Origin of the sequence: Streptomyces sp. NPDC048504, from assembly GCF_043200035.1 — a bacterium.
Classification (GTDB): Bacteria; Actinomycetota; Actinomycetes; order Streptomycetales; family Streptomycetaceae; genus Streptomyces.
Window position 1 is genome coordinate 1 of the sequence record NZ_JBICXA010000007.1, and the last position, 55986, is coordinate 55986.

At 70.2% G+C, this 55986-nt stretch carries 52 protein-coding genes (1 of these 52 only partly in view); 25 read left to right on the top strand and 27 right to left on the bottom strand.

What is annotated here, in order from left to right:
* Positions 1–115: 115 nt before the first annotated feature.
* Positions 116–736, bottom strand: coding sequence for an NADPH-dependent FMN reductase (locus ACGFY9_RS18385; protein WP_393755293.1), 621 nt, complete (start codon positions 734–736; stop codon positions 116–118).
* A gap of 320 nt (positions 737–1056) precedes the next feature.
* Between ACGFY9_RS18385 and ACGFY9_RS18390 the strand changes: the two genes are divergently transcribed.
* Both ACGFY9_RS18390 and ACGFY9_RS18395 read left to right on the top strand, forming a co-directional pair.
* Entirely contained in the window at positions 1057–1575 is a 519-nt protein-coding gene (locus ACGFY9_RS18390; protein ID WP_393755295.1) for a hypothetical protein, read from the top strand.
* A 117-nt stretch (positions 1576–1692) separates the two neighbouring features.
* On the top strand, positions 1693–2316 hold the full coding sequence (locus ACGFY9_RS18395) for a class F sortase (RefSeq protein ID WP_393755297.1): 624 nt from the start codon (positions 1693–1695) through the stop codon (positions 2314–2316).
* 67 nt (positions 2317–2383) lie between these two features.
* Here ACGFY9_RS18395 and ACGFY9_RS18400 read toward each other — a convergent pair whose 3' ends face one another.
* The 4 genes from ACGFY9_RS18400 to ACGFY9_RS18415 all read right to left on the bottom strand — a co-directional run bounded on the left by ACGFY9_RS18400 (position 2384) and on the right by ACGFY9_RS18415 (position 5768).
* Positions 2384–3166, bottom strand: coding sequence for a sulfite exporter TauE/SafE family protein (locus ACGFY9_RS18400; RefSeq protein ID WP_393755299.1), 783 nt, complete (start codon positions 3164–3166; stop codon positions 2384–2386).
* Positions 3167–3246: 80 nt separating this feature from the next.
* On the bottom strand, positions 3247–3894 hold the full coding sequence (locus ACGFY9_RS18405; RefSeq protein ID WP_393755301.1) for a LuxR C-terminal-related transcriptional regulator: 648 nt from the start codon (positions 3892–3894) through the stop codon (positions 3247–3249).
* A gap of 44 nt (positions 3895–3938) precedes the next feature.
* Entirely contained in the window at positions 3939–5234 is a 1296-nt protein-coding gene (locus ACGFY9_RS18410) for a sensor histidine kinase (RefSeq protein WP_393755303.1), read from the bottom strand.
* Positions 5235–5243: 9 nt separating this feature from the next.
* Entirely contained in the window at positions 5244–5768 is a 525-nt protein-coding gene (locus ACGFY9_RS18415) for a hypothetical protein (RefSeq protein ID WP_393755304.1), read from the bottom strand.
* 306 nt (positions 5769–6074) lie between these two features.
* Here ACGFY9_RS18415 and nirB point away from each other — a divergent pair, with 306 nt between their 5' ends.
* Positions 6075–8708, top strand: coding sequence for a nitrite reductase large subunit NirB (gene nirB / locus ACGFY9_RS18420; protein ID WP_393755306.1), 2634 nt, complete (start codon positions 6075–6077; stop codon positions 8706–8708).
* The gene (nirD, locus tag ACGFY9_RS18425; protein WP_393755308.1) at positions 8705–9061 is read left to right on the top strand and encodes a nitrite reductase small subunit NirD; all 357 of its coding nucleotides are present in this window, start codon (positions 8705–8707) and stop codon (positions 9059–9061) included. The genes nirB and nirD overlap by 4 nt, the downstream gene beginning before the upstream one ends.
* Positions 9062–9112: 51 nt before the next feature.
* On the opposite strand, the gene ACGFY9_RS18430 is transcribed toward nirD, so the two are convergent.
* Both ACGFY9_RS18430 and ACGFY9_RS18435 read right to left on the bottom strand, forming a co-directional pair.
* Positions 9113–10429, bottom strand: a complete 1317-nt coding sequence (locus ACGFY9_RS18430; protein WP_393755309.1) for an MFS transporter — start codon at positions 10427–10429, stop codon at positions 9113–9115.
* A gap of 68 nt (positions 10430–10497) precedes the next feature.
* Positions 10498–11901, bottom strand: a complete 1404-nt coding sequence (locus ACGFY9_RS18435; protein WP_393755311.1) for a M20 family metallopeptidase — start codon at positions 11899–11901, stop codon at positions 10498–10500.
* Positions 11902–12065: 164 nt separating this feature from the next.
* On the opposite strand from ACGFY9_RS18435, the gene ACGFY9_RS18440 reads away from it, so the two are divergent.
* The 4 genes from ACGFY9_RS18440 to ACGFY9_RS18455 all read left to right on the top strand — a co-directional run bounded on the left by ACGFY9_RS18440 (position 12066) and on the right by ACGFY9_RS18455 (position 15777).
* A complete protein-coding gene (locus ACGFY9_RS18440) occupies positions 12066–13004 on the top strand; it encodes a LysR family transcriptional regulator (RefSeq protein WP_393755312.1) in 939 nt (312 codons plus the stop codon).
* A 130-nt stretch (positions 13005–13134) separates the two neighbouring features.
* Entirely contained in the window at positions 13135–14274 is a 1140-nt protein-coding gene (locus tag ACGFY9_RS18445) for an LLM class flavin-dependent oxidoreductase (protein ID WP_393755313.1), read from the top strand.
* A gap of 68 nt (positions 14275–14342) precedes the next feature.
* Positions 14343–14927, top strand: coding sequence for a TetR/AcrR family transcriptional regulator (locus tag ACGFY9_RS18450; RefSeq protein ID WP_393755315.1), 585 nt, complete (start codon positions 14343–14345; stop codon positions 14925–14927).
* 70 nt (positions 14928–14997) lie between these two features.
* Complete coding sequence (locus ACGFY9_RS18455) at positions 14998–15777, top strand: SDR family NAD(P)-dependent oxidoreductase (protein ID WP_393755316.1); 780 nt, start codon at positions 14998–15000, stop codon at positions 15775–15777.
* A gap of 49 nt (positions 15778–15826) precedes the next feature.
* Here ACGFY9_RS18455 and ACGFY9_RS18460 read toward each other — a convergent pair whose 3' ends face one another.
* Positions 15827–16753: an oxidoreductase gene (locus ACGFY9_RS18460; RefSeq protein WP_393755318.1), complete on the bottom strand. Its 927-nt coding sequence runs from the start codon at positions 16751–16753 to the stop codon at positions 15827–15829.
* 184 nt (positions 16754–16937) lie between these two features.
* Between ACGFY9_RS18460 and ACGFY9_RS18465 the strand changes: the two genes are divergently transcribed.
* The gene (locus ACGFY9_RS18465) at positions 16938–17441 is read left to right on the top strand and encodes an excalibur calcium-binding domain-containing protein (protein WP_393755941.1); all 504 of its coding nucleotides are present in this window, start codon (positions 16938–16940) and stop codon (positions 17439–17441) included.
* Between the two features lie 21 nt (positions 17442–17462).
* Here ACGFY9_RS18465 and ACGFY9_RS18470 read toward each other — a convergent pair whose 3' ends face one another.
* Positions 17463–18665: a PucR family transcriptional regulator gene (locus tag ACGFY9_RS18470; protein ID WP_393755319.1), complete on the bottom strand. Its 1203-nt coding sequence runs from the start codon at positions 18663–18665 to the stop codon at positions 17463–17465.
* A gap of 176 nt (positions 18666–18841) precedes the next feature.
* Here ACGFY9_RS18470 and ACGFY9_RS18475 point away from each other — a divergent pair, with 176 nt between their 5' ends.
* Entirely contained in the window at positions 18842–19681 is an 840-nt protein-coding gene (locus ACGFY9_RS18475) for an alpha/beta hydrolase (RefSeq protein WP_393755320.1), read from the top strand.
* Between the two features lie 109 nt (positions 19682–19790).
* On the top strand, positions 19791–19913 hold the full coding sequence (locus ACGFY9_RS18480) for a pyridoxamine 5'-phosphate oxidase family protein (RefSeq protein WP_393755321.1): 123 nt from the start codon (positions 19791–19793) through the stop codon (positions 19911–19913).
* A 162-nt stretch (positions 19914–20075) separates the two neighbouring features.
* On the opposite strand, the gene ppdK is transcribed toward ACGFY9_RS18480, so the two are convergent.
* Together ppdK and ACGFY9_RS18490 are read right to left on the bottom strand one after the other, a co-directional pair.
* On the bottom strand, positions 20076–22796 hold the full coding sequence (gene ppdK / locus ACGFY9_RS18485; RefSeq protein ID WP_393755323.1) for a pyruvate, phosphate dikinase: 2721 nt from the start codon (positions 22794–22796) through the stop codon (positions 20076–20078).
* Positions 22797–23201: 405 nt separating this feature from the next.
* Positions 23202–24404 (bottom strand): ROK family protein, encoded by a 1203-nt coding sequence (locus tag ACGFY9_RS18490; RefSeq protein WP_393755324.1) that lies wholly within the window; start codon positions 24402–24404, stop codon positions 23202–23204.
* A gap of 120 nt (positions 24405–24524) precedes the next feature.
* Here ACGFY9_RS18490 and ACGFY9_RS18495 point away from each other — a divergent pair, with 120 nt between their 5' ends.
* From ACGFY9_RS18495 to ACGFY9_RS18505, 3 genes are all read left to right on the top strand, one after another.
* Positions 24525–25970 (top strand): hypothetical protein, encoded by a 1446-nt coding sequence (locus ACGFY9_RS18495; RefSeq protein ID WP_393755326.1) that lies wholly within the window; start codon positions 24525–24527, stop codon positions 25968–25970.
* Positions 25971–26030: 60 nt separating this feature from the next.
* On the top strand, positions 26031–27968 hold the full coding sequence (locus tag ACGFY9_RS18500) for a glycogen debranching N-terminal domain-containing protein (protein ID WP_393755328.1): 1938 nt from the start codon (positions 26031–26033) through the stop codon (positions 27966–27968).
* A 1052-nt stretch (positions 27969–29020) separates the two neighbouring features.
* Positions 29021–30685, top strand: coding sequence for a sulfatase-like hydrolase/transferase (locus ACGFY9_RS18505; protein WP_393755943.1), 1665 nt, complete (start codon positions 29021–29023; stop codon positions 30683–30685).
* 53 nt (positions 30686–30738) lie between these two features.
* Here ACGFY9_RS18505 and dusB read toward each other — a convergent pair whose 3' ends face one another.
* Positions 30739–31917 (bottom strand): tRNA dihydrouridine synthase DusB, encoded by a 1179-nt coding sequence (gene dusB, locus ACGFY9_RS18510; RefSeq protein ID WP_393755329.1) that lies wholly within the window; start codon positions 31915–31917, stop codon positions 30739–30741.
* A gap of 97 nt (positions 31918–32014) precedes the next feature.
* Between dusB and ACGFY9_RS18515 the strand changes: the two genes are divergently transcribed.
* Complete coding sequence (locus ACGFY9_RS18515) at positions 32015–33460, top strand: MFS transporter (protein WP_393755331.1); 1446 nt, start codon at positions 32015–32017, stop codon at positions 33458–33460.
* Positions 33461–33523: 63 nt separating this feature from the next.
* Here the strand turns inward: ACGFY9_RS18515 and ACGFY9_RS18520 are convergent, their stop codons facing one another.
* Positions 33524–34420 carry a helix-turn-helix transcriptional regulator gene (locus tag ACGFY9_RS18520; RefSeq protein WP_393755333.1) on the bottom strand — a complete coding sequence of 299 codons (897 nt, stop codon included), beginning with the start codon at positions 34418–34420 and terminating at the stop codon, positions 33524–33526.
* Between the two features lie 101 nt (positions 34421–34521).
* Here ACGFY9_RS18520 and ACGFY9_RS18525 point away from each other — a divergent pair, with 101 nt between their 5' ends.
* The 3 genes from ACGFY9_RS18525 (at position 34522) to ACGFY9_RS18535 (ending at position 37519) form a co-directional block, all read left to right on the top strand.
* On the top strand, positions 34522–35949 hold the full coding sequence (locus ACGFY9_RS18525; RefSeq protein ID WP_393755335.1) for an MFS transporter: 1428 nt from the start codon (positions 34522–34524) through the stop codon (positions 35947–35949).
* A 133-nt stretch (positions 35950–36082) separates the two neighbouring features.
* Positions 36083–36289 carry a hypothetical protein gene (locus ACGFY9_RS18530; RefSeq protein WP_393755337.1) on the top strand — a complete coding sequence of 69 codons (207 nt, stop codon included), beginning with the start codon at positions 36083–36085 and terminating at the stop codon, positions 36287–36289.
* A gap of 81 nt (positions 36290–36370) precedes the next feature.
* Positions 36371–37519, top strand: a complete 1149-nt coding sequence (locus ACGFY9_RS18535; RefSeq protein WP_393755339.1) for a serine hydrolase domain-containing protein — start codon at positions 36371–36373, stop codon at positions 37517–37519.
* A 116-nt stretch (positions 37520–37635) separates the two neighbouring features.
* Here the strand turns inward: ACGFY9_RS18535 and ACGFY9_RS18540 are convergent, their stop codons facing one another.
* Positions 37636–38223 (bottom strand): TetR family transcriptional regulator, encoded by a 588-nt coding sequence (locus ACGFY9_RS18540; protein WP_393755340.1) that lies wholly within the window; start codon positions 38221–38223, stop codon positions 37636–37638.
* A 26-nt stretch (positions 38224–38249) separates the two neighbouring features.
* Positions 38250–39260 (bottom strand): aldo/keto reductase, encoded by a 1011-nt coding sequence (locus ACGFY9_RS18545; protein WP_393755342.1) that lies wholly within the window; start codon positions 39258–39260, stop codon positions 38250–38252.
* Positions 39261–39421: 161 nt separating this feature from the next.
* Between ACGFY9_RS18545 and ACGFY9_RS18550 the strand changes: the two genes are divergently transcribed.
* The gene (locus ACGFY9_RS18550; RefSeq protein ID WP_393755344.1) at positions 39422–40468 is read left to right on the top strand and encodes a chitinase; all 1047 of its coding nucleotides are present in this window, start codon (positions 39422–39424) and stop codon (positions 40466–40468) included.
* A gap of 12 nt (positions 40469–40480) precedes the next feature.
* Here ACGFY9_RS18550 and ACGFY9_RS18555 read toward each other — a convergent pair whose 3' ends face one another.
* Both ACGFY9_RS18555 and ACGFY9_RS18560 read right to left on the bottom strand, forming a co-directional pair.
* The gene (locus tag ACGFY9_RS18555) at positions 40481–41092 is read right to left on the bottom strand and encodes a LysE family translocator (protein WP_393755346.1); all 612 of its coding nucleotides are present in this window, start codon (positions 41090–41092) and stop codon (positions 40481–40483) included.
* A gap of 169 nt (positions 41093–41261) precedes the next feature.
* Positions 41262–42644, bottom strand: coding sequence for a glycine--tRNA ligase (locus ACGFY9_RS18560; protein ID WP_393755348.1), 1383 nt, complete (start codon positions 42642–42644; stop codon positions 41262–41264).
* A gap of 185 nt (positions 42645–42829) precedes the next feature.
* Between ACGFY9_RS18560 and ACGFY9_RS18565 the strand changes: the two genes are divergently transcribed.
* The 4 genes from ACGFY9_RS18565 to ACGFY9_RS18580 are packed head-to-tail and all read left to right on the top strand — an operon-like array spanning position 42830 to position 45943.
* On the top strand, positions 42830–43786 hold the full coding sequence (locus ACGFY9_RS18565) for a metal ABC transporter substrate-binding protein (RefSeq protein ID WP_393755350.1): 957 nt from the start codon (positions 42830–42832) through the stop codon (positions 43784–43786).
* A gap of 17 nt (positions 43787–43803) precedes the next feature.
* Positions 43804–44571, top strand: coding sequence for a metal ABC transporter ATP-binding protein (locus tag ACGFY9_RS18570; protein ID WP_393755944.1), 768 nt, complete (start codon positions 43804–43806; stop codon positions 44569–44571).
* A complete protein-coding gene (locus ACGFY9_RS18575; protein ID WP_393755352.1) occupies positions 44571–45473 on the top strand; it encodes a metal ABC transporter permease in 903 nt (300 codons plus the stop codon). The genes ACGFY9_RS18570 and ACGFY9_RS18575 overlap by 1 nt, the downstream gene beginning before the upstream one ends.
* A gap of 59 nt (positions 45474–45532) precedes the next feature.
* On the top strand, positions 45533–45943 hold the full coding sequence (locus ACGFY9_RS18580; RefSeq protein WP_393755354.1) for a Fur family transcriptional regulator: 411 nt from the start codon (positions 45533–45535) through the stop codon (positions 45941–45943).
* A gap of 77 nt (positions 45944–46020) precedes the next feature.
* On the opposite strand, the gene ACGFY9_RS18585 is transcribed toward ACGFY9_RS18580, so the two are convergent.
* The 4 genes from ACGFY9_RS18585 to ACGFY9_RS18600 form a co-directional block, all read right to left on the bottom strand.
* Positions 46021–46563 carry a YcxB family protein gene (locus ACGFY9_RS18585; protein WP_393755356.1) on the bottom strand — a complete coding sequence of 181 codons (543 nt, stop codon included), beginning with the start codon at positions 46561–46563 and terminating at the stop codon, positions 46021–46023.
* 64 nt (positions 46564–46627) lie between these two features.
* A complete protein-coding gene (locus ACGFY9_RS18590) occupies positions 46628–47470 on the bottom strand; it encodes an isoprenyl transferase (protein ID WP_393755357.1) in 843 nt (280 codons plus the stop codon).
* Between the two features lie 64 nt (positions 47471–47534).
* The gene (recO, locus tag ACGFY9_RS18595) at positions 47535–48284 is read right to left on the bottom strand and encodes a DNA repair protein RecO (protein WP_393755358.1); all 750 of its coding nucleotides are present in this window, start codon (positions 48282–48284) and stop codon (positions 47535–47537) included.
* Between the two features lie 41 nt (positions 48285–48325).
* Positions 48326–48541 carry a hypothetical protein gene (locus ACGFY9_RS18600; protein WP_327404223.1) on the bottom strand — a complete coding sequence of 72 codons (216 nt, stop codon included), beginning with the start codon at positions 48539–48541 and terminating at the stop codon, positions 48326–48328.
* Between the two features lie 414 nt (positions 48542–48955).
* Here ACGFY9_RS18600 and ACGFY9_RS18605 point away from each other — a divergent pair, with 414 nt between their 5' ends.
* A complete protein-coding gene (locus ACGFY9_RS18605; protein WP_393755359.1) occupies positions 48956–49930 on the top strand; it encodes an ArsR/SmtB family transcription factor in 975 nt (324 codons plus the stop codon).
* On the opposite strand, the gene ACGFY9_RS18610 is transcribed toward ACGFY9_RS18605, so the two are convergent.
* A complete protein-coding gene (locus ACGFY9_RS18610) occupies positions 49916–50305 on the bottom strand; it encodes a VOC family protein (RefSeq protein ID WP_393755361.1) in 390 nt (129 codons plus the stop codon). The two genes, ACGFY9_RS18605 and ACGFY9_RS18610, sit on opposite strands and share 15 nt — an antisense overlap.
* Before the next feature lie 118 nt (positions 50306–50423).
* Here ACGFY9_RS18610 and ACGFY9_RS18615 point away from each other — a divergent pair, with 118 nt between their 5' ends.
* Positions 50424–50966, top strand: coding sequence for a hypothetical protein (locus ACGFY9_RS18615; protein ID WP_393755362.1), 543 nt, complete (start codon positions 50424–50426; stop codon positions 50964–50966).
* A gap of 34 nt (positions 50967–51000) precedes the next feature.
* Here ACGFY9_RS18615 and ACGFY9_RS18620 read toward each other — a convergent pair whose 3' ends face one another.
* The 5 genes in view from ACGFY9_RS18620 to ACGFY9_RS18640 are tightly spaced (at most 42 nt apart) and all read right to left on the bottom strand, a layout consistent with a single transcriptional unit that may run on beyond the window.
* Positions 51001–52086 carry a hypothetical protein gene (locus ACGFY9_RS18620; protein WP_393755363.1) on the bottom strand — a complete coding sequence of 362 codons (1086 nt, stop codon included), beginning with the start codon at positions 52084–52086 and terminating at the stop codon, positions 51001–51003.
* A 42-nt stretch (positions 52087–52128) separates the two neighbouring features.
* Positions 52129–53097, bottom strand: coding sequence for an SCO2521 family protein (locus tag ACGFY9_RS18625; RefSeq protein ID WP_393755365.1), 969 nt, complete (start codon positions 53095–53097; stop codon positions 52129–52131).
* Between the two features lies 1 nt (position 53098).
* Entirely contained in the window at positions 53099–54082 is a 984-nt protein-coding gene (locus tag ACGFY9_RS18630; protein WP_393755367.1) for an SCO2522 family protein, read from the bottom strand.
* Positions 54079–54996, bottom strand: coding sequence for an SCO2523 family variant P-loop protein (locus ACGFY9_RS18635; RefSeq protein WP_366490951.1), 918 nt, complete (start codon positions 54994–54996; stop codon positions 54079–54081). The genes ACGFY9_RS18630 and ACGFY9_RS18635 overlap by 4 nt, the downstream gene beginning before the upstream one ends.
* Before the next feature lie 3 nt (positions 54997–54999).
* A protein-coding gene (locus ACGFY9_RS18640) for an SCO2524 family protein (RefSeq protein ID WP_393755369.1) crosses the window boundary here: on the bottom strand, positions 55000–55986 show its 3' portion. 855 nt of this gene lie beyond the right edge of the window; only the last 987 of its 1842 coding nucleotides appear in the window; the start codon falls outside the window, past its right edge — the gene reads right to left on this strand; its stop codon occupies positions 55000–55002.

A 55986-nucleotide genomic window follows, 5' to 3' on the forward strand; every position in this document is an offset into this window, starting at 1 on the left:
GGAATCTTGTTTAACACACCCCCCCCCCCGCCCCCCCCGCGGGGGTCCCCCCGGGGGGGTGGGGGGGGGGGGGTACGGGGGCGCCCGCCGGGGGCCGCCCCCCCTCTCCTTTTCGTCAGACCAACGGCCGCACTTGGCGCGCGTCCTTCAACGCCCTTCCCCACCACACCAGTTGGTCCAGCATCGCCTTCGCCGCCGCGTCCGGGGCCGACGGGTCCTTGAGGCGGCCGTCGTCGTCGAAGGACGCGCCCGCGTTGTGGAAGGAGACGGTGTCGCGGACCGTCACGGCGTGGAGTTCGGCGAAGACCTGGCGCAGGTGTTCCACCGCGCGCAGGCCGCCCGCGAGGCCGCCGTAGGAGACGAGGGCGACGGGCTTGGCGCGCCACTCGGTGAAGTGCCAGTCGATCAGGTTCTTGAGGCCGGCCGGGTAGGAGTGGTTGTACTCGGGAGTGAGGACGACGAAGGCGTCCGCGCCGGCCAGCTTCGGGGTGATGCCGGCGAGGGCGGCGGTGGCCTTCGGGGTCGGGGCGAGGGTCGTGGGCAGGTCACCGGTCTCGGCCACGTCGACGACCTGGACGGTGAGGTCGGGGTGGTCGCGGACGTGGGTGAGGAGCCAGTCGGCGACGACCGGGCCGAAGCGGCCGTGGCGGTTGCTGCCGATGACGACGGTGACGGCCAGAGGAGCGGTGTCGAGTGCGGTCGCGGGAGCGGTAGTGGGAGCGGTGGTGGTGTCCATGCGGCCAGCCTGGTACCTCAACCATTCTTGAGGTCAAGCCCGGCTCATTCCTGAGGTCAAGCCCGGCTGGCCTTGGCTTCGCCCGCGGTGCCCGGTCACCCGTTCACACGCGTGGCTTGCGCTCTTCGGGTTCATCTCCGGGACGGGTTTCGCCGTACCCCGTCGTACCGCCATGACCTGCTGAAACGGCGCCGGGACGGACCGTCTCAGCCCCTCTCTGACACCCATTCACCGCATTTCTGACGCTCGCTCAGGAAGCGGGCCGGGCCCGGTGCCACTTTCCTCGGAAGGGCAGCCAACCACAGCTCGGAGGAGCACCGATGCGACGTACCGTCCGTCTGCTGACCGGCACCGCGCTCGCCGTAGCCGCCGCGGGTCTCGCGACCGCGTCGGCGTACGGCGGCGAGAGGGGCAGTCTGGAGGTGTTCCCGTCGAACGCCGTGCCGGGCGGCGACGTCACGGTGAACACGGCGGCCTGCGGCGACGACGGTACGGCCGCCGGTGATGCCAGCGCGGTGGGCGCCGGCACGTTCACGCTGGCGCCGAGCGCGCACGAGGGTGACGCCATCGGGCAGTTCAAGGTGCCGCCGAGTGCGCAGCCGGGGACGTACGAGATCGTCGCGAAGTGCACGGACGGCCGGCAGGTCAGCGGCGATCTGATGGTGACGCTGGCTTCGATGCGGCACCAGGTGCAGCCGCGCGGAAGTGTGAAGACGGGGGTCGGCGGCGCCTTGGGCCCCGACCCCGTGCAGACCGCGGCCGGCGTGGCGGCTCTCGCCGTCGCCGCCGCGGGCGGTACCTGGCTCCTGCATCGCCGGGCGAGAGGCGACAGGTTCTGACGGACACCCTCCGCTGTCCGTCCGCCGGTACCGCACGTCCCGTCCCCCTCCGGGTCCGACGCCCCTCGTGGCCCGGAGGGGGCGCGGGGACAGCTACTGGAGAGGGGTTGATCGCTCATGCGCCGTGGATACGGCACTACCGCGATAGGGGCTGTCACCGTGGTCTCCCTGTGCGCGGGCGCGTGGCTGTTGAGCAGCGGTTCCGATACGAACGCCCCGCCGCAGCCGTCCGCCGCCGAGGCCCGGCCCGACCCGGCCGTCGGGCGTACCGCGGCCCGCGCGCTGCCGCCGTCGCCGCCGGACCGCATCCGTATCCCGGCCATCCATGTGAACGCCCCGCTGATGGGCCTCAAGCTGACGAGCACCGGCAGCCTGGACGTGCCCCCGGCCGCGAAGAAGAACCTCGCCGGCTGGTACGAGGCCGGGACCACCCCCGGTGAGACCGGCACGGCGGTCGTCGCGGGCCATGTCGACAACGCCGACGGTCCCGCCGTCTTCTACGACCTCGGCGCCCTGAAGAAGGGCAATAAGATCGAGCTGGACCGGTTGGACGGGAGCGTCGCGCTGTTCACGGTGGACGCGGTCGAGGTGTATCAGGCGAGCCGCTTTCCGGATCAGAAGGTGTACGGGGCCGCGCGGCGGCCCGAGTTGAGGGTGATCACGTGTGGGGGCGGGTACTCACGGGCGACGGGGTATCAGGGGAACGTGGTGGTGTTCGCGCACCTGAGCGGTAGCCGGTAGAACCAACTCGCCCTCGGGCGCGGGCCGTTGAGCAACTGCGGGTGGGGCTCTGGGCGTTGGGCTGCTTTCACGCCAGCCACTGCTGGTACGCCAGGTTCGCCACCAGCCCGAACACCACCGTCAGCAGGACGACCCGCACGAAACCGCTGCCCTGCTTCAGTGCCGTGTGTGCGCCCAGCATGCCGCCCGCGAGGTTGAACACCGCCATCAGCGCGGCGAGTTGCCACAGGACGGTGCCCTGCCAGGCGAACATCGCGAGGGCGCCCGCGTTGGTGCAGCAGTTGACGATCTTCGCGGTGGCCGAGGCTGTCACCAGGTCGAGGTGGAGCACAGCGGTGAGCGCGAGGACCAGGAACGTGCCGGTGCCGGGGCCCACGAGCCCGTCGTAGAAACCGATGCCCAGGCCCGCGAGGCCGATCGCCGCGAGGATCTGGCGGCGGGTGGCCGGCCCGGGGGCGGGGGCCGTGCCGAAGGCCGGGCGGAGGATCACGAAGGTGGCTACCGCGAGCAGGACGACCATGATCACCGGCTTGAGTACGTCGGTGCTCATGCCGGCCGCGAAGAAGGCACCGGCGGAGGAGCCGGCGAGTGCCGCGAGGCCGATGCGTACGGCGAGGCCGACGTTCACGGGCGCCTTGCGGGCGTACGTCACCGCCGCCCCGGACGTGCCGACGATCGCTACGGCCTTGTTGGTGCCGAGTGCCGTGGCGGCCGGGGTGCCTGCGGGCAGGCCGAGCAGGAGTACCGGGAGCAGGAGGAGTCCGCCGCCGCCCACCACGGCGTCGATCCAGCCGGCCGCAAGGGCGGTGAGGCAGAGGACGGCGACCATGGTCAGCGGTATGCCGGGCATGATCATGACCCTATGGACGGGGTGCCTGTGCCGTCCATGTATGTGAGCGGGTGGTGAGCTTCGGCGAACTTCAGCGGGCTTCAGCGGCCGGTTTCGAGGTAGCGGAGTACGGCGAGCACCCGGCGGTTTCCCGTCTCCGAGGGCGGCAGGTCGAGCTTCGCGAAGATGTTCGCCACGTGCTTCTCCACGGCTCGTTCGGAGACCGTGAACGCGGTGGCGATCGCGTGGTTCGTGCGGCCCTCCGCCATCAGGGCGAGGACCTCGCGCTCGCGTGGGGTGAGGGTGTCGAGAGCGGTGGATCGGCGGGCGGCGCCGAAGAGTTGGGCGACCACCTCGGGGTCGAGCGCGGTGCCGCCGGCCGCGACGCGCTCCAGTGCGCCGACGAACTCCCCGATATCCACGACCCGTTCCTTGAGGAGGTACCCGAACCCCGCTGGGTTTCCGAGGAGTTGGGCCGCGTGGGTCGTCTCGACGTACTGCGAGAACAGCAGGACGCCGGTCGCGGGGTGCCGGTCGCGTAGTTGTACGGCCGCGCGTACGCCTTCGTCCGTCTGGGTGGGCGGGAGGCGGATGTCCACGACGGCTACGTCCGGGGCGTGTGTCGCCACCGCGGTGAGGAGCGCTTCGGCGTCGCCCACCGCCGCGGCGACTTCCACGTCCCGTAGCTGGAGCAACTGCACCAGGCCGTCGCGCAGCAGGGCCGAGTCCTCGGCGATGACGACGCGCATGCCGCTCCGATCGGGTCCGCTCAGGTGTGGGGTCACGGGTGGGGTCACGTGTGGGGCAGTTCGACCGTGACCACCGTAGGGCCTCCGTGCGGGCTGTCGCAGGTCAGTGTGCCGTCGACCGTGCGGACCCTGGCCAGCAGGCCGGTCAGGCCGGAGCCCGCGCCGATCGTCGCGCCGCCCTGTCCGTCGTCGGTGACGCGCAGGCGCAGGAGGCCGTCGCGGGCGGTGACGTCGACGGCGGCTGCCGTGGCGTGGGCGTGTTTCGTGGCGTTGGCGAGGAGTTCGGCGGCGCAGAAGTAGGCGATGGTCTCGACGGCCGGGGTGGGGCGGGTGCCGATGTCGGTGGTGAGGGTGACGGGGAGGGCGCTGTCGGCGGCGAGGGTGGTGAGGGCGGCGTGCAGACCCTCGTCGAGTACGGGCGGATGGATGCCCTTGACCAAGTGGCGGAGGTCGGAGATGGCCTGGGTCGCGTTGCCTTGGGCGGTGTCCACGACGGTCAGGACGCGGTCGGGTTCGGCGCCGGCGGTGACCAGTTCACGGATCAGGGTGAGGTGCATGGCGAGGGCGACGAGGCGGGCCTGGGTTCCGTCGTGCAGGTCTCGTTCGATACGGCGGAGGGTGGCGGCGGCGTCGTCGACGGCTCGGGCGCGGGTTTCCTCCAGGGTGCGGATGCGGCGGGTCGCGGCGTCGGGGCCGAGCAGCACGGTCAACAGGGCGCGGTGCGGGCCGAGGGCGTAACGGAGGACAAGGGGTGCGACGGCCAGCAACAGCAAACCGGCTGTGAACGGAATCAACCAGCGTGGCCAGGAGTCGAGCTGGTAACCGAAGAACTCCAGTGACACGTGGTGCGCTGAGCCGTCGGCGCTGTGAACCGTGTTGTAGTTCCAGTGCTTGAGCAGCGGGTGCAGTGTGAACAGGACGCCGTAGACGTATCCGATGACGACGGCCGCGTACGCGAAAACGGCTGTGAACGGGGTCAACAGGGCGCAGCCGACGGCCCGCCAGCCGGTTCGGTCGAGCAGGATGCCGCGGCGCCAGCCGAGCACCCCCTTGCCCCCATCCCCTGCGCCGGGCTGCTCGATCTCCAGGCCGAGCAGCCGTCGGGCGAGGCCCCGTTGCAGCGCGCCCAGCGCCAGCGCGCCGCGCACGGTCGCCGCCAGCAGCCACAGACCGAGCGTGGTCACCGACAGCGCCCCGCCGAACGCCAGCCCGACGAGCGTGAGGAAGAAGCCGACGAGGGCGAGCGGGAGGGCGATCACGCCGTAGAGGACGGCCTTCAGCGCGCGGCGGCCGAAGGTGGCGAAGGCGAGCGTGCGGAGGCGGGAGCGGAGGCTCGGCATGGGATCAACCTAGGAGAGAAGTGACCTGGCCACGCGGAGCTGTACGGCGGTCAGGCCGCGCACCACCCACGGCATCAGCAGCAGGAAGCCGATGCCGCCCACCACCGCGTGGAAGGCCCAGGCTCCGGCGAAGGTGGGGCCGCCCCACGCGCCGGAGTAGTCGTCGCCGGCGCGGAGCGGCCAGCCGAGGTTCAGGGGGACGATCGCCCAGCCGTAGAGCGTGATGAACGCGGTGATCAGGTTGAGGGGTGTGGCGAGGAGGGCGTGCGGCAGGCCGCCGGCGCGGGGCGTGCCGGACGGGTCGATGCTGTCGGCGCCCAGGAAGCGGCGGACCAGCCCGCGCTGCCAGCGGGCCGCGGGGGCGCCGAGGAGGGCGAGCGGGATGCAGGCGAGGCCGAGCGGGAGGGCGAGGAGCGCGTAGGCGGTGCGGCGCCAGGTGGTGGCGGTGAACGGTGTGCGGACGAGGTTCCAGGCATGGACGGAGGCCGGGTCCGGAGCGGGCGGTCGGGTGGGCAGATCGCGGGTGGTGGTCATGGTGCATCCCCCTGCACATGCGTCGGTGTACGTGTGTCGGTGTACGTGTGTCGGCGCAGCCCGTGTGAACTGCTGTGAACCGATGTCTCCAGCTTTCCGCCGCCGCCCGGCGTACACGATGGTGCCTGCACGGAAGCGGGGGGTTCGGTTAACCCCACCGGCGCGGAACCGCCCCGGCCTCACACTCCACCCCCGGCGCGCACCCCGAACCCTCACACCCCCCACACGCTCCCGCTGAGGGCAGCGTTCCTCGCGGGAAACAGGTGGGATGCCATCGGGTAACACCGGCGTCGCAGGCTCGTGGGCATGACCTCGAATCCGCGTGTGGTGCCCACCATCGTGCTCGTCGGCCACGGCATGGTCGGTCAGCGCTTCCTCGAAGCGCTCGCCGAGCGCGGCCTGACCGCCACCCACCGCGTGGTCGTGCTGTGCGAGGAACCCCGTCCGGCCTACGACCGCGTCCAGCTCACCTCGTACTTCTCGGGCCGCACGCCCGAGGAACTCTCGCTCACGGACGCGGAGTTCATCGCGGAGCACGGGATCGAGCTGTACGTCGGCGACCCGGCGGAGACGATCGACCGGGCGGCGAGGACGGTAACCGCACGCTCCGGTCTGGCAGTCGAGTACGACACGCTCGTCCTCGCCACCGGCTCGTACCCGTTCGTGCCGCCGGTCCCCGGCAAGGACGCGGAGGGGTGTTTCGTCTACCGCACGATCGAGGACCTGCTCGCGATCGAGGCGTACGCGAAGTCGAAGGCGACGGCGACGACCGGTGCGCCGACGGGTGCCGTGGTGGGCGGCGGGCTGCTCGGCCTTGAAGCCGCAGGCGCGCTGAAGGGGCTCGGACTCACCAGCCACATCGTGGAGTTCGCGCCGCGCCTGATGCCGGTGCAGATCGACGAGGGCGGCGGGGCCGCGCTGCTGCGCACCATCGAGGACATGGGCCTGACCGTCCACACAGGCGTGGGCACCCAGGAGATCGTGACCGGCGCGGACGGCGCGGTCACCGGCATGAAGCTGTCGGACGGTTCCCGACTCGCCACGGACATGGTGGTGTTCAGCGCCGGTGTCCGCCCCCGCGACCAACTCGCCCGCGCCTCGGGCCTGTCGGTCGGCGAGCGCGGCGGCATCGCGGTCGACGAGCAGTGCCGTACGGTCACCGACCCGCATGTGTTCGCGATCGGCGAGTGCGCACTGGCGGCGGACGGCCGGGTGTACGGCCTGGTGGCGCCCGGTTACGAGCAGGCGGAGACGGCCGCCGCGACCATCGCGCGGGACGAATCCGCCTTCACCGGCGCCGACTTGTCGACCAAGCTGAAGCTGCTCGGCGTGGACGTGGCGTCCTTCGGCGACGCGCACGGCGCCACCGCGGACTGCCTCGACGTCGTCTACTCCGACGCTCGGGCGGGCACGTACAAGAAGCTGGTGATCGGCCGGGGCGGCGAGCTGCTCGGCGGCATCCTGGTCGGTGACGCGGACGCGTACGGCACGCTGCGCGCGTTCACCGGGTCCGTACCGCCGGTCTCCCCCGAGCAGTTGGTGCTGCCGGCCGGTTCCGGAGGCGCCGTCCAGCTCGGTCCGTCCGCGCTGCCCGACGCGGCCGTCATCTGCTCCTGCCACAACGTGAGCAAGGGCGCGATCCGCGGCGCGGTGACGGACCACTCCTGCACGAGCGTGCCCGAGGTGAAGAAGTGCACCAAGGCCGGTACAGGCTGCGGGAGTTGCGTCAAGGTGCTCGGCCAGCTGGTCACCGCCGAGCTGGAGGCGAACGGCGTCGAGGTCGACAAGGGCCTGTGCGGCTGCTTCGCGCAGACCCGCGAGGAGTTGTACGAGATCGCCCTCGCGCTGCGGATCAACTCCTACCAGGATCTGCTGGATCGCTACGGCCGTGAGGGCGCCCGGGGCGGCGACGGCTGCGAGATCTGCAAGCCGACGGTCGCGTCGATCATCGCGTCCCTCGCCCCGACGATCGGCGCGAGCGGCTACGTCCTCGACGGCGAGCAGGCGGCCCTCCAGGACAGCAACGACCACTTCCTCGCCAACCTGCAGAAGAACGGCTCCTATTCGGTCGTGCCGCGCGTCCCCGGTGGCGAGATCACCCCCGAGAAGCTCATCGTGATCGGCGAGGTGGCCCGCGACTTCGGCCTCTACACGAAGATCACCGGCGGCCAGCGCATCGACCTGTTCGGCGCCCGGGTGGAACAACTCCCGCTGATCTGGGCCCGGTTGGTGGACGCCGGCTTCGAGTCCGGCCACGCGTACGGAAAAGCGCTGCGTACCGTCAAGTCCTGCGTGGGGCAGACCTGGTGCCGTTACGGCGTCCAGGACTCGGTCCGGATGGCGATCGACCTGGAGCTGCGCTACCGAGGGCTCAGGTCACCCCACAAGCTCAAGTCGGCGGTCTCCGGCTGCGCCCGCGAGTGCGCCGAGGCCCAGTCGAAGGACTTCGGGATCATCGCCACCGCCAACGGCTGGAACCTCTATGTCGGCGGCAACGGCGGCGCGACCCCACGCCACGCGGACCTGCTGGCACAGGACTTGAGCGACGCCGAACTGGTGCGCCTGATCGACCGGTTCCTCATGTTCTACATCCGTACGGCCGACCGGCTGGAGCGCACGAGCGTGTGGCTGGAGCGGATTCCGGGCGGCCTCGACCACGTCCGCGAGGTGGTCGTCGAGGACTCGCTCGGCATCTGCGAGGAACTGGAGTCGCTGATGACCGCGCATGTCGCCGGCTACCGCGACGAGTGGGCCACCACCATCAACGACCCGGAGAAACTGGCCCGGTTCGTGTCCTTCGTGAACGCGCCCGACACCCCGGACCCGGTGGTCGGCTTCGTCCCCGAGCGCGAACAGATCAAGCCCGACCTGCCGTTGCTGACCATCGGTATGCGGCCCCAGCAGTCCGCAGACGTCCTGGAAGGAAGCGCCCAGCGATGACACTGGCTCCCGAGACGACCGACCTGAAGATCCAACTCCGGCTTGCCGAGGGCTGGTTCACGGTCTGCGACCTCAACCGGCTCACCCCCGGCCGCGGGGTGGCGGCCCTGCTGCCCGACGGCAGCCAGGTCGCCCTCTTCCGCGACCGCACCGGCACCCTCTACGGCATCGACAACCGCGACCCGTTCAGCGGTGCGGCGGTCCTCTCCCGCGGCCTGACCGGCACGCACCAGGGCCGCCCGTTCGTCGCGTCGCCGCTGCTCAAGCAGCGGTTCGACCTGATCTCCGGGGAGTGTCTGGACGACGCGTCGGTGCGGGTGGCGACATACGAGGTGCGGGCGGGCACAGAGTGATGCGCGAGCCGTGATGCCCCTGGGCCGCGAGGCGCACCACGGCTCTCCTCCTCACCGGATCCGGTGCGTGCGCAGCGCGGTCGTCAGGGCAGCGGTGCTCAACACGGCTGTGGCCAACAGGTAGTAGCCCGGCGCCACCGGCGAACCGGTCGCCTCGATCAGGGCCGCGGCGATCGTCGGGGTGAAGCCGCCGAAGAGCGCGACCGTCGTGTTGTAGCTGAAGGACAGGCCCGTCGCGCGGGCCCGGGCCGGGAAGACGTCGGCCATCACCGACGGCAGCGTGCCGAAGTACACCGCCTTGAGCAGGGCGAGGACGGTGGTGCACAGCGCGAGGGTGAGGAAGGACGGCGAGACGTTGAGCCACAGGAAGAGCGGGACGACGCTCACGCCGATCAGCACCGCGGCCGGGATCATGATGCGCAGCCGGCCGTGGCGGTCGCCCAACAGCCCCACGAGCGGGGTGACGAAGGTCAGGACGGCCCCGGCGATGAGCAGCGCCGTGAACGACAGCGAGGCGTCGACGCCCAGTTGACCGATGCCGTACGTCGGCAGGTACTGCAGCATGAAGTTCAGCGCCGTCGAGACGATCAGCGCGCCGCCGGCGATCAGCAGCCCGCCCCAGTGGTCGCGGAAGACCGACACGATCGGGGAGGGTTTCGGGGCGGCCGACTCCAACTCGGTTGCCAGTGCCGGGGATTCGTCCATGTAGCGCCGTACGAAATAGCCCACCGGGCCGACCAGCAGGCCGAACACGAACGGCACGCGCCAGCCCCACGACGTCATCTGGGCGTCGGACAGCAGAGCCGTGAGACCCGCCGCGAAGCCTGCCGCGAGGAGGGTCGACAGGCCCTGGCCGGCGAACTGGAAGCTGCCGAGGAAGCTCTTGCGCCGGTCGTCCTGCTCGACCAGGAACGACGTCGCCGCCCCGAACTCGCCCCCGGCGGCGAAACCTTGGATCATTCGAGCGAGCACGATCCCCAGGGTCGACGCGATCCCGAGGGTCGAGTATCCGGGCATCACCGCGAGCAGCAGCGTGCCGAGCACCATGAGCCGGATCGACAACACCAGTGCTTTCTTACGGCCGTTGCGGTCCGCGTACGCGCCGAGCAGCAGCCCGCCGAGCGGCCGGATCAGATACGTCACGCCGAACACGGCGTAGGCCTGCACCAGTTGGACGCCGGGGTTGCCGCCGGGGAAGAACGTGCGGCCGATGTACGAGGCCATGAGCGCGTACAGGGCGAGGTCGAAGAATTCGAGCGCGTTGCCGATGGTGGCCGCCGCGATGGCACGTCGTGCGGTGGGGCGGCTCGGCGCCCGGGCGTCGTCGGGATGGGTGGACTGGATGGGCTGGGGGGACGGAGCGGTCATCGGGGGTCCTTCCGGCGGGTGTTGGGGAGGGGTGTGCCGGACGGGGCGCGGGTGCCGGGACTCGGGGACTATCGGGGCTGTACGGGAAGCGGCCGGTCCGCCGGCGGACGGCCCAGCGCGTGGAACAGACCGGCCGCCAGGACGAGGCCCTCGCGGGCGATCGGCGCCAACAGGTGTTCGTCGGGGGCGTGTTGGAGGCAGCCGGGGTAGGAGTGGGGCAGCCAGAGGGTCGGCAGGCCGAGCACGTCGGTGAAGACGGCGTTGGGCAGGGAGCCGCCGATGTTGGGCAGTACGGCGATCGGGCCGCCGGTGACCTCTTCGAGCGTGGTCCTGGTCCAGCGCACCCACGGGTCGTCGAGCGGGGTGCGGCTCGCGGCGAAGCTGCCGAGCACGCGGACGTCGACCATGGGGTACCCGTGCTCGGCCAGGTGCCGGGCGACGGCCTCGGCGGCCTTGTCGGCGTCGGTGCCTACGACGTACCGGAGTTGGAGGACCGCGCGGGCGCTGCCCGGGATCGCGTTGACGGGCCGGTCGGCGTCGGCCGCGCCGAGGGCGAGGACTTCGAGGGTGTTCCAGGCGTAGAGCCGTTCGGCGGCGGTCAGTTGGGGCTCGCCCCAGCCTTCGTCGGGCACCGGGTCGCCGGGTGAGGCCGCGACGGTGACACCGGCGAGTGCCTCGCGGACCGCCTGCGGGATCGGGGGCGGCAGCAACTCCGGTACGCGGATACGTCCGTGGCCGTCGACCAGGGTCGCGACGGCGCCGGCGAGGGTGGTCGCGGGGTTGCGCAGCAGGCCGCCCCAGTTGCCGGAGTGGTAGGCGTCCGGCCGTAGATCGGCGGTGAGTTGGAGCCCGAGGCCGCCGCGCGCGCCGAGGAACAGCGTCGGGGTCGTGGCGTCCAGGCGTGGTCCGTCCGAGGCGACGAGTACGTCGGCCCGCAGCAACTCCCGGTGTGCGGCGGCGAATTCGGCGAGTCCGGGTGAGCCGATCTCCTCGCCGGACTCCAGCAGGAAGGTCAGGTTGAAGCCCAACGAGCCCTGGTCGGCGAGGAGTAGGCGCAGGGCGGCCAGATTGACCAGGTGCTGGCCTTTGTTGTCGGCGGCGCCGCGTCCGTACCAGCGCTCGCCCTCGGCGGTCAGTGTCCACGGGTCGCGGCCCTCGCTCCACCGGCCGGCCTGGCCCTCGACGACGTCCGCGTGGCCGTAGACGAGCACGGTCGGGAGGTCGGGGGACTCGACGCGGGTGCCGATCAGGAAGGGTCCGGCCGTCGGATCGGGGTTGTCGTGGCGCGCGACCTCGCAGCCGAGGGCGGTCAGGGCGGGGGTCAGGAACTCGTCGAGGTATGCCTCAATGGCAAGGCGACCCTCCGGTCGGGAACTCTCCGTGGCGTACGCGACCATGGTGGCCAGCTCGGCGAAGAAGGCACCCGAGTCGACGAACTCCTCGGCTTTACGGGCCAGTTTCTCAGGGATCACGGGAAGATTTCTCCAGGGAGGGCGGCGTTCGGGCGGGCTGTGCGCTCTCGTCGTTCCAGCAGAGTAGGGCGGATCCGGGCCTGCGACCATTGCCGTTTGTGACGTGAAGCGTTCTACTTTCGGCAACGCAATGTCTGACCAACTGCCTGATCACAGGGGAACTCATGCAACTCCTGCCGGTGAACCTCGCCTACTTCCTGGAGGTCGCCCGCACCGGATCGGTGACCGAGGCGGCGCACGCCCTGAACGTCGCGCCCTCGGCGATCAGCAGGCAGGTCGCCAAGCTGGAGTCCGGCATCGGGGTCCCGTTGTTCGCCCGGCATCCGCGCGGGATGACGCTGACCGAGGCCGGTTCGCGGCTGCTGGCCCACGCGCGCCGCACCGAGACCGAATCCACCACGCTCGTCGAGGAGTTGAGGACCGGGCGGGGAGCGGAGGCGCGCAGTGTCGCCGTCGCCTGTTCGGAGGGGTTCGCGCGACGCCTGGTGCCGCGGGCGATCGCCGACTTCCGGCGCGCCCACCCCGACGTGGCGTTCCGCGTGGACGTGGTCGCCCGCCAGGAGGCGACGCGCCGTGTGGTCGAGGGCCTCGCCGATGTCGCCGTCACCTACACGATGGGCCCGCAGCACGACGTCCGCGTCGAGTGCGCGGTCGTGGTCCCGGTGGCGGCGATCGTCCCCCTCGGTCACGAACTCGCCGGACGCGACCGCATCGGCCTCGCCGACCTGTGCGCGTACCCGCTCGCGCTGGCCTCGCCGGGCACGAGTCAGCGCGAACTCTTCGACATCGGGGCGCAGTTGGAGGGGATCACGGTCCGCCCGGCGCTGGTCTGCGACAGCCTCGCTCCGCAGTACGAGTTCGTGCGGGCGGGAGGGGGCCTCGCCCTGGTCGGCGACCTCGGTGACCTCGGTAACCTCGGCGATCTCGGAGACGGCGAGCGGGACACCGCGACCGAGGGCGTGACGTACGTCCCCGTGGACCACCCGGTGTTCCGGCAGCGCGAGGCGCAGGTGCAGACGGCGACGGGGCGGCGGCCGTCCTGGTCGGCGACACAGTTCACAGAACTACTGATGGCGTCACTGCGGCGGGACCGCTCCCCCTGAACCACGACCACCTACACATGAGCCTCACAGCGGGACGTCACGCCCGTAACACACTTCCCTGACAATCTGATCCGGCCGCGTGGGAGCGCTTCCCATCTCAAGTCGGCCGGAGAGAAGGGCAGTTCAGCACGTGAAGCTCGACATGTTCAGCGAGATCCAGGACCCCAGGCCGTGGGCGACCGAGGACCACGAACACCGGAGGATCACGGAGGCGGTCGAACAGGCCGTGCTCGCCGACGAGTTCGGGTACGACTGCTGGTGGCAGGTGGAGCACCACGGCGCGGCGGAGTTCAGCCTCAGCTCGGCGCCGGAGCTGCTGCTGGCGGCACTGTCACAGCGCACGTCCCGGATACGGCTCGGGCACGCGGCGGTGCTGGCACCGGCCGAGATCAACCACCCGCGCCGGGTGGCCGAACGGGCCGCCTGGCTGGACCAGTTGAGCGGCGGCCGGGTGGAACTGGGCCTGACCCGGTCCACGGCGCCCGAGTGGCGCATGTTCGGCGTCGACCCGGCGGGCGCCCGCGCCCAGACCCAGCGGGCCTTCGAGGAGATACCCCGGCTGTGGACGGGCGCCGGCGACCAGCCACTCGTCCCCGCACCCCTCCAGCACCCGCACCCGCCCCTGTGGCAGGCGGCCTCCAGCCCGGCGTCGTTCGAGGAGGCGGGCCGGCGCGGAGTGGGCGTCCTGGGCACGACCCTCTGGGAGCCGCTGACCCGGGTCGCCCGGCTGGTCGAGCTGTACCGGGAGGCCGTAGCCAACTGTGAACAGCCGGCCGGAGCCTTCGTCAACGACCAGATCGCGTTCTTCACGTTCGTCCACTGCGCCGAGACCGACGAGGAGGCGCTGCGGTCCGGCGCGGCCGCGGCGGCGGCCTGGTACACGGCCCGGGCGCTCACGTTCTTCGAGGCGGCGGACGCGTTCGTCGAGACGATGACGATCCAGCAGGGCATTCTGGCCGACCCGGCCGGCGGCGGCCTGACCGGCGCGTTCCTGCGCGACGAGGTCGACGCGGCCCCCAACGCGGCCCAACTGGCCATCGGCCGCATCCTCCAGGGCGAAACCGTCCCGGAGGACGAGCTGTTCGAGGCGCTGATGGCGCAGGACTCCCTGATCGTCGGCAGCCCCGACACCTGCCGCAAGAAGCTGCGGGCGTACGCGGACGCGGGCATCGACCGGCTGATGTGCTTCCAGCAGGTCGGGGCGATCCCGCACGAGCGGGTGATGGACAGCATCCGCCGGGTGGGCGAGCTGATCCCGGAGTTCGCGTGAGCAGCGCGCCCTCTTGTCCAGCCAGGCGTTCTTGACCGACCGTTCTCGATAAACCTAGGCTGCGGGACATGGCCAGGCCCAAGGAGTTCGATCCCGAGGCCGCGCTGCGGGCAGCCCTGGAGCTGTTCTGGCGGCGCGGCTACGAGGCGACGTCGATGTCCGACCTCGTCGAGCACCTCGGCATCGGGCGGGCCAGCATCTACGCGACCTTCGGCAACAAGCACGAGCTGTACCTGAAGGCATTGGAGAGCTACGACCGGTCCGGACTCACCCCGATGGTGCGGGAGTTGTCCCAGCCGGGCCCCGCGTTGCCGCCCGTGCGAGCGATCGTACGGCGGTACGCGGCCGAGGCGGCGGACGAGCAACTCCGGGCACTGGGCTGCATGGTGACCAACACGGCGGCCGAACTCGCCCCGCACGACGCGGCCGCCACCCGGCTGGTCGAGCGCAACTGGGTCCAGCTGGAGGCGGTGTTGCACTCGGCACTGGTACGGGCGCAGGCACAGGGCGAGTTGCCCGCCGACCGCGATCCGCTCGCCCTCGCGCGCATGCTGCTGGTGCTGATGCAGGGACTGCGGGTGGTCGGCCGGGCGTCCGGGGACCCGGCGCGGGTGCGGGACGCGGCGGAGCAGGCGTTGACGTTGCTCGACTGAGACACCCTTCTGTTCAGGGCCTCTTTTCATGCCCTCATATTGAACTGACCGGTCAAGAAAAGGAGAGATCATGACCAGCCGCAACACACCAGCCCGCTTCTCCGGCAGAACCGCACTCGTCACCGGCGCGGGTTCGGGCATCGGAAGAGCGATCGCCCTCGCGTTCGCGGCCGAGGGGGCGAACGTCGTCGTAGCAGGACGGCGACGGGAACCGCTGGACGAGACCGTCACGTTGATCGAGGCCGGGGGCGGCAAGGCCCTTGCGGTAACTGCCGATGTGTCGAGGGCAGTTGACGCCCACGCCCTGGTGCAGGCAGCCGTCGACCGTTACGGCTCGCTCGACGTGGCCGTGAACAACGCGGGGATCTTCCGGGGCGGACAGCCCCTCGCCGACCTCACCGAGGAGGACTGGCGCGCCCAACTCGACATCAACGTCACCGGTGTCTTCCTCGCGCTCCAGGCGGAGATCCAACAGATGCGCACTCAGGCATCAGGCGGCACGATCGTCAACGTGGCGTCGACCTTCGGCGTGCACACGAGCAGCCCCGGGGCCGCCGCCTACGCCGCGTCCAAGGCCGCCGTGGCCGTGCTGAGCAAGGGTGCCGCCGTGGACCACATCCGCGAGGGCGTCCGTATCAACGTGGTCAGCCCCGGCGCCACGGACACCCCGATGTCCCTGCGCGCGGGCGAGACGGAGGCCGACCGAGCCGAACGGGTACGGGCCACACTCCCCCTGGGCCGTATCTCCGCCACGTCCGAAGTGGCCGCCGCCGTCCTCTACTTGGCCTCGGACGACGCGGCGTCGGTGGTGGGCACGGACCTGGTGGTGGACAGCGGCGCGACGGCGTGAAGGCCAGGGGCCTGAACTCCGGGGGCCTGAATTCCGGTAACTCGGCTGCTCACGCCTTGAGTTGGTCGTAGACAGCCCCCGTCAGTTCCTCCGAGGCGGCCCAAAGACGTTGCCCCATCGCGTCGTTGAGGGTCCAGGGTGCCCGCCAGGACGGCGCCGGCGCCCCGCGCCACATAGCTACACGAGGGCCGAAGAACGAGTCAGGCCGCACATCGGGGGCGGTGGCCGCGTAGAGGGAGGGCAGCGCGCCGGCCTCCGCGGACTGGGCGAAGACGCGGTTGCCGATCTCCATGAACCGCTCGGCACCCTTGCGCCCCTCCGCCTGCGGCCCGGCGGTCTGGAGGTTGGTGGCGGCGTACCCGGGGTGGGCGGCGGCCGCGACCACCCCCGAACCGGCCGCCGCGAGCCGCCGCGCCAGCTCGTGCGTGAAGAGCAGGTTGGCGCTCTTGGAACGGGAGTACGCGGTCCAACGGCTGTACCGGCGCTCGCTGTTGAGGTCGTCGATGTCGATGTTGGCGAACACGTGCATGAAGCTGGAGAGCGTGACGATCCGGGCGGCGGGCGCGTCGAGCAGCGCCGGCATCAGCAGCCCGGTGAGCGCGAAGTGCCCCAGGTGGTTGACCCCGAACTGCGTCTCGAACCCGTCCGCCGTCGTGCCGTACGGCATCGCCATGACCCCGGCGTTGTTGACGAGCAGATCCAGCCGTTCGTACGGAAACGTAGCCGCGAACTCCCGTACGGAGGCCAGGTCCCCGAGATCCAGCCGCCCGAACTGCGCCTCGGCGCCCGGCACTTCGGCCACGATCCGGTCGGCGGCCTCACTCCCCCGCACCTCGCTCCGGCACGCGAGCACGACCCGGGCGCCCTTGCGGGCCAGCTCGCGCGCGGTGACGTAGCCGAGCCCGCTGTTGGCCCCGGTGACGACGGCGACCCGGCCGCGCTGGTCGGGGACGGCCTTCTCGTTCCAGCCGGACATGATCGGGCTCCCTCGGTGAGCGTGGACAAGCGTCGGCGAGCGGTTGGGATCTCAGCGTACGAGAGCCGACCCGCCACCGCTCCGCTCACGCCGAGCGACATATCCATCACGAGATGGTCACTCTTCCTTCACCGACCTCACCGGGGCAATACGGTCCATGTCTCACCAGACACAGGGGGACGACATGACCCACCCGTACGCCACACCACCCATGCCCCAGCCCCAGCCGCCGTTCCGGCCCGTCCGCCACGCACCCCGCTGGGCCCGCAAGCGGTACGTACTCCCCGCCCTCGCCCTGGCCTTCTTCATCGGCGTCGGCGCGGGCGGCTCGGGCCAGGACAAGAAAACCGACACGACGGCCGACGCGAAGCCCGCGGCGGCCAGCCCCCAGCCGACGATGACCGTCACGGCGACGACGACGGAGACGGCGACCCCGGCGCCCGCCCCCACGATGACCACGACGAAGACCGTCAAGGTCACGAAGACGGTCACCGCGGAGGCGGCCGCGGGCAGCGGCTCGGGTTCAGGTTCCGGCTCGGGTTCCGACGACTCCAACTCCGGCGGCGGCAGCACCTATTACACGAACTGCACCGCGGCCCGCGCGGCCGGCGTCACACCCCTGCACGTGGGCGACCCGGGCTACGACTCCCATCTCGACCGGGACGGGGACGGGGTCGCCTGCGAGTGAGTTCCGAGCTGTCGTAACCGCTCAGTGCGCGGGGTCCGTGATCCGGCGGTCGATCTCGAAGGCGAGGGTGAGTTCGGCCAGTTCACGGGGTTGGGACAGTGACCGGCCGGTGTGGTCCTGGAGTCGGCGCAGGCGGTGCCGGACGGTGTTGGGGTGGCAGAACAGGGCGGCGGCGGCACGGTCGGCGGAGCCGTCGGCGTCGAGCCAGGCGCCGAACGTGTCGAGCAGCAGGGCACGGTCGCGGTCGGTCACCTGGTCGAGCGTGCCGAGGGTGGCGTGGGCGACGGTCCGCATGACCTGCGGGGCGCCGGCTGCCGCGACGGCCAGCGGGTCCCGGTCGAAGACGGTGACGCGCTGCCCGTCGTACGCACCGCGCAGCGCGATCCGGGCCAGCTTCCGGGCCTCGGCGGTTCCGCGCAGGTCGGGGTAGAGCGGGCTGATCCCGATGCGGCCCTCGGTGGCGGCCTCCAGGGCGTCGGCGAGGGCTGCGACACCGGGGTCGGCGCCGGGCAGCCGTGCGATGCCGACCTCGGTGTCGTGCAGCAGTCGCCACGCGGAGGACACGCCGAGAGGTCGAAGCAGGTCCTCGGCGCGCGTGAACGCGTGACGTCCGGCCTCCGGTACCTGGGCCGCGACGACCACGTAGGGACCCTGTGCCGGCAGTCGCAGGATGTCGGCGGCCTCGTACACCTCGTCGTCGCCCAGGCGGCCTTCGAGGAGCGCCTGAAGTACGGCCGAGCGTTCGGCTTCGCGGCTGAGGGTCTGGGAGGTGATCTCCTCGCGGTAGCCGTCGGCCATCTCCTGGGTGAAGGTGTCGAGCACGAGCCACATCTCGGAGGCGGCGCGGAGGGCGGCCCCGGGGGCGACCTCGCCGGTGGCGGCGGGTTCGGCCAGGTGCTCCCACAGGAACCGGGCGGATACGCGGTACGCCTCCATCACCGAGGTGAGCGGGACTCCTGCCTGTGCGCGCCGTCGGCCGTTGTCACGGGACTCGGGTGAGGTCAGCGCCGGGGCGTGGCCCATCGGGCCGAAGACGAAGTCGATGTTCGCCAGACAGGTGCGCCGCAGTTCCGCGGCCGTGATCACGTCGTCGCTCCGGTAGACCGGCACGGCCGCCCGGATCCGCTCGACCATCTCGTCGGCCAGTTCACCGGCCCGCTCCAGCATCCGAGCGCCCAGCAGTGCGACCTGTGCGCCCATGGGATCGGGCTCTGGATGTTCCATGCGCCAACCCTAGCCGCCCACCGTCCGCCGAAAGGGCGATGGGAAGCCTTCACGTTGTTCGTGGGGACAATCCAGGCGGGCAACTCGTGTAGCCCCGGACATCGTCCCGAGACCGCCCTCAGGGCAAGGATGAGAGCGCAGCCGGTACCCCCAGCAGAACAGAAAGGCGGCACGCCATGAGCCTGACCCCCCGCGAGCGGCAGGAGATCGCCCAGGCGAACGCGTCGGGCCTCAAACCGGTCGTGTTCGTGCACGGGCTGTGGATGCTGGCCTCCAGTTGGCAGCCGTGGCGCGCGTTCTTCGAGGAGAACGGCTACGCCACGCTGGCCCCGGGCTGGCCGGACGACCCGGAGACCGTCGCCCAGGCGCGGGCGAACCCGACGGTGTTCGCCGGCAAGAGTGTCCAGCAGGTCACCGACCACATGGCCGAGGCCATCGGCGCGCTCAGCAGGCCGCCGGCGGTGATCGGCCACTCCTTCGGCGGGCTGATCACCCAGCAGCTGGCCGGGCGGGGACTGGCCGCGGTCTCCGTACCGATGGACTCGGCGCCGTTCCGCGGGGTGCTGCCGCTGCCGCTGTCCGCGCTCAGGTCGGGGCTGCCGGTGCTGGGCAACCCGGCCAACTACCGGCGCTCCGTCGCGTTGACCTACGAACAGTTCCGCTACTCGTTCGCCAACGCGGTGGGCGAGAGCGAGGCCAAGCGGCTGTACGAGACGTATCCGGTGGCCGGCTCCGGCATCCCGCTGTTCCAGGCCGCCACCGCGAACATCAATCCGTTCACCGAGATCAAGGTCGACACGAAGACCCCGCGGCGCGGCCCGATGCTCCTGATCACCGGCGAGAAGGACCACATCGCACCGTCGGCGATCGCCAACGCCTCCTACAGGAGGCAGAAGCGCAACACCGCGCCCACCGCCATCCGCGAGATCCCGAATCGCGGCCACTCCCTGGTCTTCGACAGCGGCTGGCAGGACGTCGCCGACGCGGCCCTGGCCTTCGTCAAGGAACACCACTGATCGGGACTCGGTGATGCGACGGCCGGCAGGACGGCGGCACCCACAAGGGCACGCGCTCGCCGACCTGTCACCGCCGGACAGCCTTCCAGGCCTCGCTACGGTGGACCACATGAAGCTCTCGCCAGTCGTCGCCCGGGAACGTTTCGCCGCGTCCCCCGTCGCCCGACTGGCGACAGCCGACGCTCAGGGGGTACCGCACGCGGTTCCCGTCACCATCGCCGACCTCCGATAACTCCCGGACGCGGCCCGACAACCGGCACAAGAGGGCGGCACCCCCCGCACAGGGGTGCCGCCCTCTTTCACGGTCCGGGACCTTCGCCGCGTCGGTGAGGGTCAGGATGACCGACGACAGCCCCGGGGTCCTTGGATGCCGTACGACTGAATGCCGTACGGCCTACCGGTGGTCGCTCCCCTGCCCCGCCGAAGCCGCCCGCCCCGCCTCAAGCCTGGCCACCGGGATCCGGAACGGGGAGCACGACACGTAGTCCAGTCCGACCTCGTGGAAGAAGTGGACCGACTCGGGGTCGCCGCCGTGTTCGCCGCAGACGCCGAGCTTGAGGTCCGGGCGGGTTTCGCGGCCCGCCTTCGCCGCGAGCTTCACCAGGGAGCCGACGCCGTCGCGGTCGATCGTCTCGAAGGGGGAGACGCCGAAGATGCCCTTCTCCAGGTAGGCCGTGAAGAAGGAGGCCTCTACGTCGTCCCGGCTGAAGCCCCACACCGTCTGCGTGAGGTCGTTCGTGCCGAAGGAGAAGAACTCCGCCGCCTCCGCGATCTGGCCCGCGGTCAGGGCCGCGCGCGGGAGTTCGATCATCGTGCCGATCGACAGCTTCAGGGATGTACCCGTTGCCGCCTCCACCTCCGCTACGACCTGGTCGGCCTCCTCGCGGACGATCTCCAGTTCCTGGACCGTGCCGACGAGCGGGATCATGATCTCGGCGCGCGGGTCGCCCTTCGCCGCCTTGCGCTCGGCGGCGGCCTCGGCGATCGCCCTTACCTGCATCGTGAAGAGGCCGGGGATCACCAGGCCCAACCGCACACCCCGCAGCCCCAGCATCGGGTTCTGCTCGTGCAGGCGGTGGACCGCCTGGAGGAGACGCAGGTCGTTCTCGTGGGACTCCTGGCGGGACTCGGCGAGCGCTACGCGGACCGACAACTCCGTGATGTCCGGGAGGAATTCGTGCAGCGGGGGGTCCAACAGGCGGACGGTGACCGGGAGTCCGTCCATCGCCTTGAACAGCTCGACGAAGTCGGCCTTCTGGAGCGGGAGAAGAGCCTTGAGGGACTCCTCGCGTTCGGTGTCCGTGTCGGCCAGGATCAGGCGTTCCACCAGCTCGCGGCGGTCGCCGAGGAACATGTGCTCCGTACGGCAGAGGCCGATGCCCTGCGCCCCGAAGCGGCGGGCGCGCAGCGCGTCCTCGGCGTTGTCGGCGTTGGCGCGGACCCTCAACCGGCGTACGCGGTCCGCGTATCCGATGATCCGGTGGACCGCCTCGACCAGCTCGTCGGCGTCGTCGGCGCCCGCGTGCATCCGGCCCTCGAAGTACTCGACGACGGGGGACGGGACGACCGGGACCTCGCCGAGGTACACCTTGCCGCTGGAGCCGTCGATCGAGATCACGTCGCCCTCCTCGACCACGTGACCACCCGGCACCGTCATCCGGCGCCGCTTGGTGTCGACCTCAAGCTCCTCCGCGCCGCAGACACACGTCTTGCCCATGCCCCGCGCCACGACGGCCGCGTGGGACGTCTTGCCGCCGCGCGACGTGAGGATGCCCTCGGCCGCGATCATGCCGTCGAGGTCGTCGGGGTTGGTCTCGCGGCGGACGAGGATCACCTTCTCGCCCGAACGCGACCACTTCACCGCCGTGTACGAGTCGAAGACCGCCTTGCCGACCGCCGCACCCGGCGAGGCCGCGATGCCCCGCCCGACCTGCTGGACCTTCGCCTCGTCGTCGAAGCGCGGGAACATCAGCTGCGCCAACTGCGCGCCGGTGACCCGCTGGAGGGCCTCCGCCTCGTCGATCAGCCCCTGGTCGACGAGTTGGGTCGCGATACGGAAGGCCGCACCCGCCGTCCGCTTCCCCACCCGCGTCTGCAGCATCCACAACTGCCCGCGCTCGATGGTGAATTCGATGTCGCAGAGATCCTTGTAGTGGTTCTCCAGGGTCTTCATGATCTGCATGAGCTGGTCGTACGACTTCTTGTCGATCTGCTCAAGTTCAGCGAGCGGGACGGTGTTTCGGATGCCGGCCACGACGTCCTCGCCCTGCGCGTTCTGCAAGTAGTCGCCGTAGACGCCCTGGTGGCCGCTGGCGGGGTCGCGGGTGAAGGCGACGCCCGTGCCCGAGTCGGGGCCGAGGTTGCCGAAGACCATCGAGCAGACGTTGACCGCCGTGCCGAGGTCGTGCGGGATGCGTTCCTGGCGGCGGTAGAGCTTGGCGCGTTCGGTGTTCCAGGAGTCGAAGACCGCGTGGATGGCGAGGTCCATCTGCTCGCGCGGGTCCTGCGGGAAGTCGCGGCCGGCCTCGGTCTTGACGATCCGCTTGAACCGGGTGACCAGCTTCTTCAGGTCGGCCGCGTCCAACTCGGTGTCGACGGCGACCTTCTTGACCTCCTTGGCCTTGTCGAGCGCCTCCTCGAAGAGGTCGCCGTCGACGCCGAGGACAGTCTTGCCGAACATCTGGATCAGGCGGCGGTACGAGTCCCACGCGAAGCGCTCGTCGCCGGCCTGCTTCGCCAGGCCCTGCACGGACTTGTCGGAGAGCCCGATGTTCAGGACCGTGTCCATCATGCCGGGCATCGAGAACTTCGCCCCGGAACGGACCGACACGAGGAGGGGGTCGTCGGCCTGCCCCAGCTTCTTGCCCATCGTCGACTCAAGCGCGTCGAGGTGTGCACTCACCTCGTCACGCAGTGCCGCCGGCTCCTCGCCACTGTCGAGGTACGTCTTGCACGCCTCGGTGGTGATGGTGAAGCCGGGAGGGACGGGAAGGCCCAGGTTCGTCATCTCGGCGAGGTTGGCACCCTTGCCGCCGAGGAGGTCCTTGAGGTCCTTGTTTCCCTCGGTGAAGTCGTAGACGAACTTCACTACGTGGGGTTCTTTGTTTTCCGACACGGGTCTCGACTCCTCGGGACGCGGGTGGCTGCCCTGACGGCCAGGAACATACCCAGATCGAAGGCGTCTGGGTACGTCCACTTGCATGTCATGCGTCTGTAACCGGCAGTCCGCCAGCGGATCGAAAGTCAAGGCTCGGCAAGCGAATACCGCCGGATGTTTTCACTTCTTGAACGCGACGCGGCCCATCAGCGCTCATTTACGCTCACATGAGCGGCTCGCGGCTCGGCTGTTTTCGATCGATGAACGATCAAGGGGTGGCACGGAGTGCCACCCCTTGGAGAAGTGCAGCCGCGCAAGATCCGCTCACCTGAGCGCCACCCCTATCAAAGGTGGCGAGAATCACGCTTCCACACCGGACCGGATTTCACCATCCGGACGAGTCTCGGGACGGAAACGCGGACGTCACATGCCCAGCGCGAGCAACCGCTCCTCCACCCGCTCCGGGGCGTACAGATGCTCCACGACCAGCGCCCCCGCCCCCACCAGCCCGGCCCGCTCACCCAGCCGTGAGGTCAGTACGTGCAGATGAGCGGTGGAGCGCGGCAGCGCCCGCTGGTACAGCAGCTCGCGTACGCCCGTGAGGAAGGACGTTCCGGCCAGGTCTCCCGCGATCATCAGAACCCCGGGGTTCAGCAGCGTCACCACGGTGGCCAGAACGTCTCCGACCTGTCGTCCCGCCTCGCGGGCGAACGCGGCCGCTCCCGGATGCCCGGACGCGAGCAGGTCCCGCACATCCGAGCCGGACGCCGCCGGCACCCCGGTCTCGGCCAGCCGTCGCGCCACGGCACCACCGCTGGCGACGGCGGCGAGACAGCCGTAGGACCCGCAACGGCACAGCGCCTGCGCGCCCGCCGGGACGCGGATGTGGCCGATGTCGCCGGCGCCGCCGTCGATCCCCCGGAAGATGGAACCGCCGACGACCACTCCGGCACCGATACCCGTCGACACCTTGACCAGGACGAAGGCCGAGCAGTCGGGGTGCCCGGTGCGCTGTTCGCCGTAGGCCATGAGGTTGGCGTCGTTGTCGACCAGGACCGGGACCCGGGGGGCGCCGGTGTGTTCGGTGAAGGCGCGCGCCAGGCGGCCTCTTATGTCGTAGCCGTCCCAGCCGGGCATCATCGGCGGCTGGACGACGCGGCCGGTCTCGCTGTCGACGGGCCCGGGGACCGCGAGGCCGATGCCGCAGACCTCGGACGGCTGGTGTCCGGCCTTCTCCAGGAGTTCGGCGAACCAGCGGCCGAGTTCGCCCAGTACGGCGTCCGGGCCGTCCTCGATGACGAGCGTGCCGCCGTGCTCGGCGAGGATCTCGCCGGTGAGCGAGAGGACGCACGCGCGCGCGTGGCGGGTGTCCAGGTCCGCCGCGAGGACTACGGCGTGGGCGTCGTCGAATTCCAGGGTGATCGAGGGCCTGCCGCCCTGCGGGGAGTCCACCGGGCCGCCCGCGCCCTCGCGCAGCCAGCCCGCGCGGAAGAGCCGGTCCAGGCGCTGGCCGACGGTCGCGCGTGAGAGTCCCGTCACCTGTTGGAGGGCGCCGCGGGTCGTGGCGCGCCCGGTGCGTACCAGTTCGAGCAGATCGCCGGCGCTCGCCTGACCTCGTCCAGTCATGCGCACCCCCTTGTGTTTCTCAACCCTGCATTACATATTGAGTTTTGCGTGTTAAATAGACGTAACCCTACGGTAGCCATGACCGAACCGGTCGGCACGATGTGTTTCGTGGAGTCCCGAGTGGATCGCACTGCCCAGCTCACAGCCCTCCCCGTGGAACGCACCTTCGTATACGATCCGCCACCCTTGTCAGGTTCGCTGCACCTCAGGGCGGCTGCCGTACTGGAAGGGAACTGGACGGGTACCTCAACCGTCCCCTCCCGCGGTCTGTATCCGCACCAGTGGTCCTGGGACTCCGCGTTCATCGCGATCGGTCTGCGGCACCTCTCGCCGCTGCGGGCGCAGACGGAGCTGGAGACGCTGCTCGCCGCCCAGTGGGGCGACGGCCGTATCCCGCACATCGTCTTCAACCCCTCCGTACCGCTCGACGCGTACTTCCCGAGCCCCGACTTCTGGCGCTCCTCGACCGCGGGGCGCGCAGCGGGCGCCCCGCGCACCGTACAGACCTCGGGCATCGTGCAGCCACCGGTCCACGCGCTTGCCGCGTGGCTCGTGCACTGCGCCGACCCGGGCCTGTCCCGCGCGCGTGGCTTCCTCGCCGGTGTCTACCCCCGGCTGGCCGCCTGGCACCGCTATCTGCTGCACCGGCGGGACCTGGGCGGGGGCGGGCTCGCGTCCGTCGTACATCCCTGGGAACAGGGTATGGACAACAGCCCTTGCTGGGACGCCCCGTTGAGCCGGATCACGCCCGCCCCGGCCCGTTCCTTCCGGCGCGCGGACCTCGACCACGGAGCCGCCGAGGACCGGCCGACGGACTTGGACTACGGCCGTTACGTGCGGCTCGCGACGGACTACCGGGACGGTGATTACAGGGATGGGCTGGGCGGGAGATACGGGGCCGGGGCAAGCGAGTTCGCCGTGGAGGACCCGTCCTTCAACGCCCTGCTCATCGCCTCCGAGCACGCACTGGCCCGTATCGCCCGGGAGTTGGGGGCGACGGGCACGGCCCGGCACGCGCGCGCGGAGCGCCTCACCGGGGTGCTGATCGAGCGGCTGTGGGACCCGGCGGAGGGCATGTTCTTCTGCCGCGACGTACGCGGCGAGGGCCTGATCCCCGAGCGCAGCGTCTCCGGCCTGATCCCGCTCCTCCTCCCCGACCTGCCCCGGGACATCACCACGGCCCTGGTCCGTACGGCGTCCGGCCCGCACTTCGGGCTCGGCGACACCACTCGACTCCCGCCCAGCTACGACCTGTTGGGCGAGGCCTTCGATCCGCACCGGTACTGGCGCGGCCCTGCCTGGTTCAACACGAGCTGGCTGCTGGAGCGCGGCCTGCGACTGCACGGCGAGCGGCCGCGGGCGGACGCCCTGCGCGAGGCGGTCCTGGAGACCGCCGCCACCACCGACTTCGCCGAGTACGTCGACCCGTACGACGGTGAGGCGTGCGGCGCGACCGGCTTCAGCTGGACCGCCGCGCTGACCCTCGATCTGCTCCACGAGCCCCCTGGACACGGCGTGTCCGCCGCGGGACTCGGCACGTTCGACATGAGTGACACACGTGACTGACACGGACGTCAGTGACACAGAAGTCAAGGTCGCCAAGAGAATCAAGGGAGGGGACCGGGGATGACGGACCGGCATCATCTGCTCGTGCACGGCGGGACGTTCGCAGCCGTGGGCGACGGCGGGGACATCAGCGGCGTACGGGGCGGCAGTTCCCCGGACGGGTTATTCGTACGGGACGCCCGGCACCTGAGCCGCTGGCAGTTGACGGTCGACGGCGCGGTGCCGGAGGCGCTGACGCCGGTGGCCGACGGGGACATGGCGCGCTGTGTCCTCGTCCCGCGCGGCGGCCGCCAGGAGCCGCCCGCGCACACGCTCTTCCGTGAACAGGCCGTCGGCGACGGCGCGTTCGTCGAATCGCTGAAGGTGACCAGCAACCGCCCGGTGCCGACGACGGTCCGGCTCGCGGTCACCGCGGACGCCGACTTCACGGACCAGTTCGAACTCCGCTCCGACCACCGCACCTACGCGAAGACCGGCGCCACCCGCTCCCGCCAAGTCCTGGAGGACGGCGTGGAGTTCGCCTACCAGCGCGGCGAATGGCGTTCTTGTACGACGGTCACGGCCGAGCCCGCTCCCGACGGCGTCGAGGAGACCGGCACCGGCGCCCGCCGCATGGTGTGGACCCTGGACCTCGAACCGCACGGCACCGCCGAGTTGGCGCTCCGCGTGATGGCCCGCCCGCACGGCGACAAGCGCGCCCTGCGGGTACCGCGCTCACCGTCCGCCCTGAACGACCAACTCATCGCCCTGGAGGGCGAGTACGTCCAGGGCGTCTCCTTCCCCACCGGCTGGCCGGAGTTGGCCGCCGCCTGCGCCCGGGGCCTGTCGGACCTGGCCTCGCTCCAGGTACCGGCGACGGGCCCCGACGGCGAGGAACTGCGCGTACCGGCGGCGGGGGCACCCTGGTTCCTGACCCTGCTGGGCAGAGACGCACTTCTGACGTCATTGTTCGCCCTCCCGTACCGCCCCCAACTCGCCGCCGCCACACTGCCGGCGCTCGCCGCGACCCAGGCGACGGACGTGGGCCCCGAGTCGGTCTCCCAGCCCGGCAAGATCGTGCACGAGGTGCGGCACGGCGAGCTGGCGCACTTCGGGCAGGTGCCGTACGGCCGTTACTACGGCTCGGTGGACGCGACGCCGCTGTTCCTGGTGCTGCTCGGCGCGTACGTGGAGCAGACCGGCGACACGGCCCTGGCCCGCCGCCTGGAGCACAACGCCCGTGCCGCGATCGGCTGGATGCTCGACCACGGCGGCCTGACCTCGCGCGGCTACCTGGTCTACCGCGCCGACCAGGGCGGCCTGGCCAACCAGAACTGGAAGGACTCCCCCGGCGCGATCTGCGGCGCCGACGGCACGCGGGCGAGCGGTCCGGTGATGGCGGCGGGGGCGCAGGGTTACGCGTACGACGCGCTGCGCCGCACGGCTCAACTCGCCCGCACGGTATGGGAGGACGAGACCTACGCGGCCCTTCTGGAACAGGCGGCGGCCGACCTCCGGGACCGTTTCCAGCGGGACTTCTGGATGCGGGACCACTCGTTCCCGGCGCTGGCACTGGACGGCGAGGGCCGACAGGTCGACGCACTGGCGTCGGACGCGGGCCACCTGCTCTGGTCCGGCCTGCTGGACAAGGAGTACGGCGAGCTGGTCGGCCGCAGACTCCTGGCCCCGGACTTCTTCTCGGGCTGGGGCGTCCGCACCCTCGCCTCGGGTCAAGCGGCGTACCACCCGCTGTCGTACCACCGGGGTTCGGTCTGGCCGCACGACAACGCGCTGATCACGCTGGGCCTGGCCCGCTACGGCCTGCACGACGAGGCCCGCACGGTCGCGCACGCGCTGGTCGACGCGGCGACGGCGACCGGCCACCGCCTCCCGGAGGTCATCGCGGGCTACGGCCGCGACACCCACCCGGATCCGGTTCCGTACCCGCACGCGTGCGTACGGGAGTCCCGTTCGGCGGCGGCTCCGTTGGCGCTGCTCACGGCGGTCGGGGGCGCGTGACACAACGGTGATAAGCCGTTTGCCGGGTGTTTGCCCAGTTCCGTGAACAGGGGCCCGAGGCAACTCGTACGGAAGAGGGGCGGTCCTGCCTCCCCAGTCGGACCGCCCCTCTACTCCGATCACGGGCCTCGCACGGAAGGACCTTCGGGTTGCCTCAGCACACGAGCACACGCCAGACACCGAATACGGCCGGGGCAGCCGATGGCGAGGTACTGCCCCCGGACACGAACGACGAACCGACACCGGACGCCGCGATAGCAACGCCGGAGGCCGCACCTGGGGCCTCCGACATCGCCGCCGACACTGGGACCAAGTCCGGGGCAAGTGCGGGGAGTTCCGCAGTCGGTGAGGCCGAGGCCGACACTTCCGAAGTCACCGCGAGCGAGGCCAAGGCCGGCACGTCCGCAGCTGCCGTCACCGAGACCGACCTGTCGGTGGGCCCCGACGGCGAGACCAAGGCCAGAACCCCCGCAGTCGCCGAGACGAAGGCCGAGCGCCTCGCGAGCGTCAAGAGCAAGGCCAGGCCTTCCGCCGATGCCGCGACCAAGGCCGGCTCCGCTGCGGGCGCCAAGACCGAAGCCGGCACTTCTACCGCCGCCAAGACCGAGGCCAGCTCGCCTGCTGGCGCCGCGACCGAGGCCGGTTCCCCTGCAGGCGCGGCGCCCGAAGCCGACGCTTCTCCCACTGCCGAGCCCGAGCAAGCCGAAGCCCCCGCGCCCGACCGGGCCGTAGAAGCGCCCTCCGGGGCTACGGCGGAAGCCGCGCCCGACACCGCGTCCAGCGCCGTGAAGTCCGGGACAGCCGAGGCTGTCGACGCCACCGCCCCCGGAGCCGCAGACTCCGAAGCACCCGACCCCGAGGCCGCCGAGAACGCCACCGCGACCAACCCGGACACCGAAGCTGAAGCCTCAGCCACCGACGCGGACGCGGACACCTCAACCGACCCCGGAGCCGCCGTAGACACCGCCTCCGGCGCCACGAAAGCCACCGCCCCCCGCCCCAAGCGCCCCGGCCCCCGCAGCTGGAGCAGCCGGCTCGGCCTCCGGCGTCGTATGCAGGCCTGGCGCGAACAGCACCCCGTGGCCGCGCTCACGCTCTCCTGGGTCGTCACGTTTCTCGCCGCCGTGCTGGTTTACGTCTGCCTCGAAATGCCCAACACGCTGGGGCAGTTGAGGCTCATGGAGTTCGCGCGGATACCGGCCGAGGCGATCATGGCGGCCGTGGTTCTGCTGAGTCTGCCGCGGCGGGCCCGGATCATCGTGGCCGCGGGCTTCGGCGCGCTCGTCGGGGCCATCGCCGTGCTGAACATGTTCGACATGGGGTTCAACGAATACCTGGGCCGGCACTTCAACATCATCCTGGACTGGAGCCTGTTCGGGGATGCCCGCGGGTATCTGAAGGACACCTTCGGCGGGGCGGCCACGCAGGCCATCACGGTCGGCCTGATCGCGCTCATCGTCGTGCTGATCGTCCTCGTCGCCCTGGCGATGGTCCGGCTCAGCAACGTCCTGGTGACCTACAAGGCCATCGCGACCAAGGGCACCCTGATCGCCGGCACGGTGTGGATCACCCTCACCGCGTTCGCGCTGGAGTTCCACGGCATCCCGCTCGCCGCCGACCACACCGCCGGCGTCATCAAGTACCAGGTGCGCGCGATGCAGGAAACCCTGCGCGACGAGGCCGAGTTCAAGAAGGTCGCCAAGGTCGACGCCTTCGGCAACACCCCCGGCAGCCAGCTCGTCCCGGACCTCCGCGGCAAGGACGTGATCTTCACCTTCATCGAGAGCTACGGCCGTAGCGCGATCGAGGACCCGATCATGGCGCCCGGTGTCGACTCGACGCTCGCCGCCGACACGACGGCCCTCTCCAAGGCGGGCTTCGCCGCGAAGAGCGGCTGGCTGACCTCGGCGACGTACGGCGGCAGCAGCTGGCTCGGCCACTCCACCACCATGTCGGGCCTGTGGGTCAGCAACCAGCAGCGCTACCGCACGGTGATGGCCAGCGACCACCTGAGCCTGACCGACGCCTTCAAGAAGACCGGCGACTTCGACACCGTCGGCGTGATGCCGGGCGTGCAGAAGGCCTGGCCGGAGCAGAGCTTCTACGGCCTCGACAAGGTCTACAACGCCTTCCAACTCGGCTACAAGGGACCGAAGTTCAGCTGGTCCACGATGCCCGACCAGTACGCGCTGGAGCAGTTCCAGAACCAGATCCACAGCAAGCCCCGCACCGACGGCAAGTCCCTGATGTCGATGATCATCCTGACGTCGAGCCACCAGCCCTGGGCGCCGATCCCGAAGCTCGTCCCCTGGGACCAACTGGGCAACGGTTCGGTCTTCGACGCGATCCAGAAGGCCGGCAACAAGGCGTCCGACGTCATCGCCGACTCCACCAAGTCCCGCCAGGAGTACGGCAAGTCGATCCAGTACTCGGTGAACTCCCTCACCCAGTGGCTGGAGCGCTACGGCAACGACAACACCGTGCTCGTCTTCCTCGGCGACCACCAGCCGATCGCCCGCGTCAGCGGCAACCACGCCAGCCGTGACGTCCCGATCTCGATCGTCGCCAAGGACCCCAAGATCCTTCAGAAGATCGACAGTTGGAACTGGACCGACGGCCTGCGCCCCGCCCACAGCGCCCCGGTGTGGAAGATGAGCGACTTCCGCGACAAGTTCCTCACTGCGTACGGCTCGACGCCCCACCCGAAGAACAACTGAGCGGCGGAAGAAGAACTGAGCAGCCACCCAACTGACCAGCTGCCCAAGGGCGTTCAGCCGCCGGACGTGTCCAGCTCCGCGTCCTCGCTGATCCCCGCGCAGTCGTACGGGTCCTTCAGCCAACCGTCCGGCAACACCACCCTGTTGTTGCCGGACGTACGGCCGCGGGGCCCGTCCGCGCCCACCGGCCAGGGCTGGTCGAGGTCCAACTCGTCGAGCCCGGCCCGGAGTTCCTCCAGCGAGGAAGTGATCGCGAGCCGCTTGCGCATCTCGCTGCCGACCGCGAAGCCCTTCAGGTACCAGGCGACGTGCTTACGGAAGTCGATGACTCCCCGCGCCTCGTCCCCGATCCACTCACCGAGCAGCGTCGCGTGCCGCACCATGACGTCGGCGACCTCGCGCAACGACGGCTCCAAGACGTTCTGTTCACGCCCCTCGAACGCGGCCACGAGGTCGGCGAACAGCCACGGCCGCCCGAGGCACCCGCGCCCGACCACGACCCCGTCGCACCCGGTCTCCCGCACCATCCGCAGCGCGTCCTGCGCCGACCAGATGTCGCCGTTGCCGAGCACGGGGATCTCCGGCACATGCTCCTTCAGGCGTGCGATCGCGTCCCAGTCCGCCGTGCCGCCGTAGTGCTGGGCGGCCGTGCGGCCGTGCAGCGCGATGGACGTGACGCCCTCCTCGACGGCGATGCGGCCGGCGTCGAGGAACGTGATGTGGTCGTCGTCGATGCCCTTGCGCATCTTCATCGTGACGGGCAGGTCACCGGCCCCGCTGACGGCCTCCTTCAGGATCGCCCGCAGCAGGTTCCGCTTGTACGGCAGCGCGGAGCCGCCGCCCTTGCGGGTCACCTTCGGCACCGGGCAGCCGAAGTTGAGGTCGATGTGGTCGGCGAGCCCCTCCTCCGCGATCATGCGGACGGCCTTGCCGACGGTCGCCGGGTCCACGCCGTACAGCTGGATCGAACGCGGCGTCTCGGTCGCGTCGAAACGGATCAGCTGCATGGTCTTGTCGTTGCGCTCGACCAACGCCCGGGTCGTGATCATCTCGCTCACGAACAGACCCTTGCCGCCGCTGAACTCCCTGCACAGGGTGCGGAAGGGCGCGTTGGTGATCCCGGCCATGGGGGCCAGGACGACGGGCGGCGAGACGGTGTGCGGGCCGACCTGCAAGGGGGCCGCAGCCGGGGACACGGGCGGGGCGACGGGCGCGGAGACGGGCATGGACATTGCTCCATTGTCCCGTACGACGCCGGGTACTCGGGCCGAGGATCATGTATCGGTAATTAGTTAGCCGCACTATCGAGTTTGGCGTACGATGGTGCGCATGCCCGAGCTCAGCCACCGCCGCCGACAGCTGGTGCTCGCGATCTGCTGCATGAGTCTGCTGATCGTGAGCCTGGACGTGACCATCCTGAACGTCGCGCTGCCCGCGATGCAGACCGATCTGCACGCGTCGACCTCCGGTCTGCAGTGGACGATCGACGCGTACACCCTGGTCCTGGCCTCCCTGCTGATGCTGGCGGGCTCCACCGCCGACCGCATCGGCCGCAAGCGGGTCTTCATCGCCGGCCTGGTGGTCTTCAGCCTCGGCTCCCTGCTCTGCTCCCTGGCGCCCGGTCTGAACGCGCTGATCTGGTTCCGCATGATCCAGGCGGTCGGCGGCTCGATGCTCAACCCGGTCGCCATGTCGATCATCACCAACACCTTCACCGAGCCGCGCGAGCGCGCCCGGGCGATCGGCGTGTGGGGCGCGGTCGTCGGCATATCGATGGCCGCGGGGCCGCTGATCGGCGGGCTGCTCGTGGACTCGGTCGGCTGGCGGTCGATCTTCTGGATCAACCTGCCGGTGGGCCTGGCCGCGCTGCTGCTCACGCTGAAGTTCATCCCCGAGTCGCGTGCGCCCAAGGCCCGCCGTGCCGACCCGGTCGGCCAGCTCCTGGTGATCGCCCTGTTCGGCTCCCTGACGTACGCGATCATCGAGGCGCCGGACTCCGGGTTCACCTCGGTCCTGCCCTTCGCGGTGCTCGCGCTGGCCGCGCTCGTCGCGCTGCTCTGGTACGAGCCTCGGCGCGACGAACCCCTCATCGACCTGCGCTTCTTCCGTTCGGCGCCGTTCAGTGGGGCGACGGTGATCGCCATCAGCGCGTTCTCGGCGCTGGGCGGCTTCCTGTTCCTGTCCACGCTGTATCTGCAGAACGTGGTGGGTCTTGACGCGCTGCACGCCGGTCTGTGGATGCTGCCGATGGCTGTGCCCACGTTCCTGTGCGCGCCGATTTCGGGGCGGCTGGTCGGTAGTCATGGGCCGCGCATATCCCTGCTGATCGCGGGGACGGCGATGACGGCCAGTGCGGTGATGTTCGCGGGGTTCGAGGCGGAGACGTCGGGCGTCTCGCGGTTCATCGGGTACGCGCTGTTCGGGATCGGGTTCGGGTTCGTGAACGCGCCGATCACCAACACGGCGGTGTCGGGGATGCCGCGCGCTCAGGCGGGGGTTGCGGCGGCCGTGGCGTCCACGAGTCGGCAGTTGGGGCAGACGCTCGGGGTTGCGGTGGTCGGGGCGGTGTTGGCTTCCGGGGTGTCGGCGTCGTCGTACAAGGAGACGTTCGTGTCTGCTGCTCGGCCCGGGTGGTGGATTCTGGTGGCGTGCGGGGTGGCTGTGCTGGTGCTCGGTGCGGTTACCAGTGGGGTGTGGGCGCGTCGGACTGCTGAGCGTACGGCTGAGAAGTTGTCGTCTGTTGAAGTACGCGAAGCGGCGGGGATCAGCGCTTAGTTTTCGAGTGCGGGTGCGTCGTGGCTGGTCGCGCAGTTCCCCGCGCCCCTAAAAGCAAAACCCTCACCTGGCCTGCGCTAGGGCGTGCAGGCTCTCCAGTCGGTCTCTCGACTCGGCGTCCGCGGGAGCGTACGTCACCATCCTCGGTCCCCTCGCCGGGCCCAGCCACAGGTCGGTGTGGTCGACGGTGATGCGGCCCACGTGGGTGTTGCGGAACTCCTTGCGGCGGGGGCTGGCGCCCATGACCTCGTGGCGGTCCCAGACCTCGCAGAACTCGGGGGACGTGCGCAGGCGCTTGAGGAGGGTCTTCCAGGTGGGGTCGGCCAGGTGGTCGGCCATCGAGCCCCGGAAGCGGGCGGCCATGAGGCGCTGGCTCTTCTCCAGGTGCACGATCGACGACCGCCACTCCTCGTGCGTGTAGGAGAGGATCATGCAGTTGCGGTCCTCGAGCGGTACCGCGTCCATGTCACAGAGCAGCATCCCGTAGGTGCGGTTGTAGGCGAGGATGTCGTACCTGCTGTTCTGCAGACAGGCAGGGATCGGGTCCAGCTGGTCCAGCATCGCCTGCAGGGCGGGCGTGACGACCGCGCAGCTCGTGGCCGGCTGCGGGTCGATCGCACCGGCCAGCTGGAAGAGGTGGGAGCGTTCGCTGCTGTCCAGGAACAGGGTGCGGGCGAGGGCGTCCAGCACCTGTACCGAGACCTGGATGTCCCTCGCCTGTTCGAGCCACGTGTACCAGGTGACTCCGACCGCGGCGAGCTGCGCGACCTCCTCGCGGCGCAGGCCGGGTGTACGGCGCCGGGTGCCGCGCGGGAGGCCGACCTGCTCGGGGGTGATGTGCTCACGGCGGTGGCGCAGGAACGCGGCGAGCTCATGCCGCCGGACCGTCGACGCGGTCTGCGGAGCACCCGCGGCCTCGGCCGTCGCCTCTGTCACCGTCTCCTGTGCCATCGTCGTCATCACCCCAGTCTGCCGCTGTACGGAGCCTGTTTCCAGGTAGTCGTGCTACCAGGATAAGGACACTCTGGTACCAGTCTCCCGGGAGGCGCACGCTCGTCAGCGTGACCGAAACCATCGCTTCCCGCACCGTCAGATCCCCGGCGGCGGCACCCGTGCTCAGCGGCCTCGGACTGTTCACGGTGCTGCTGGCCGCGGCGCTGCCCCTCATCGACTTCTTCATCGTGAACGTGGCCCTGCCGACCATCGGCAAGGACCTCTCGGCGAGCGAGGCCGTCCTCGAACTCGTCGTCGCCGGCTACGGAGTCTCGTACGCCGTACTGCTCGTCCTCGGCGGCCGGCTCGGCGACCTGTTCGGGCGCCGCCGGCTGTTCCTGGGCGGGATGGCCGCGTTCGGGCTGACCTCGCTGGCGTGCGGGCTCGCGCCCACCGCGTGGACGCTGGTCGCGGCGCGGATCGCGCAGGGCGCGGCGTCCGCGGCGATGCTCCCGCAGGTCCTCGCCACCATCCAGTCCGCCACGCAGGGCCAGCGCCGCGCCAAGGCCATGGGCCTGTACGGCGCGACCGCCGGCCTCGCCATGGTGGCCGGCCAGATCCTCGGCGGGGTCCTGGTCGCCGCGGACATCGCCGGTACCGGCTGGCGCGCGGTGTTCCTGGTGAACGTGCCGGTCGTCGTCATCGGCCTGTTCCTGGCCGCCAAGGTCGTCCCGGAGACGCGTTCCCAGCACCCTGAGCCGATCGACGTGCCCGGCACCTTCCTGCTCGGCGCGTCCCTGCTGGCCCTGCTCGTGCCGCTGACCGAGGGCCGGGCGGCGGGCTGGCCGCTGTGGACGTGGCTGTCGCTGGCCGCGTTCCCGGGGCTCGCGTCGGCGTTCTACGCCGTGGAGCGCAGGGCGGACCGGCAGGGCCGTACGCCTCTGGTGCCGCCGAGTCTGCTGGCGCTGACCTCGCTGCGGCGCGGGCTGGTGATGATCCTGCCGTTCGCGATCGGCTTCAGCGGGTTCATGTTCGTGATCGCGGTGGCGTTGCAGAGCGGCGCGGGTCTCGGCCCGGTCGCGGCGGGCCTCGCGCTCGTCCCGCTGGCGGTGACCTTCTTCCTCGCCTCGCTCGCCGGGCCGCGCCTGGTGGCCCGGTACGGCACGCGGGTCGTGACCGCCGGTTCGGTCATACAGGCGGTGGGTCTGGGGCTGATCGTGCTGGCCGTGTGGCGCTCCTGGCCGCACCTCGGGTTCGTCGAACTGCTCCCGGGCGCGGCCGTCGCCGGCGCCGGTCAGGCGCTCCAACTCCCCATCATCTTCCGGATCATCCTGTCCGAGGTCCCGGCCGCCCGTGCCGGTGTGGGCGCCGGGGTGATGGTCACCACCCAGCAGTCCGCGCTGGCGCTGGGCGTGGCCACGCTCGGCACCCTCTTCCTCTCCCTGGTCCCGGGGATGGGCATGCGGGACGCCCTGGCGACAACGCTGTTGGCGCAGTTGGCCGGGGTCGTCCTGACCGGGCTGCTCAGCCTGCGGCTGCCGCGCACGATCGGGTGACATACCGGAGGACATACGGACGACATGCCGCACGACACCCGGGATGTCATGTTCACAGCTTGGACAACTCGGCGTGAATTGAGCCCTGTTGATGTTGGTCTTGCTGCACACTCTGTGCCGGAGGCGAGACATCATGCTGGAGATCAACACGAGCAAGGTGAGCCGCTGGGACCAGCACGGACGCGAGCACGTCGTCCGGGTGCTGCGCACCGGCGCGAAGCGCACGATCAGCTGCGACACGTGCGGCTGGAAGAAGAGCGCCCAGTTCCTGCCCTGGCTGAAGGCGGAGGAGCATCTGGCCGAGGAGCACCAGGCGACGGTGGATCCGTCCGCGGGCTGAGCGGGGAGCGATGAGTTCGCGGGGCGAGGAGAGTCGTATCCGACGTATGCGATACGACTCCCCGGACCGGAAGGCCGACCGATGAGTTCTCTCCACGACACCCTGCGGCGACGCGTCGACGACGGCACCGTGCCGGGGGCGGTGGGCCTGGTGGCCCGCGGCGACGACGTCGAGGTGGTCGCCGTCGGCTCCGTCGACGTCGAAGGCACCGCCCCGATGGCTCGCGACTCGATCTTCCGGATCGCCTCGGTCAGCAAGCCGGTCGCGGCGGCGGCGGTGCTGGCGCTGGTGGAGGACGGGCGTCTCGCGCTGGACGCGCCGGTGGTGGAGTGGCTGCCGGAGCTGGCGAAGCCGACGGTGGTCCGCAGGCCGTCCTCGCCGGTCGAGGACGTGGTTCCGGCGGAGCGTCCGATCACGGTCGAGGACCTGCTGAGCTTCCGGGCCGGCTGGGGCTTCCCGGACGACTTCTCCCTGCCGGCCGTCCAGGCGCTGCTCGCGTTCCAGCAGGACGGCCGCGCGCCCTACCTCCAGCCCGGCCCCGACGAGTGGCTCGCCGCCCTGTCCCGGATCCCGATGGTGCGCCAGCCGGGCGCCGCGTGGCTGTACAACACCTGCTCGGACCTTCAGGGCGTCCTGGTCGCCCGTGCCTCGGGCTCGTCGTTCCCCGACTTCCTGGCGGAGCGGTTCTTCGGGCCGCTGGGCATGCCGGACACGGGGTTCATGGTCCCGGAGTCGAAGCGGGCCCGCTTCACCACCGCCTACACCCCGGGCGGGCAGGGCGCCCTGGAACAGGCCGACACCCCGGACGGCGGCTTCAGCCGGCCCCCGGCCTTCCCGTCGGGCGCCGGCGGCCTGGTCTCGACGGCCGACGACCTCCTGGCCTTCGGCCGGATGCTCGCGAACGCCGGCGCGGCGCCGGACGGCACCCCGGTCCTCTCCCCCACCTCCGTGAGCCGCATGACCACCAACCACCTCACCGCCGCCCAGCGCGACGCCGCCACCCTCTTCCTGGAGGGCCAGGGCTGGGGCTACGGCGGCCAGGTCGACGTCGCTCCGGTCGACCCGTGGAACGTCCCCGGCCGCTACGGCTGGGTCGGCGGCACCGGCACCGCGGCCCACGTGGTCCCGCCCACGGGCACGGTGACGGTCCTGCTGACCCAGGTGGCGATGACGAGCCCGGTACCGACAGCGCTGATGCGGGAGTTCTGGGGGTGCGCGGCGGGGCGCTGACGCTCTCGGCTCGCCGTCGCGGCCGGCACGACCTGCTCCCCGGCCGTCACCGTCAAAGTGAACTGACCGGAACCCAGGGCCAGTTCACCGCAGCGCGCGGGGCAAGAGGTCCAGCGTCAGCCGCGCAGACCCCGCACCAACAGCTCCACCATCTCCCCGAACTCCCCCTCCACGCCCGGCTTCTGCCACTCCCGCGCGTAGGACGGGTCGTGGAAGCGGCCGGTGGCCTGGAACACCGTGCGGGCGGCGACGGCCGGGTCGGCGACCGTGAAGGCGCCGCTCTCGATTCCCGCGCGGACGATCGTGGTGAGCTGGCCGGTGAGTTCGTCGATGTGGGCGCTGACCACCTCGCCCGCCTCCTCCGCTAGGACCGAGTACGTGGCGAAGAGTTCGGGGTCGCCGCCCGCCTTGCGCCGCTTGGCCGCGAACAGTCCCGTGAGCCAGTCCCGCAGGCGGGTCTCCGGGTCCTGGTCGGTCCCGGTGACGATCCCGGACAGCGTCTCTGCCGTCCGGTCCAGCCACCGCTGGGTCACCGCCTCCCGCAGCGCGGCCTTCGTGCGGAAGTGCCGGTAGACGGTGCCATGGCTGACGCCGAGCGCGCGGGCCACGTCGACCACGGTGGCCTTCGCCGGGCCGTGGCGGCGCAGCACCTCCTCGGTCGCTTCGAGGATGCGCTCGGCGGTCAGGGTCTCGCTCGGTGCCATGACGGAGACCGTACCCGCAGGCCGGATCAGTGCTCGCTGTCGAGGTGCGCCATCATCGCCGACGGGTAGCGGTCGCCCACCGCCGCGTCCGCCGGTACGGCCGCCTCGATCGCCGCCAGGTCCGCCGCGTCCAGGACGACGTCCAGCGCGCCCAGCGACTCCGCGAGCCGCTCCCGGGTGCGCGCGCCGACCAGCGGCACGATGTCCTCGCCCCGCGACAGCACCCAGGCGATGGCGAGTTGGGCGACGGAGACGCCCTTCTGCTCGGCGAGCTTCCGCAACTGCTCGACCAGGCCCAGGTTGTGCTGGAGGTTCTCGCCCTGGAAGCGCGGCGAGTGCGCCCGGAAGTCGGTCGCGCCGAGCTGCCGGTCGGACGTGAAGTGCCCGGAGATCAGCCCGCGGGACAGCACGCCGTAGGCGGTGACGGAGATGCCCAGCTCGCGGGTGACCGGCAGGATCCGGTCCTCGATGCCGCGCGTGATCAGCGCGTACTCCAGCTGCACATCCGCGATCGGCGCGGTCGCGGCGGCCCGGCGGATCGTGTCGGCGCCGACCTCGCTGAGCCCGATGTGCCGGACGTAGCCCTGCTCGACCAGTTCGGCGATCGCGCCGACCGTCTCCTCGACGGGTACGCCGGGGTCGACCCGGGCGATCCGGTACACGTCGATGTGGTCGACGCCGAGGCGCTGGAGGGAGTACGCGGCGAAGTTCTTCACGGCGGCGGGCCTGCCGTCGTACCCGGACCAGCCGCCGTCCGGGCCACGCAGCGCCCCGAACTTCACGCTGGTGAGCGCCTGTTCGCGCCGGGCGGCGGGGGCGGCGCGCAGGGCCTCGCCGATCAGCATCTCGTTGTGACCCATGGCGTAGAAGTCGCCGGTGTCGAGGAGCGTCACGCCCGCTTCGAGGGCGGCGTGGATGGTGGCGATGGACTCGGCCCGGTCCGCGTCGCCGTACAACGCGGACATGCCCATGCAGCCGAGGCCGAGGGCGGAGACCTGGGGGCCGGTGGTTCCGAGAGTGCGCGTGGGGATCGTCATGCATGCCACCCTGGCATGACAGATGACAGATTTCAATATCTGTCATTCCAACTCCCATTTCCACGGGCGAGCAACGCGGTCCATACCTCTTGACGAAAGGTCTGGACCACGCGCACTGTCATGCCTACGACACCTCACCGCACCCCCACCGGGAGGCCCGTATGCTCCGTCGACTCCTCACCGCCGCCCTCACGACGGCCACGCTCCTCATCCCGCTCTCCATAGCCACCGCCCCCACCGCATCCGCCGCCGACACCTGCGCCGTGAAGTCCCGCCCCGCCGGCAAGGTCCTCCAGGGCTACTGGGAGAACTGGGACGGTTCCGCCAACGGCGTTCATCCGCCCTTCGGCTGGACCCCGATCACCAACTCCGCGATCGCCACCCACGGCTACAACGTGATCAACGCGGCCTTCCCGGTCATCCGTTCCGACGGAACGGCCCTCTGGGAGGACGGCATGGACACGGGCGTGAAGGTGGCCACGCCGGCGGAGATGTGCGCGGCGAAGGCCTCCGGCCAGACGATCCTGATGTCGATCGGCGGCGCGGCCGCGGGCATCGACCTCAGTTCGTCCACGGTCGCCGACAAGTTCGTCTCGACGATCGTCCCGATCCTGAAGAAGTACAACTTCGACGGCATAGACATCGACATCGAGACGGGCCTGGTCGGCAGCGGGAACATAGGCCAACTCTCCACGTCCCAGGCCAACTTGATCCGCATCATCGACGGCATCCTCGCCCAGATGCCATCCAACTTCGGCCTGACGATGGCCCCGGAGACCGCCTACGTCACCGGCGGCAGCATCACGTACGGCTCGATCTGGGGCGCGTATCTCCCGATCGTGAAGAAGTACGCGGACAACGGCCGCCTGTGGTGGCTCAACATGCAGTACTACAACGGCAGCATGTACGGCTGCTCCGGCGACTCCTACTCGGCCGGCACGGTCGCGGGCTTCACCGCCCAGACCGACTGCCTCAACAAGGGCCTGGTCGTGCAGGGTACGACGATCAAGGTCCCCTACGACAAGCAAGTCCCGGGCCTGCCCGCCCAGTCGGGCGCGGGCGGCGGCTACATGTCACCGTCCCTGGTCTCCCAGGCGTGGAAGCACTACGGCACGAGTCTCAAGGGCCTGATGACCTGGTCCATCAACTGGGACGGCTCGAAGAACTGGACGTTCGGCGACAACGTCAGGTCGCTGCAAGGGCGTTGAGATCCAGGAGATCTAGCGCTCGGTGAGGGCGAGCTTCGCCCCCAGCGCCACGAACGACCCCGCGAAGCTCCGCCGCAGCCATGTCATCACCCTCGGCCGAGAGGTGACGTGGCTGCGGACGGAGGCCGCGAGAACGCCGTACGCGGCGAAGACGACGAAGGTCGCCAGCATGAAGACCCCGCTGAGCGCCAACATCCTTACGGTGGAGTGGGGTTCGTCGGGACTCACGAACTGGGGCAGGAACGCGAAGAAGAAGATCGTCAGCTTCGGGTTGAGGATGTTGATCAGCACGCCCCGGACGATCACGCGGCCCGCGGACAGGGGTGCGCTGTCCTGGTCGACGTCGATCACCGCCTTGTCCTTCGCCGTCACCCACGCCATGTGGAGGAGATAGGCGACACCGGCGTACTTGAGGATCTGGAAGGCGGCGGCACTGGCGTTCAGCAGCGCGGCCAGCCCGACGACGGTGGCCAGCACGTGCGGCACGATCCCGAGCGTGCAGGCGAGGGCCGCGAGGACGCTCGCGCTCCGCCCACGGGAGAGACCGGCGGCCAGGGTGTAGATGACACCGGTGCCAGGGGTGGCGACCACGACAAGGGTCGTGAGGAGGAAGGCGAGGCTCATGAGAGCCAGCCTGGCGGCGCCGCGGACCTCGTGGCAGGTCCACTGGGCCGCCGGTATCGGGGACCAATGACCAACGCCGGACGGGGATTTCCAGCCCGTCCGGCGTTCGACTGTCCACGCGCCGGTCCAGGCAATCTCAGCCCGTCCGGCGTTCTCCGTTCAAACAGACCTAGGCGCCGATCAGCCGCCCGGCCAGGTACCCCTCGATCTGGTCCAGCGACACGCGTTCCTGCTTCATCGAGTCGCGCTCGCGCACCGTCACCGCGTTGTCCTCAAGGGTGTCGAAGTCGACCGTCACGCAGTACGGCGTACCGATCTCGTCCTGACGGCGGTAACGGCGGCCGATGGCACCGGCGTCGTCGAACTCGATGTTCCAGTTCTGACGGAGCGCGGCGGCAAGGCCCTTGGCCTTCGGGGACAGCTCCGGGTTGCGGGACAGCGGAAGCACCGCGACCTTCACCGGGGCGAGCCGGTGGTCCAGGCGCAGCACCGTGCGCTTCTCCAACTTGCCCTTGGCGTTGGGCGCTTCGTCCTCGACGTACGCGTCGAGCAGGAACGCCAGCATCGCGCGGCCGACACCGGCGGCGGGCTCGATGACGTACGGCGTCCAGCGCTCCTGGGCCTCCTGGTCGAAGAAGGAGAGGTCCTGGCCGGAGGCCTTGGAGTGGGCGGTCAGGTCGAAGTCCGTGCGGTTGGCGACGCCTTCCAGCTCGCCCCACTCGTTGCCGCCGAACTGGAAGCGGTACTCGATGTCAGCGGTGCGCTTGGAGTAGTGGGAGAGCTTCTCCTTGGGGTGGTCGTACCACCGCATGTTCTCCTCGCGCAGGCCCAGGCCGGTGTACCAGTTCCAGCGCTGCTCCATCCAGTACTCCTGCCACTTCTCGTCCTCGCCCGGCTTGACGAAGAACTCCATCTCCATCTGCTCGAACTCGCGGGTCCGGAAGATGAAGTTGCCGGGCGTGATCTCGTTGCGGAAGGACTTGCCCATCTGCGCGATGCCGAACGGCGGCTTGCGGCGCGAAGTGGTCTGCACCTGGGCGAAGTTGGTGAAGATGCCCTGGGCGGTCTCGGGGCGCAGATAGGCGACGGAGCCGGTGTCCTGCGTCGGGCCCAGGTGGGTGGAGAGCAGGCCCGAGAACTCCTTGGGCTCGGTGAACTGGCCCTTGTTGCCGCAGTTGGGGCAGTTGATGTCGGCGAGGCCCTTCTCGGGGGCGCGGCCGTGCTTGGCCTCGTACGCCTCCTCCAGGTGGTCCGCGCGGAACCGCTTGTGGCACGCGGTGCACTCGGTCAGCGGGTCCGAGAAAGTGGCGACGTGGCCGGAGGCGACCCACACCTCGGGGGCCAGGATCACGGACGAGTCGATACCGACCACGTCCTCGCGCGACGTCACCATGTAGCGCCACCACTGGCGCTTCAGGTTCTCCTTGAGCTCGACACCCAGCGGCCCGTAGTCCCAGGCGGCGCGCTGGCCGCCGTAGATCTCACTACTGGGGAATACGAAGCCACGGCGCTTGCTCAGGCTGACGATGGTGTCGATCTTGTCGGCGGCCACGGTGCTCTCTTCATGACGAATGGACAATAGGGAGGGGCGGCGCGAAGCGCCTCAATGGGGGGTGGTGGTCGGGAGACGGGCGGGCGAATGCCTCAGGTTACCGGCGCCTCCCGCCCCCGTATCAAATCGGTTCCCTGACCGCAGCTTGTTGACAACGGTTTCCATCTCAGTTGAAAATGACTGTCATGAACGTACGACGACGCCACATATCCGGGATCGCCATAGCCGCAGCCACCACCCTCGGGCTCGGGACCCTCTCCGCCTGCTCCGACAGCGCGTCCGCGGCCAACACGGACAAGTTCGACGTCGTCGCGGCGTTCTACCCGCTGCAGTACCTCGCCGAGCAGATCGGCGGGGACCACGTCCACGTCACCAGCCTGACGAAACCCGGCCAGGAGCCGCACGACCTGGAGATCAGCGCGCAGCAGACCGCCGCGCTCGGGGAGTCCGACGCGGTGCTCTACCTCAAGAATCTCCAGCCCTCCGTCGACGACGTGGTGAGCCAGTCCGGGGTCAAGACGAAGATCGACGCCGCCTCCCTCACCACCGAGGAGAAGCACGGCAACGAGGTCGGCGGCCACGCCGCCTCCCACGACTCCTCCAAGAACGACGAGCTGGCCGGCCTCGACCCCCACATCTGGCTCGACCCGGTGCGCTACGCCCAGGTCGCCGAGGGCGTCGGCAAGGCCTTCGAGAAGGCCGACCCGAAGAACGCGGCCGACTACACGACCAGCACCGCGGCCCTGGTCAAGAAGCTGGACGCGCTCGACACCGAGTTCAAGACGGGCCTCGCGAACACCAGGACCAAGGTGTTCATCACCACGCACGCCGCCTTCGGCTACCTCGCCGAGCGCTACGGCCTCACCGAGGAGGCCATCAACGGTCTCGACCCAGAGTCGGAGCCGAGTGCCGAGCGCGTGAAGGACCTTGAGAAGATGGCGAAGGCCGACGGCGTCACCACGGTGTTCTACGAGACGCTCGTCAGCGACAAGACCGCGAAGACCATCGCCGCGGACGCGAACCTGAAGACCGACGTCCTCGACCCGATCGAGGGCATCACCGAAAAATCCCGCGGCAAGGACTACTTCTCGGTCCAGCGGGCCAACCTCAAGGCCCTGCAGACGGCCCTGGGAAGTAAATGACCAGCACGGAGGACGACTTGATGAGCGAGCCCGTCATATCGCTGCGCGGAGTCCGCGCCGAGCTGGGCTCGCGCCCCGTCCTGCGCGGCATCGACCTCACCGTGCGCCGCGGTGAGGTGGTCGCGCTGCTCGGCGCCAACGGCTCCGGCAAGTCGACCGCGATCCGCACGATCATCGGCCAAGTCCCGATCGACGAGGGCGAGATCGAGCTGTTCGGCCACCCGCGCCGCGCCTTCCGCGACTGGCGGCGCGTGGGTTACGTACCGCAGCGCACGACGGCCGGGGGCGGGGTGCCCGCCACGGTCACCGAGATCGTCGCGTCCGGCCGCCTCTCCCGCGCCCGCTTCGGCCTGCTGCGCAAGGCGGACCACGAGGCCGTACGGCACGCCCTGGAGCTGGTCGGGATGGCCGACCGCGCCAAGGACTCCGTCGACGCGCTCTCCGGCGGCCAGCACCAGCGCGTGCTGATCGCCCGCGCGCTCGCCGCCGAACCCGAACTCCTCATCATGGACGAGCCGATGGCGGGCGTGGACCTGGCCAGCCAGAAGGTGCTGGCGGACACCCTGACCCGTCAAGTCGCCGAAGGCACAACGGTGTTGCTCGTCCTGCACGAACTCGGCCCGCTGGAGCCGCTGATCGACCGCGCGGTCGTCCTGCGCGACGGCTGCGTCCAGCACGACGGCCCGCCCCCGCGCGCGCTGGGCCAGCACGCGCTGCCCGGCCACGACCACGTACACCCGCACTCGGCGGACGCCGAACCGATCCGCACGGGACTGCTGAGCTGATGGACATCCTCGACTACGCCTTCATGCAGCGGGCGCTCATCGCCGCCGTCCTCGTCGGCATCACCGCCCCCGCGATCGGCATCTACCTGGTCCAGCGCCGCCAGCCCCTCATGGGCGACGGCATCGGCCACGTCGCGATGACCGGCGTGGGCCTCGGCTTCCTGCTGAACGCCTCCCCGGTCTGGATGGCCACCGCCGTCTCCGTGCTCGGCTCGGTCCTCATGGAACTGATCCGCTGGTACGGCAAGACCCGCGGCGACATCGCCCTCGCGATGCTCTTCTACGGCGGTATGGCGGGCGGCGTGATGTTCGTCAACCTCGCCCCGGGCGGCTCGAACGCCAACCTGAGCTCGTATCTCTTCGGCTCCCTCTCGACGGTGTCGCAGTCCGACGTCACAGCGATCGGCATCCTCGCCGCGTTCGTGATCGTGGTCACGCTGGGGCTGCGGCGGCAGCTGTTCGCCGTGAACCACGACGAGGAGTTCGCGCGGGTCACGGGCCTGCCCGTGCGTGCCCTGAACCTGCTGACGGCGGTCACCGCGGCCGTCACGGTCACCGTCGCGATGCGGGTCGTGGGCCTGATCCTGGTGTCCGCGCTGATGGTGGTGCCGGTCGCCGCCGCGCAGCAGCTCACCCGCAGTTTCGGGGCGACCCTGGCGATCGCGGGCGTGATCGGCGTGACCGTGTCGGTCAGCGGCACCGTCACCTCGTACTACCAGGACGTGCCGCCCGGCGCGACGATCGTGCTCCTGACGATCGCCGCCTTCATCGCGCTGACCGCGCTGGCGACCCCGCTGGCGAGGCGCCGGGCCCGGGCCGCGGCCGCCGCGCGCCCCGCCGGGGATCCGGTGGAGTGCGCGATTCCAGCCACCCGGGGGGCCGCCGACGAGGTCGGTGTCTGACCATGCACAGCCCGGGCTGGCACAATGGCTCGGCAAAGTGCAGACGTGAGGAGGCAACGGTGACGACGGCCGGCCCGCCCGTAAAGGGACGCTCCACCCGCCAGCGTGCCGCCGTGTCGGCGGCGCTCAACGAGGTCGACGAGTTCCGCAGCGCCCAGGAACTCCACGACATGCTCAAGCACAAGGGTGACTCGGTGGGCCTGACCACGGTCTACCGCACCCTCCAGAACCTCGCCGACGCCGGCGAGGTCGACGTCCTGCGCACGGACGAGGGCGAGTCCGTGTACCGCCGCTGCTCCACGGGCGATCACCATCACCACCTGGTGTGCCGGGTGTGCGGCAAGGCGGTGGAGGTGGAGGGCCCTGCCGTGGAGAAGTGGGCTGAGGCGATCGCGGCGGAGCACGGGTATGTGAACGTGGCGCACACGGTGGAGATCTTCGGGACCTGTGCGGATTGCTCCGCAGGTTGAGCAGGAATCGTGCGGGCCGGTGGGGGCTGGTCGCGCAGTTCCCCGCGCCCCTTGGCGGCGCTGCCGGGAACGCTTGTTCAGACTCGGGGGAGTTTGGTGTTCAGCAGGGCTCGTAGGCGGTTCACGTCCTGCGGGGTCGGCGCTCCCTGCTTGACGATGACCATCGCGCAGGCTCCGATCCTGTCCGGGCTGCGGAGCACGAAGCAGTGGTCCGTCTCGGCGTAACTGCCGTAGTTGGCCCAGGACATGCGCGAGTCCATGTGTGCGCTGACCGTGCGCACGCCCTCCTCGGCGACGGTCACCCGCATCACGCCGTGGTGCTGGTTGGCCCGCAGCAGTTGGCGGGCGGTCATGCCGGGGACCCGGAGCATCAGCAGCGGCCAGGCGATGAGCGCCATGCCGGAGGCGAAGCCGATGCCGTCGCCGCCCGCCAGGCCCGCGGTCAGCACAAGCACGCCCAGCACCATGACGGCCGCGAGGAAGACGGGGTGGTGGACGAACCCGGCCCGGCCGCGCTTGCGGAACAGCAGCCGGACCGCCTCGGTCATGTCCTCCAGCCGGAGTTCGTACTCCAGCACCACGTCGCTCACGCGTTGCTCGACGCTCTGTGCCTGCTCCATCACGGCCCCTCCCCGTTGCTGCGGTGACGAGCCGTGATAGTAACCCCGGAGTCTGACAGGGGTGTTACTCGTTTCCCCGCATCGCCTGTTCCATCGCGAGCAGCTTCTCGTTCGGCACCGCTCCGCCGAACCGCCGGTCCCGCTGGGCGAATTCGACGCACGCGCGCCACAGGTCACGCCGGTCGAAGTCCGGCCACAGCACGTCCTGGAAGACCATCTCGGCGTAAGCGCTCTGCCAGAGAAGGAAGTTGGAGGTGCGCTGCTCGCCGCTGGGGCGCAGGAACAGGTCCACGTCCGGCATGTCGGGGTAGTAGAGGTACTTCGCGAGGGTCTTCTCGTTGACCTTGGACGGGTCGAGTCTGCCGGCCTTCACGTCCTCCGCCAACGCCCGTGCCGCGTCGCCGATCTCGGCCTGGCCGCCGTAGTTCATGCAGAAGTACAGCGTGAGCGCGTCGTTGTCCTTGGTCTGCTCCTGCGCGATCTGGAGCTCCTTGGCGACCGACCGCCACAGCTTGGGCATACGGCCGACCCACCGCACCCGGATACCGAGTTCGTCGAGGGTGTCGCGGGACTTGCGGATGAAGTCGCGGTTGAAGTTCATGAGGAAGCGCACCTCGTCGGGCGACCGCTTCCAGTTCTCGGTGGAGAAGGCGTACAGCGAGATCGCGCCGACACCCATCTCGACGCCGCCCTGCAGCACGTCCAACACCCGCTCGGCACCGACCTTGTGGCCCTCGGTGCGCGGCAGCCCCCGCGCCTTCGCCCACCGCCCGTTCCCGTCCATGACGATCGCCACGTGCTTCGGGATCAGCTCACCGGGCAGCTTCGGTGCGGTGGCCCCCGACGGGTGCGGCTCCGGCGCCTTGTACTCGCGCCGCTGGCGCCCCAGGATCCCGCGTACGGCCATGTGCTTCTCGTCTCCTCTGTCTACGACCTACGACCTACGACCTACGACAACTTGCTACGGCCTGCTACGACTTCTCCACGTACCGCAGTGAGCGGAGCCCGCGTTCCAGATGCCAGTGCAGATAGGCGGACACCAGCCCGCTGCCCTCCCGCACATGCCGCGCCTCGCACGCGTCCGCCGTCTCCCAGTCTCCCGTAAGCAGCGCACCGAGGAGTTCCAGGGCCTGCGGCGAGGGTACGACGCTCCCGGCCACCCGGCAGTCCGCGCAGACGACCCCACCCGACGCCACGGAGAAGAAGCGGTTCGGCCCCGGCATCCCGCACCTCGCGCAGTCACCGAAGCTTGGCGCGTAACCGTTGACCGCGAGGGAACGCAGCAGGAACGCGTCGAGGATGAGATGCGGAGCATGCTCACCGCCTGCCAGCGTCCGCAGCCCGCCCACCAGCAGCAGATACTGCTGTACGGCGGGCTCGCCCTCGTGGTCGGTGAACCGCTCGGCGGTCTCCAGCATGGCCGTACCGGCGGTGTACCGCGCGTAGTCGGCGACGATCCCGCCACCGTACGGAGCGATGGTCTCACTCTGGGTGCACAACGGCAGCCCGCGGCCGATCAGTTCGCTGCCCCGCGCGAAGAACTGCACGTCCACATGGGAGAAGGGTTCCAGCCGGGCACCGAACTTCGACTTGGTCCGCCGCACCCCGCGCGCCACCGCGCGTACCCGCCCGTGACCCCGGGTGAGCAGCGTGATGATCCGGTCCGCCTCACCCAGCTTCTGGGTGCGCAGCACGATGCCGTCGTCGCGGAACAGACTCATGCCGCCCATTGTCCCCTACGGCTCCGCGGCGCCACGACGCTTCAAGGCACCTCACCTCGGCTGCGGGCGTTCGCGTACGCGGTCGCCGCGCTCAGCCGCTCGGCCGGGGTCGCGTCCCGCACGGCGGCCGGCTCGACGTCCCACTCCCGCCCGCCGCCGTACGGGCGCAGCTGAACATAAGGCCCCTCATGCCCCATGACGATGCCCACTCTCCCGTTACGGGTATCCACGGCGACCGATCCGACAGGCGGCTTCATCGCTCTCCTCGCACCCGAATCCGGAATTCCATCAAGGTGTCCTTCGCCTCCCAGCAGTGTGCCCACACCTGGTTCCCCTCCCTTTTCGACTTTCACGCTTCCCGTCTCCAGGGCACCCCTCGTCCCCCTACACTCGGCAGGAGTCTGTCGACGGCAACTGCGGTGCGGACCAAGGGGGTTGGGTGTGTCTGCCCATTCGAACAGGTAATTCGGAAACCGCAGAAGGACCTGCTCATCCGGTTTGGCGAGATCCTGAGAACCGCCGGCATCGTCTATACAGATCGTCTATACAGAAGGGTGCTTTCGGCGCCGATTCCGTGAAGGTCGGCGTTGCGGTCAAGCGCGTCCCCGGCCCTCTTCCGACTATGGAACGAGGCTCGAACGGGAACGAGGCTCGAACGGGGGAGGCCACCCATGCCGGTCCGCATCCACTTCACGGACGACGACCTCGCACACATCAGGCTCGCGCAGACACCGGACCCTTTATGGGAAGCGCTGCTGAGCATGCACGTACTCCAGACCAACACCGCGTCGGCGGTCTTCGGCCCCTGGCGGCGGGCGGTACGGCCCGAACTGCCCGCCCCGGTCCGGGAGTTGCTCCGACTCGCACCGCCCCACGGATACTCCCCGGACTTCCTCACCCCGGCGGGCGCGGCCGGCGGCCTGGAGGCGGGGATAGGCGCGCTGCTCTCCACCCCGCGGGGCCGGCTCCGGCACGATCTGCTCGAACTCTCGCGCGCGGGGCGGAAGTTACCGTCCTGGGCGCCGTCGCTGGCCGAGGGCGACGGGGACGCCGTAGCGCATCTCGCACAGGCGCTCCGCGCCTACATCCGGATCGCGCTCGCCCCCTGGTGGAACGGCATCCGCACCCGCCTGGACGCCGAACGCTCGCTCCACGACCGCTTCTTGACGAAGGGTCACCTGGACGGCCTGCTGGGCAGGCTCCACCCCGGCCTCTCCTGGCGGCCACCGGTGCTCGAAGTCAGCGGCCCGGGCGGAGCGGACCGGGACGTACGACTGGACGGCCGGGGGCTGTTCGTCCTGCCGTCGTATTTCTGCTGGCGGTACCCGACTCTCCTGAGGGACCCCACGCTCCCGGTGGTCGTGGTCTACCCCATGGCCCACGACACGGCCGTAGGCCGGACGGCGCGCCCCCGGCCCTCCCTCGGTGCGCTGCTCGGCCAGACCCGCACGGAGGTCCTGGAGTCGCTCGCGGAGCACCACGGCATGACGACCACGGAACTCGCCCACGGCGTGGGCATCGCGCCGGCCACGGCCAGCCACCACGCGGGCATACTGCGCGAGGCGGGCCTCCTGAGCACGTCACGGGCGGGCCAGGCGGTCCTGCACACGCTCACCCCACTGGGCCTGGCCCTACTGGACGGCTAGCGGGTTGATACGAGCCTTGAGCAGGCAGAACTCATTGCCCTCGGGGTCGGCCAGCACATGCCACTGCTCCTCCCCCGTCTGACCGATGTCGGCCCGCCGCGCACCGAGCGCCAGCAGGCGTTCGAGCTCGGCGTCCTGATCGCGGTCGGTGGGGTTGACGTCGATGTGCAACCGGGACTTCCCCGGCTCGGGCTCGTCCCGCCGACTGAAGAAGAGGGTCGGATGCGGCCCCCCGAACCCTTCCGGCGTCCCGATCTCCACCCACTGCCCTTCCTCGCGTTCGAGCACGACGAAGTCCAGGACCTCGCACCAGAACCGCGCCAGTAGTTCGGGGTCACGACACCCGAGCACCAGCTCACCGATACGACTCGCCATGAAAAAACCTGCTCTCAGGGGCGTCCAGCAGTGAAAACAACCTCGCGACCGTACCGGACGATTCGACCACGGTCGAAGGGTTTTCCCTTCCCCGTACGGCGGTTGCGAACCTGAGGCCATGCTGACCGCACTCCGCAAACGCACCGTCCGACTCTCCCTCCTCGCCCTGGCCCCCCTCGCGCTGCTCCTGACGCCGGGAACGGCCCAGGCCACCACCTGCGACGGCGGCTACCAGTTCCACTGGCACTGGAAAGACGACTCGCTCTTCTTCGACACCACGATGGCCAACTCGACCATCACGATCACCCGTTGCTGGGACGGCCAGGGCAACCTGACCAGCGGCACCACGGCCGCGATCTCCAGCACCGAGACCGGCTGGGGCAGCATCAACCAGGCCAAGACGATCGACGGACCCTTCCAGATCACCAACTCCGCCCCGCAGCAGTACCAGGGTTACCTCCCCGAGAAGATCGGCTACGGCGGCAGCCCGCCCGCCGGCGAGGTGAAGGTGACCGTCAGCATCAACTCCAACGGCGACATGTCCGTCAACACCGACCCGCCCCCGTACATCGAACAGGGCACCAGCCCCGGCTTCCTGGCGGACGGGGACTACTCCAGCAGCGACTACGGGCAGGTCGTACCACCGCCGCCCGGGGCGTGACTCCCCTCGGTCTACGGCACGTTGTCCGCGGTGGTCACGGTTGTCGGCGTTGACCGGCGGGGTGGGTGACCGCCCTTCCTCCGTCCGGTTCCGGAGCCGGCTCCGGAACCGGTTCCGGCGTGCGGCCCGGTTCTGTCGCCTCCCACAGCACGTTGAACCGGTTGACCCGTTCCTCCACATGTTCGCGTGTCAGCTTCAGTGTCGTCTTGGCCGGCATGACGTGGATGTCCGGCTCGGTCTCGTAGCAGAGTTCGCCGTCGAAGACGATGAAGTCGTTCAACGAGTTCATCTGGGCCGTCGGTTCCAGCTGGGCCCGGACCGCGATACGCGCGTCGATCCCGAACTTGCGGTGCCTCTCGCAGAGTTGGCGGAGGCTGCCGGTGACTTCCGCCTCGTCGTCGACGAGGAACACCCGCCGGACCTGCACACGCCGTGTCTTGATGGCCGTCTCCTGGGCGGCGAGATAGCGGCGTGCGGGCTCGCTCGACCAGAAGTCGCGGTCCACGGACGTGCTGGTGGCGAAGAGCGTCCGCTTGACGCACTTGGTGAGGTCGATCAGCCACTCGTGGTTCTCGCCGGGGCAGTCCGCCGTGCCGTTGCCGAGGTTCTCCATCAGGAGCGCGAGGCGGCCCAGCTCCTCCTCGGCGAAGGCCTTGACGATGTCCGCGCCCTGCTCGCCGACTTTCGTGTAGCCCAGCACCAGCCGGGTCACCTCGTCGGAGCGCAGCACCGAGCCGTCGACCTTGCTGTACAGCTCCGTCGCCGCGTTGATCTTCGCGAAGCTCTCGTCGACCGCCGCGCGCATCTCGGCGTGATGGCTGGACAGGCTGTCCTTCATGTCCCGGATGCGTCGCTTCTGGCTCTCCTGGACGGCCTCCAGCCGCTCGCCGAAGTCCACGAGCAGTTGCACGATCAGGGTCGCGCAGCCGAGGACGATGGACATCGTCCACTGCCACAGGTCGCCGTCGTTCTCGTTGAGGACGTTGGTCACGAAGAAGGCGGCGCCTCCCGCTAAGATCGCGAAGAGCGTCTTGAGGAACAGCTTTGATCTGCGCTGCACCTGGTCCTGCTGCGGTACGGACCGCAGGCCGCCTGCCCCTGGTGTCGTCACTCCGTTCATGTGAACCTCTCCCCCGTCGGATATGCGGTTCGTGCCGCCCTGTCAGCGCGTGCTCAGCGCCTGGTGCAGCAACGGGATTGCCTGTATGGCCAGTTGGTCCCGGATACGCTGGCGAAGGTTCTCCCATTGGCGGCTGAAGCCCGGTTCCCGCTCCAGTACGTCCCACAGGTGTCCCAGCGTGCGGTCCACGTGCGCGCGCGGCATCCACAGATGCAGCAGGTGATCGACGGCCGGTCGCAGCGCCAGGACCGCCGCGGGCCCGTCCGCCGCACCGAGCCGGCTGTTCTCCAGCATGTGCACCACCGTCGTCAAAAGCCAGTCGTGCAACGCGAGGTCTTCGCAGAGCCCCGCGACCGCGGCCGCCTCGATGCCTTCCGGCACCCTCAACTCCACTGTCCGCAGGCCGTCTTCGGCCAGCGTGAAGCGGTCCAGTGACGGCCCTTCGCCCTCCGGCGCCTGCCGTGCGGCCCAACGCAGGTGTGTGCGGCGGGACTTGAAGGGCGCCTTGTGGTCGAGGAGGGGGTGGCGCACCAGCTGCGCCAGCAGTCCCTCGGCGATCATCCCCAGGTCCAGTTCGCCGCGCCCGCCACCGCGCAACACGCCCTCCGCGGTGGCCTGTTCGGGCAGTTTCCCGAACGGCTCGACGACCCCGGGGCGGACCAGGTAGTGCCCCCAGGGCCAGCGTACGTCGGGTCCGGCGGCCGGGGCGCTGAAGTAGGCGGTGGACTGGAGGACCCGGCCCTCGGTGAGTGCGGCGCGGGTGACGACCGTACCGACGGCCCTGACCTTGGCGCCGTTCGAGGTGGGCAGCCGGCAGTCCACGCCCGTGAGGACCTCGGGCGAGAGGGCGTAGAGATTGGGCCGCTCGGAGACCCGGACGTGTTCGTCGGCGCGCAGCCGCAGGAGTTGGGCGGCGGTGCGTCCGTCCAGTGCCTGGAAGGAGGGCAGCAGACCGGTGCGCACCTCGCCGCAGGCGAGGACCGAGCGCGTCTGCCGGCCGGGGGTCGTCACGTCAATTCCCGTCGGGTGACACCGAGTTGGCGGGCTCCTCGTAGAACACATAGGTGGCGCGCTGGGCCACCGCCTCCGGTACCGCGACGCCTTCGCCCGCGGACCGTTTGGCGACCTGTTCGAGCGCGACGGAGTCCACGTCTATCTGGTCGAGGATGAGCCGTACGGCGTCCTCCACGGCCACGAAGCGGTTCGCCATCAGCGTGCAGGTGCGGTACGCGCTGAACGGGACCCGGGTGTCGCTGAGTTGGAGCAGCGGCGGCAGCCGGTCCCAGTCGCGCGGGAAGTCCCCGCCGGTCCACGGCTGCGGCACCAGCACCGGCTCGCCCAGGTGCCGTAGCAGACCCAGGCGGGCCAACTGCCATACGGCGGCCAGGAACGGGCAGGACCACAGGCGGCCCTTGTCCGTCTCGGACCACAGCTCGACGTCCATGAAGACCGAGTGGTTACGGGCCGCGGTCTCGTGCGGTGGCTGCCAGGTGACGATCTCCGCCAGGGCACTGCGCGTTGGGGTCGTGCGCTCGCCGTTCGCGAGCCAGCCCGTCTGGCTGACCGGTGGGCGGGAGCCGTGGCTGCCGGGCGGCGGTGACTCGACGAGGCGGTGCATGACCGACTCGGCCAGTTCGATCCGGTCGGCGACCGCGCAGCCCGACTCGCGGGCGAGGTAGTCGATGACGAGGCCCGCCTTCTCGGCCTCTTCGAGGACCAGCGGGACGAGTTCGGCCGGGGTGGAGAAGCGGGTGAAGTAGTCGTCGATCAGGAAACAGGTGCTGATGCGGGGGCGTTTGCCGCCGGTGCGGCGGGCGGCGGAGGCGCGGGCCGCGTCCACCCAGATCCGGACCTCGGCGAAGTGCTCGCGCAGCCGCTCGGGGCCCGCCTCGAAGTCCTCCATGTAGAGGTGGCCCAGTTCCAGCGAGAGATGGGCCAGCGGCACGGACTGGGTGCGCGGGTCCGCGGTGGTCTCCCGGAAGACGGCCTCCGTCATGCCTCCTCCCAGTACTTGTCGTCGGTCAGCCGCGCGGCGAGGTCGCTGAGCGCCTGCCAGGTCTCCATGGTGGCGATCTGGCTGTCCAACACGTCCTCGTCGGTGATGAGTTGCTCCCGCCACTGCAGTACCGGCTCCAGCGGCACCGAGCCGAGGACCTGGCTGTAGCCGATGCCGTGGTGCGAGGCGAGATGCTTCAGCTCGGTGTCGCACTGCTCCATCCACGCCGACTGGGTGGGCGTGGCCTGCGACCACAGCGCCGAGTCGGGATCGGGTACGGCGGCCCGTACGAAGCGGATGGCGCCGCGCAGCGCGTCCTCGTCGTGGCCGCGGGCGACGCCGCCGGCGATGATGCCGCGCTTGCCGTAGACGAGGCTGGCCGCGGCCTCCACGTGCTGGCGGGTCCAGCGGTGGAAGACCAGCCAGCGGGCCAGGACGCCGCTCATCGCCCGCTGCGAGGTGGCCGCGAGGACCATGTCGACGGCGTAGCTGCGGCCGGCGCTGAGGTCGACGACGATCAGGTCGAACTCGCCGTTGAGGCGCAGGAGAAGGTCCACGCAGCGGCGCAGGTTGTCGCCGGAGGTGGCGAACTCACCGCCGCTGAGGTCACCCGGCATCAGGATCAACCGCCCTGCTCCGGGCGGCTGGTTGCGCAGGACGCGGTGTTCGGTGTCCGCCCAGACGTCGATGCGGACCGGTTCGCTGATCTCGCCTATCAGGTACGAGTGCAGTCCGCGGTCCTCCGCGGCCTGGCGGGCGTCGGGCACGTCGAAGACGGCCGAGGCGGTGGGCGAGCCGAAGTCGAAGTCCAGGTAGCAGACGTCGTCCCCCGTCAGGGCGCGCTGGTAGGCGAGGTTGGCGCTGGTGACGGAGCGGCCCGTGCCTCCCTTGTCGGAGGCCGCGAAGATCAGCACGGGTCACACTCCCTGGACCGCGGCGGCTTCGCGGGCCCGGGCGAGTGCGTCGAGCTGGCCCAGTACGTCGAGGGTCAACGAGTAGGCGGTGCCCGGCTGTTCGTCGACGAGCGCGCGGGCGCGGCGCAACTTGACCTCGATGCCCCTGAGTTGCATGCCGCGTTTGCCGTCGGCGTTGGGCGCGGGCGCCATCTGCTCGTTGCCCAGGAGGTGGGTGGACTCGCTGAGCAACGCCCGTGCCAGCTCGGTGAGTTCGAGGCTGCGGATCGGGGGCTGCGCGTACATGTTGTGGACCTGGACCATCACCTCGGTGACCCGCTCGGTGATGCTCCAGGACACCGGACCCTCGGTGAGGGCGGTCTCCGGGTAGATGGCGTGCACGTTGTCCCACAGGCCGGCGCCCTCGCCGTCGCCCATCCGGCGCCGCCACACATGGCCGAAGATGTCCTCGGCCAGCCTGAGCAGCCGGTCGTGCGCGGAGAGGTTGCGGGAGAGCGTGCACAACTGGACGGTGCGTTTGAGGAGTTGGGCGGAGAAGTCGCTCATCGTCCAGTCCATCGGCGGGCCGATGGTGCCGCCGCCCTGGAGGGGCAGGGTGACGCCGGGGTTGTGCAGCTGGATCATCGGGTCGTCGCGCGTCATCCGGCTGGTGATACGGCCGCGTTCGGCGAGGCGTTCCATGACGCGGACGGTGCGGGTCAGGTCGTCGTCGGTGGCCCGGCGGCGCATCAGGTCGTGCACGAGGATCGCGGCGACGGAGAGCGAGAAGTACTCGGACTCCAGCCGCTGTCCCGTCGTACGCCAGGGGATGTCCTCCAGGGGCCAGCGGTCGCCGTCGAAGCGGGCGATGCGCGACCAGTACTGCTGCGTGATCTCCCAGCGCAGTCGTAACGCCTCGGCGAGCTTCTGCTGTTCGGCGTTGAGCAGGCCCAGGGTCAGGGTGCGGTCCGAGAACAGGTCCTGGATGCCGTCGAGCGCGACCACCGTGAA

Bases quoted from the DNA above. Each gene is read 5' to 3' on its own strand.
- ACGFY9_RS18440 (WP_393755312.1), top strand. From the start codon at position 12,066: ATGCAACTCCTGCCGGTGAACCTCGCCTACTTCCTGGAGGTCGCCCGC.
- ACGFY9_RS18505 (WP_393755943.1), top strand. From the start codon at position 29,021: ATGCAGGCCTGGCGCGAACAGCACCCCGTGGCCGCGCTCACGCTCTCC.
- ACGFY9_RS18410 (WP_393755303.1), bottom strand. From the start codon at position 5,234: ATGCCGAGCCTCCGCTCCCGCCTCCGCACGCTCGCCTTCGCCACCTTC.
- ACGFY9_RS18385 (WP_393755293.1), bottom strand. From the start codon at position 736: ATGGACACCACCACCGCTCCCACTACCGCTCCCGCGACCGCACTCGAC.
- ACGFY9_RS18520 (WP_393755333.1), bottom strand. From the start codon at position 34,420: ATGACGACGATGGCACAGGAGACGGTGACAGAGGCGACGGCCGAGGCC.
- ACGFY9_RS18470 (WP_393755319.1), bottom strand. From the start codon at position 18,665: ATGGAACATCCAGAGCCCGATCCCATGGGCGCACAGGTCGCACTGCTG.
- ACGFY9_RS18455 (WP_393755316.1), top strand. From the start codon at position 14,998: ATGACCAGCCGCAACACACCAGCCCGCTTCTCCGGCAGAACCGCACTC.
- ACGFY9_RS18550 (WP_393755344.1), top strand. From the start codon at position 39,422: ATGCTCCGTCGACTCCTCACCGCCGCCCTCACGACGGCCACGCTCCTC.
- ACGFY9_RS18620 (WP_393755363.1), bottom strand. From the start codon at position 52,086: ATGAACGGAGTGACGACACCAGGGGCAGGCGGCCTGCGGTCCGTACCG.
- dusB (WP_393755329.1), bottom strand. From the start codon at position 31,917: ATGTCCATGCCCGTCTCCGCGCCCGTCGCCCCGCCCGTGTCCCCGGCT.
- ACGFY9_RS18415 (WP_393755304.1), bottom strand. From the start codon at position 5,768: ATGACCACCACCCGCGATCTGCCCACCCGACCGCCCGCTCCGGACCCG.
- ACGFY9_RS18500 (WP_393755328.1), top strand. From the start codon at position 26,031: ATGACGGACCGGCATCATCTGCTCGTGCACGGCGGGACGTTCGCAGCC.
- ACGFY9_RS18615 (WP_393755362.1), top strand. From the start codon at position 50,424: ATGCTGACCGCACTCCGCAAACGCACCGTCCGACTCTCCCTCCTCGCC.
- nirD (WP_393755308.1), top strand. From the start codon at position 8,705: ATGACACTGGCTCCCGAGACGACCGACCTGAAGATCCAACTCCGGCTT.
- ACGFY9_RS18490 (WP_393755324.1), bottom strand. From the start codon at position 24,404: ATGACTGGACGAGGTCAGGCGAGCGCCGGCGATCTGCTCGAACTGGTA.
- ACGFY9_RS18545 (WP_393755342.1), bottom strand. From the start codon at position 39,260: ATGACGATCCCCACGCGCACTCTCGGAACCACCGGCCCCCAGGTCTCC.
- ACGFY9_RS18450 (WP_393755315.1), top strand. From the start codon at position 14,343: ATGGCCAGGCCCAAGGAGTTCGATCCCGAGGCCGCGCTGCGGGCAGCC.
- ACGFY9_RS18460 (WP_393755318.1), bottom strand. From the start codon at position 16,753: ATGTCCGGCTGGAACGAGAAGGCCGTCCCCGACCAGCGCGGCCGGGTC.
- ACGFY9_RS18465 (WP_393755941.1), top strand. From the start codon at position 16,938: ATGACCCACCCGTACGCCACACCACCCATGCCCCAGCCCCAGCCGCCG.
- ACGFY9_RS18565 (WP_393755350.1), top strand. From the start codon at position 42,830: ATGAACGTACGACGACGCCACATATCCGGGATCGCCATAGCCGCAGCC.
- ACGFY9_RS18405 (WP_393755301.1), bottom strand. From the start codon at position 3,894: ATGCGCGTCGTCATCGCCGAGGACTCGGCCCTGCTGCGCGACGGCCTG.
- ACGFY9_RS18600 (WP_327404223.1), bottom strand. From the start codon at position 48,541: ATGAAGCCGCCTGTCGGATCGGTCGCCGTGGATACCCGTAACGGGAGA.
- ACGFY9_RS18475 (WP_393755320.1), top strand. From the start codon at position 18,842: ATGAGCCTGACCCCCCGCGAGCGGCAGGAGATCGCCCAGGCGAACGCG.
- ACGFY9_RS18480 (WP_393755321.1), top strand. From the start codon at position 19,791: ATGAAGCTCTCGCCAGTCGTCGCCCGGGAACGTTTCGCCGCGTCCCCC.
- nirB (WP_393755306.1), top strand. From the start codon at position 6,075: ATGACCTCGAATCCGCGTGTGGTGCCCACCATCGTGCTCGTCGGCCAC.
- ACGFY9_RS18585 (WP_393755356.1), bottom strand. From the start codon at position 46,563: ATGGAGCAGGCACAGAGCGTCGAGCAACGCGTGAGCGACGTGGTGCTG.
- ACGFY9_RS18400 (WP_393755299.1), bottom strand. From the start codon at position 3,166: ATGCCCGGCATACCGCTGACCATGGTCGCCGTCCTCTGCCTCACCGCC.
- ACGFY9_RS18390 (WP_393755295.1), top strand. From the start codon at position 1,057: ATGCGACGTACCGTCCGTCTGCTGACCGGCACCGCGCTCGCCGTAGCC.
- ACGFY9_RS18575 (WP_393755352.1), top strand. From the start codon at position 44,571: ATGGACATCCTCGACTACGCCTTCATGCAGCGGGCGCTCATCGCCGCC.
- ACGFY9_RS18530 (WP_393755337.1), top strand. From the start codon at position 36,083: ATGCTGGAGATCAACACGAGCAAGGTGAGCCGCTGGGACCAGCACGGA.
- ACGFY9_RS18430 (WP_393755309.1), bottom strand. From the start codon at position 10,429: ATGACCGCTCCGTCCCCCCAGCCCATCCAGTCCACCCATCCCGACGAC.
- ACGFY9_RS18395 (WP_393755297.1), top strand. From the start codon at position 1,693: ATGCGCCGTGGATACGGCACTACCGCGATAGGGGCTGTCACCGTGGTC.
- ACGFY9_RS18555 (WP_393755346.1), bottom strand. From the start codon at position 41,092: ATGAGCCTCGCCTTCCTCCTCACGACCCTTGTCGTGGTCGCCACCCCT.
- ACGFY9_RS18590 (WP_393755357.1), bottom strand. From the start codon at position 47,470: ATGGCCGTACGCGGGATCCTGGGGCGCCAGCGGCGCGAGTACAAGGCG.
- ACGFY9_RS18515 (WP_393755331.1), top strand. From the start codon at position 32,015: ATGCCCGAGCTCAGCCACCGCCGCCGACAGCTGGTGCTCGCGATCTGC.
- recO (WP_393755358.1), bottom strand. From the start codon at position 48,284: ATGAGTCTGTTCCGCGACGACGGCATCGTGCTGCGCACCCAGAAGCTG.
- ACGFY9_RS18630 (WP_393755367.1), bottom strand. From the start codon at position 54,082: ATGACGGAGGCCGTCTTCCGGGAGACCACCGCGGACCCGCGCACCCAG.
- ACGFY9_RS18610 (WP_393755361.1), bottom strand. From the start codon at position 50,305: ATGGCGAGTCGTATCGGTGAGCTGGTGCTCGGGTGTCGTGACCCCGAA.
- ACGFY9_RS18540 (WP_393755340.1), bottom strand. From the start codon at position 38,223: ATGGCACCGAGCGAGACCCTGACCGCCGAGCGCATCCTCGAAGCGACC.
- ACGFY9_RS18535 (WP_393755339.1), top strand. From the start codon at position 36,371: ATGAGTTCTCTCCACGACACCCTGCGGCGACGCGTCGACGACGGCACC.
- ACGFY9_RS18605 (WP_393755359.1), top strand. From the start codon at position 48,956: ATGCCGGTCCGCATCCACTTCACGGACGACGACCTCGCACACATCAGG.